Source organism: Sphingobium sp. D43FB (assembly GCF_002312805.1).
Classification (GTDB): Bacteria; Pseudomonadota; Alphaproteobacteria; order Sphingomonadales; family Sphingomonadaceae; genus Sphingobium.
This window is the reverse complement of sequence record NZ_NMUA01000014.1, coordinates 1-54,081: the sequence shown is the minus strand read 5'-3', so window position 1 is coordinate 54,081 and position 54,081 is coordinate 1. Positions and strand designations below refer to the sequence as shown.

At 64.1% G+C, this 54,081-nt stretch carries 60 protein-coding genes and 2 pseudogenes (1 of these 62 only partly in view); 26 read left to right on the top strand and 36 right to left on the bottom strand.

The features are described from left to right. Both SxD43FB_RS13420 and SxD43FB_RS13415 read right to left on the bottom strand, forming a co-directional pair. Window positions 1–932, bottom strand: partial view of a TonB-dependent receptor gene (locus tag SxD43FB_RS13420; protein WP_096062605.1) — the 5' end (the start) only. The gene continues 1,099 nt to the left of window position 1, outside the view; 932 of the gene's 2,031 nt are visible here — the first part of the coding sequence; it begins with the start codon at window positions 930–932; its stop codon lies off the left edge, out of view. Window positions 933–1,132: 200 nt separating this feature from the next. Then, window positions 1,133–1,540 carry a DUF2946 family protein gene (locus SxD43FB_RS13415; RefSeq protein WP_096062604.1) on the bottom strand — a complete coding sequence of 136 codons (408 nt, stop codon included), beginning with the start codon at window positions 1,538–1,540 and terminating at the stop codon, window positions 1,133–1,135. Between the two features lie 109 nt (window positions 1,541–1,649). Here SxD43FB_RS13415 and SxD43FB_RS13410 point away from each other — a divergent pair, with 109 nt between their 5' ends. Together SxD43FB_RS13410 and SxD43FB_RS13405 are read left to right on the top strand one after the other, a co-directional pair. Next, entirely contained in the window at window positions 1,650–2,057 is a 408-nt protein-coding gene (locus tag SxD43FB_RS13410) for a MerR family DNA-binding transcriptional regulator (RefSeq protein WP_043151562.1), read from the top strand. Between the two features lie 40 nt (window positions 2,058–2,097). Beyond that, window positions 2,098–3,900, top strand: a complete 1,803-nt coding sequence (locus tag SxD43FB_RS13405) for an acyl-CoA dehydrogenase C-terminal domain-containing protein (protein ID WP_096062652.1) — start codon at window positions 2,098–2,100, stop codon at window positions 3,898–3,900. 70 nt (window positions 3,901–3,970) lie between these two features. Here the strand turns inward: SxD43FB_RS13405 and SxD43FB_RS13400 are convergent, their stop codons facing one another. From SxD43FB_RS13400 to dnaK, 3 genes are all read right to left on the bottom strand, one after another. Next, on the bottom strand, window positions 3,971–4,261 hold the full coding sequence (locus SxD43FB_RS13400) for a hypothetical protein (protein WP_096062603.1): 291 nt from the start codon (window positions 4,259–4,261) through the stop codon (window positions 3,971–3,973). A 114-nt stretch (window positions 4,262–4,375) separates the two neighbouring features. Beyond that, the gene (gene dnaJ, locus SxD43FB_RS13395) at window positions 4,376–5,512 is read right to left on the bottom strand and encodes a molecular chaperone DnaJ (protein ID WP_069065124.1); all 1,137 of its coding nucleotides are present in this window, start codon (window positions 5,510–5,512) and stop codon (window positions 4,376–4,378) included. 66 nt (window positions 5,513–5,578) lie between these two features. Next, window positions 5,579–7,477, bottom strand: coding sequence for a molecular chaperone DnaK (gene dnaK / locus SxD43FB_RS13390; protein WP_037475465.1), 1,899 nt, complete (start codon window positions 7,475–7,477; stop codon window positions 5,579–5,581). A 174-nt stretch (window positions 7,478–7,651) separates the two neighbouring features. Here dnaK and SxD43FB_RS13385 point away from each other — a divergent pair, with 174 nt between their 5' ends. Genes SxD43FB_RS13385 through SxD43FB_RS13370 form a run of 4 tightly spaced genes read left to right on the top strand, consistent with a single transcriptional unit; the run spans window position 7,652 to window position 9,159 of the window. Then, on the top strand, window positions 7,652–8,125 hold the full coding sequence (locus SxD43FB_RS13385) for a copper chaperone PCu(A)C (protein WP_096062602.1): 474 nt from the start codon (window positions 7,652–7,654) through the stop codon (window positions 8,123–8,125). After that, window positions 8,122–8,580, top strand: a complete 459-nt coding sequence (locus SxD43FB_RS13380) for a vgr related protein (protein WP_096062601.1) — start codon at window positions 8,122–8,124, stop codon at window positions 8,578–8,580. Before SxD43FB_RS13385 ends, SxD43FB_RS13380 begins: the two co-directional genes overlap by 4 nt. A 31-nt stretch (window positions 8,581–8,611) precedes the next feature. Continuing rightward, window positions 8,612–8,857: a type II toxin-antitoxin system ParD family antitoxin gene (locus SxD43FB_RS13375; RefSeq protein ID WP_096062600.1), complete on the top strand. Its 246-nt coding sequence runs from the start codon at window positions 8,612–8,614 to the stop codon at window positions 8,855–8,857. Next, window positions 8,854–9,159: a type II toxin-antitoxin system RelE/ParE family toxin gene (locus SxD43FB_RS13370; protein ID WP_037475457.1), complete on the top strand. Its 306-nt coding sequence runs from the start codon at window positions 8,854–8,856 to the stop codon at window positions 9,157–9,159. The genes SxD43FB_RS13375 and SxD43FB_RS13370 overlap by 4 nt, the downstream gene beginning before the upstream one ends. Before the next feature lie 59 nt (window positions 9,160–9,218). Here SxD43FB_RS13370 and sdhA read toward each other — a convergent pair whose 3' ends face one another. From sdhA to sdhC, 3 genes are read right to left on the bottom strand one after another with little or no spacing between them, the layout of a single operon-like run. Next, entirely contained in the window at window positions 9,219–11,021 is a 1,803-nt protein-coding gene (gene sdhA / locus SxD43FB_RS13365) for a succinate dehydrogenase flavoprotein subunit (protein ID WP_043151571.1), read from the bottom strand. Further along, a complete protein-coding gene (gene sdhD / locus SxD43FB_RS13360; RefSeq protein ID WP_037476151.1) occupies window positions 11,021–11,410 on the bottom strand; it encodes a succinate dehydrogenase, hydrophobic membrane anchor protein in 390 nt (129 codons plus the stop codon). Before sdhD ends, sdhA begins: the two co-directional genes overlap by 1 nt. Then, window positions 11,410–11,805, bottom strand: coding sequence for a succinate dehydrogenase, cytochrome b556 subunit (sdhC, locus tag SxD43FB_RS13355; protein ID WP_037476149.1), 396 nt, complete (start codon window positions 11,803–11,805; stop codon window positions 11,410–11,412). The genes sdhD and sdhC overlap by 1 nt, the downstream gene beginning before the upstream one ends. Before the next feature lie 198 nt (window positions 11,806–12,003). Here sdhC and SxD43FB_RS13350 point away from each other — a divergent pair, with 198 nt between their 5' ends. Beyond that, window positions 12,004–13,338, top strand: a complete 1,335-nt coding sequence (locus tag SxD43FB_RS13350) for a methyl-accepting chemotaxis protein (protein ID WP_096062599.1) — start codon at window positions 12,004–12,006, stop codon at window positions 13,336–13,338. 172 nt (window positions 13,339–13,510) lie between these two features. Further along, window positions 13,511–14,509 (top strand): 50S ribosomal protein L11 methyltransferase, encoded by a 999-nt coding sequence (locus tag SxD43FB_RS13345; protein ID WP_096062598.1) that lies wholly within the window; start codon window positions 13,511–13,513, stop codon window positions 14,507–14,509. Between the two features lie 18 nt (window positions 14,510–14,527). Here SxD43FB_RS13345 and SxD43FB_RS13340 read toward each other — a convergent pair whose 3' ends face one another. Continuing rightward, window positions 14,528–15,658, bottom strand: coding sequence for a M14-type cytosolic carboxypeptidase (locus tag SxD43FB_RS13340; RefSeq protein ID WP_096062597.1), 1,131 nt, complete (start codon window positions 15,656–15,658; stop codon window positions 14,528–14,530). Continuing rightward, on the bottom strand, window positions 15,655–16,251 hold the full coding sequence (locus tag SxD43FB_RS13335; RefSeq protein ID WP_096062651.1) for a hypothetical protein: 597 nt from the start codon (window positions 16,249–16,251) through the stop codon (window positions 15,655–15,657). The genes SxD43FB_RS13340 and SxD43FB_RS13335 overlap by 4 nt, the downstream gene beginning before the upstream one ends. Window positions 16,252–16,451: 200 nt before the next feature. Between SxD43FB_RS13335 and ykgO the strand changes: the two genes are divergently transcribed. Beyond that, window positions 16,452–16,577, top strand: coding sequence for a type B 50S ribosomal protein L36 (gene ykgO / locus SxD43FB_RS13330; protein WP_003046794.1), 126 nt, complete (start codon window positions 16,452–16,454; stop codon window positions 16,575–16,577). 437 nt (window positions 16,578–17,014) lie between these two features. Here the strand turns inward: ykgO and pyk are convergent, their stop codons facing one another. Next, a complete protein-coding gene (gene pyk, locus SxD43FB_RS13325; RefSeq protein WP_096062596.1) occupies window positions 17,015–18,466 on the bottom strand; it encodes a pyruvate kinase in 1,452 nt (483 codons plus the stop codon). Between the two features lie 106 nt (window positions 18,467–18,572). Between pyk and SxD43FB_RS13320 the strand changes: the two genes are divergently transcribed. The 5 genes from SxD43FB_RS13320 (at window position 18,573) to ruvC (ending at window position 21,030) form a co-directional block, all read left to right on the top strand. Continuing rightward, window positions 18,573–18,872, top strand: coding sequence for a DUF1244 domain-containing protein (locus SxD43FB_RS13320; RefSeq protein ID WP_096062595.1), 300 nt, complete (start codon window positions 18,573–18,575; stop codon window positions 18,870–18,872). 44 nt (window positions 18,873–18,916) lie between these two features. Further along, a complete protein-coding gene (locus SxD43FB_RS13315; RefSeq protein ID WP_006956223.1) occupies window positions 18,917–19,159 on the top strand; it encodes a DUF2312 domain-containing protein in 243 nt (80 codons plus the stop codon). 123 nt (window positions 19,160–19,282) lie between these two features. Continuing rightward, window positions 19,283–19,609, top strand: a complete 327-nt coding sequence (locus tag SxD43FB_RS13310; protein WP_171899206.1) for a heavy metal-binding domain-containing protein — start codon at window positions 19,283–19,285, stop codon at window positions 19,607–19,609. A gap of 70 nt (window positions 19,610–19,679) precedes the next feature. After that, window positions 19,680–20,423 carry a YebC/PmpR family DNA-binding transcriptional regulator gene (locus SxD43FB_RS13305; protein ID WP_037473419.1) on the top strand — a complete coding sequence of 248 codons (744 nt, stop codon included), beginning with the start codon at window positions 19,680–19,682 and terminating at the stop codon, window positions 20,421–20,423. Between the two features lie 115 nt (window positions 20,424–20,538). After that, window positions 20,539–21,030, top strand: a complete 492-nt coding sequence (gene ruvC / locus SxD43FB_RS13300; RefSeq protein ID WP_037473417.1) for a crossover junction endodeoxyribonuclease RuvC — start codon at window positions 20,539–20,541, stop codon at window positions 21,028–21,030. A 30-nt stretch (window positions 21,031–21,060) separates the two neighbouring features. On the opposite strand, the gene SxD43FB_RS13295 is transcribed toward ruvC, so the two are convergent. The 7 genes from SxD43FB_RS13295 to SxD43FB_RS13265 form a co-directional block, all read right to left on the bottom strand. Beyond that, window positions 21,061–21,339 carry a DUF2218 domain-containing protein gene (locus tag SxD43FB_RS13295; protein ID WP_096062594.1) on the bottom strand — a complete coding sequence of 93 codons (279 nt, stop codon included), beginning with the start codon at window positions 21,337–21,339 and terminating at the stop codon, window positions 21,061–21,063. A 1-nt stretch (window position 21,340) separates the two neighbouring features. Beyond that, entirely contained in the window at window positions 21,341–21,958 is a 618-nt protein-coding gene (locus SxD43FB_RS13290; protein ID WP_096062593.1) for a PadR family transcriptional regulator, read from the bottom strand. Window positions 21,959–22,058: 100 nt separating this feature from the next. Continuing rightward, a complete protein-coding gene (locus SxD43FB_RS13285) occupies window positions 22,059–22,736 on the bottom strand; it encodes a class I SAM-dependent methyltransferase (protein ID WP_141249511.1) in 678 nt (225 codons plus the stop codon). A gap of 137 nt (window positions 22,737–22,873) precedes the next feature. Further along, entirely contained in the window at window positions 22,874–23,428 is a 555-nt protein-coding gene (gene grpE / locus SxD43FB_RS13280; protein WP_096062591.1) for a nucleotide exchange factor GrpE, read from the bottom strand. Continuing rightward, window positions 23,425–24,471, bottom strand: coding sequence for a heat-inducible transcriptional repressor HrcA (gene hrcA / locus SxD43FB_RS13275; protein ID WP_096062590.1), 1,047 nt, complete (start codon window positions 24,469–24,471; stop codon window positions 23,425–23,427). The genes grpE and hrcA overlap by 4 nt, the downstream gene beginning before the upstream one ends. Window positions 24,472–24,502: 31 nt before the next feature. Beyond that, window positions 24,503–24,697 carry a hypothetical protein gene (locus tag SxD43FB_RS13270; RefSeq protein WP_096062589.1) on the bottom strand — a complete coding sequence of 65 codons (195 nt, stop codon included), beginning with the start codon at window positions 24,695–24,697 and terminating at the stop codon, window positions 24,503–24,505. 6 nt (window positions 24,698–24,703) lie between these two features. Then, a complete protein-coding gene (locus tag SxD43FB_RS13265; RefSeq protein ID WP_217988796.1) occupies window positions 24,704–25,210 on the bottom strand; it encodes a DUF6438 domain-containing protein in 507 nt (168 codons plus the stop codon). Window positions 25,211–25,302: 92 nt separating this feature from the next. Between SxD43FB_RS13265 and rph the strand changes: the two genes are divergently transcribed. After that, a complete protein-coding gene (gene rph / locus SxD43FB_RS13260; RefSeq protein WP_037472629.1) occupies window positions 25,303–26,019 on the top strand; it encodes a ribonuclease PH in 717 nt (238 codons plus the stop codon). Window positions 26,020–26,173: 154 nt separating this feature from the next. Then, window positions 26,174–26,803, top strand: a complete 630-nt coding sequence (rdgB, locus tag SxD43FB_RS13255; RefSeq protein WP_096062588.1) for an RdgB/HAM1 family non-canonical purine NTP pyrophosphatase — start codon at window positions 26,174–26,176, stop codon at window positions 26,801–26,803. Between the two features lie 12 nt (window positions 26,804–26,815). Here rdgB and SxD43FB_RS13250 read toward each other — a convergent pair whose 3' ends face one another. Next, window positions 26,816–27,577: a hypothetical protein gene (locus SxD43FB_RS13250; protein ID WP_217988795.1), complete on the bottom strand. Its 762-nt coding sequence runs from the start codon at window positions 27,575–27,577 to the stop codon at window positions 26,816–26,818. A 122-nt stretch (window positions 27,578–27,699) separates the two neighbouring features. Between SxD43FB_RS13250 and hemW the strand changes: the two genes are divergently transcribed. Continuing rightward, on the top strand, window positions 27,700–28,860 hold the full coding sequence (gene hemW, locus SxD43FB_RS13245; RefSeq protein ID WP_096062586.1) for a radical SAM family heme chaperone HemW: 1,161 nt from the start codon (window positions 27,700–27,702) through the stop codon (window positions 28,858–28,860). A gap of 94 nt (window positions 28,861–28,954) precedes the next feature. Here hemW and SxD43FB_RS13240 read toward each other — a convergent pair whose 3' ends face one another. The 3 genes from SxD43FB_RS13240 to guaB all read right to left on the bottom strand — a co-directional run bounded on the left by SxD43FB_RS13240 (window position 28,955) and on the right by guaB (window position 32,322). Continuing rightward, on the bottom strand, window positions 28,955–29,473 hold the full coding sequence (locus SxD43FB_RS13240) for a tetratricopeptide repeat protein (protein ID WP_096062649.1): 519 nt from the start codon (window positions 29,471–29,473) through the stop codon (window positions 28,955–28,957). A gap of 89 nt (window positions 29,474–29,562) precedes the next feature. Further along, window positions 29,563–30,741: an RsmB/NOP family class I SAM-dependent RNA methyltransferase gene (locus SxD43FB_RS13235; protein ID WP_096062585.1), complete on the bottom strand. Its 1,179-nt coding sequence runs from the start codon at window positions 30,739–30,741 to the stop codon at window positions 29,563–29,565. A gap of 123 nt (window positions 30,742–30,864) precedes the next feature. After that, a complete protein-coding gene (guaB, locus tag SxD43FB_RS13230; protein ID WP_096062584.1) occupies window positions 30,865–32,322 on the bottom strand; it encodes an IMP dehydrogenase in 1,458 nt (485 codons plus the stop codon). Window positions 32,323–32,845: 523 nt separating this feature from the next. On the opposite strand from guaB, the pseudogene SxD43FB_RS13225 reads away from it, so the two are divergent. Continuing rightward, window positions 32,846–32,935, top strand: a pseudogene (locus SxD43FB_RS13225) (biopolymer transporter ExbD); the annotation flags it as partial. Window positions 32,936–33,208: 273 nt separating this feature from the next. Here SxD43FB_RS13225 and SxD43FB_RS13220 read toward each other — a convergent pair. The 6 genes from SxD43FB_RS13220 to ptsP all read right to left on the bottom strand — a co-directional run bounded on the left by SxD43FB_RS13220 (window position 33,209) and on the right by ptsP (window position 40,921). Beyond that, complete coding sequence (locus SxD43FB_RS13220; RefSeq protein ID WP_096062583.1) at window positions 33,209–33,550, bottom strand: hypothetical protein; 342 nt, start codon at window positions 33,548–33,550, stop codon at window positions 33,209–33,211. A gap of 74 nt (window positions 33,551–33,624) precedes the next feature. Next, the gene (gene ftsH / locus SxD43FB_RS13215) at window positions 33,625–35,571 is read right to left on the bottom strand and encodes an ATP-dependent zinc metalloprotease FtsH (RefSeq protein ID WP_096062582.1); all 1,947 of its coding nucleotides are present in this window, start codon (window positions 35,569–35,571) and stop codon (window positions 33,625–33,627) included. Between the two features lie 99 nt (window positions 35,572–35,670). After that, window positions 35,671–36,600 (bottom strand): tRNA lysidine(34) synthetase TilS, encoded by a 930-nt coding sequence (gene tilS / locus SxD43FB_RS13210; protein ID WP_343228847.1) that lies wholly within the window; start codon window positions 36,598–36,600, stop codon window positions 35,671–35,673. Further along, window positions 36,597–37,523, bottom strand: coding sequence for a hypothetical protein (locus tag SxD43FB_RS13205; RefSeq protein ID WP_096062581.1), 927 nt, complete (start codon window positions 37,521–37,523; stop codon window positions 36,597–36,599). Before SxD43FB_RS13205 ends, tilS begins: the two co-directional genes overlap by 4 nt. A 72-nt stretch (window positions 37,524–37,595) precedes the next feature. Next, window positions 37,596–38,558 (bottom strand): helix-turn-helix domain-containing protein, encoded by a 963-nt coding sequence (locus SxD43FB_RS13200; protein ID WP_096062580.1) that lies wholly within the window; start codon window positions 38,556–38,558, stop codon window positions 37,596–37,598. Window positions 38,559–38,647: 89 nt separating this feature from the next. Continuing rightward, window positions 38,648–40,921, bottom strand: a complete 2,274-nt coding sequence (ptsP, locus tag SxD43FB_RS13195; protein WP_096062579.1) for a phosphoenolpyruvate--protein phosphotransferase — start codon at window positions 40,919–40,921, stop codon at window positions 38,648–38,650. Between ptsP and SxD43FB_RS25255 the strand changes: the two genes are divergently transcribed. Both SxD43FB_RS25255 and SxD43FB_RS13190 read left to right on the top strand, forming a co-directional pair. Further along, complete coding sequence (locus tag SxD43FB_RS25255) at window positions 40,920–41,069, top strand: hypothetical protein (protein WP_176482772.1); 150 nt, start codon at window positions 40,920–40,922, stop codon at window positions 41,067–41,069. The genes ptsP and SxD43FB_RS25255 overlap by 2 nt on opposite strands. A gap of 43 nt (window positions 41,070–41,112) precedes the next feature. Further along, the gene (locus tag SxD43FB_RS13190; protein ID WP_037473178.1) at window positions 41,113–42,279 is read left to right on the top strand and encodes a pyridoxal phosphate-dependent aminotransferase; all 1,167 of its coding nucleotides are present in this window, start codon (window positions 41,113–41,115) and stop codon (window positions 42,277–42,279) included. A gap of 701 nt (window positions 42,280–42,980) precedes the next feature. Here the strand turns inward: SxD43FB_RS13190 and SxD43FB_RS13185 are convergent. Together SxD43FB_RS13185 and SxD43FB_RS13180 are read right to left on the bottom strand one after the other, a co-directional pair. Beyond that, window positions 42,981–43,445, bottom strand: coding sequence for an SRPBCC domain-containing protein (locus SxD43FB_RS13185; protein ID WP_096062578.1), 465 nt, complete (start codon window positions 43,443–43,445; stop codon window positions 42,981–42,983). Then, window positions 43,442–44,248, bottom strand: coding sequence for a VOC family protein (locus SxD43FB_RS13180; RefSeq protein ID WP_096062577.1), 807 nt, complete (start codon window positions 44,246–44,248; stop codon window positions 43,442–43,444). Before SxD43FB_RS13180 ends, SxD43FB_RS13185 begins: the two co-directional genes overlap by 4 nt. 106 nt (window positions 44,249–44,354) lie before the next feature. Here SxD43FB_RS13180 and SxD43FB_RS13175 point away from each other — a divergent pair, with 106 nt between their 5' ends. Continuing rightward, entirely contained in the window at window positions 44,355–45,032 is a 678-nt protein-coding gene (locus tag SxD43FB_RS13175) for a winged helix-turn-helix transcriptional regulator (protein ID WP_096062576.1), read from the top strand. On the opposite strand, the gene SxD43FB_RS13170 is transcribed toward SxD43FB_RS13175, so the two are convergent. After that, complete coding sequence (locus SxD43FB_RS13170) at window positions 45,029–45,763, bottom strand: SDR family oxidoreductase (RefSeq protein WP_096062575.1); 735 nt, start codon at window positions 45,761–45,763, stop codon at window positions 45,029–45,031. The two genes, SxD43FB_RS13175 and SxD43FB_RS13170, sit on opposite strands and share 4 nt — an antisense overlap. Before the next feature lie 100 nt (window positions 45,764–45,863). Between SxD43FB_RS13170 and SxD43FB_RS13165 the strand changes: the two genes are divergently transcribed. Continuing rightward, window positions 45,864–46,277, top strand: coding sequence for a helix-turn-helix domain-containing protein (locus SxD43FB_RS13165; RefSeq protein WP_096062574.1), 414 nt, complete (start codon window positions 45,864–45,866; stop codon window positions 46,275–46,277). 3 nt (window positions 46,278–46,280) lie between these two features. On the opposite strand, the gene SxD43FB_RS13160 is transcribed toward SxD43FB_RS13165, so the two are convergent. From SxD43FB_RS13160 to SxD43FB_RS13145, 3 genes are all read right to left on the bottom strand, one after another. Then, complete coding sequence (locus SxD43FB_RS13160; protein WP_096062573.1) at window positions 46,281–47,165, bottom strand: hypothetical protein; 885 nt, start codon at window positions 47,163–47,165, stop codon at window positions 46,281–46,283. Between the two features lie 86 nt (window positions 47,166–47,251). Then, window positions 47,252–48,265, bottom strand: a complete 1,014-nt coding sequence (locus SxD43FB_RS13155) for a nitronate monooxygenase (RefSeq protein ID WP_096062572.1) — start codon at window positions 48,263–48,265, stop codon at window positions 47,252–47,254. Between the two features lie 260 nt (window positions 48,266–48,525). Then, window positions 48,526–49,791, bottom strand: coding sequence for an aspartate kinase (locus SxD43FB_RS13145; RefSeq protein WP_037473192.1), 1,266 nt, complete (start codon window positions 49,789–49,791; stop codon window positions 48,526–48,528). Window positions 49,792–49,873: 82 nt separating this feature from the next. Between SxD43FB_RS13145 and ubiG the strand changes: the two genes are divergently transcribed. Continuing rightward, window positions 49,874–50,611: a bifunctional 2-polyprenyl-6-hydroxyphenol methylase/3-demethylubiquinol 3-O-methyltransferase UbiG gene (gene ubiG / locus SxD43FB_RS13140; protein ID WP_096062571.1), complete on the top strand. Its 738-nt coding sequence runs from the start codon at window positions 49,874–49,876 to the stop codon at window positions 50,609–50,611. A gap of 4 nt (window positions 50,612–50,615) precedes the next feature. Here ubiG and SxD43FB_RS13135 read toward each other — a convergent pair whose 3' ends face one another. Next, a complete protein-coding gene (locus tag SxD43FB_RS13135) occupies window positions 50,616–51,431 on the bottom strand; it encodes a CoA ester lyase (RefSeq protein ID WP_096062570.1) in 816 nt (271 codons plus the stop codon). Between the two features lie 73 nt (window positions 51,432–51,504). Between SxD43FB_RS13135 and SxD43FB_RS13130 the strand changes: the two genes are divergently transcribed. The 3 genes from SxD43FB_RS13130 (at window position 51,505) to SxD43FB_RS13120 (ending at window position 53,918) form a co-directional block, all read left to right on the top strand. Then, window positions 51,505–52,476, top strand: coding sequence for an SPFH domain-containing protein (locus SxD43FB_RS13130; RefSeq protein ID WP_096062647.1), 972 nt, complete (start codon window positions 51,505–51,507; stop codon window positions 52,474–52,476). Between the two features lie 451 nt (window positions 52,477–52,927). Continuing rightward, window positions 52,928–53,365 carry an NfeD family protein gene (locus tag SxD43FB_RS13125; protein ID WP_096062569.1) on the top strand — a complete coding sequence of 146 codons (438 nt, stop codon included), beginning with the start codon at window positions 52,928–52,930 and terminating at the stop codon, window positions 53,363–53,365. A gap of 112 nt (window positions 53,366–53,477) precedes the next feature. Beyond that, window positions 53,478–53,918 (top strand): type I restriction endonuclease, encoded by a 441-nt coding sequence (locus SxD43FB_RS13120; RefSeq protein ID WP_217988794.1) that lies wholly within the window; start codon window positions 53,478–53,480, stop codon window positions 53,916–53,918. A gap of 30 nt (window positions 53,919–53,948) precedes the next feature. Here SxD43FB_RS13120 and SxD43FB_RS13115 read toward each other — a convergent pair. After that, a pseudogene (locus tag SxD43FB_RS13115) lies at window positions 53,949–54,081 on the bottom strand (IS5/IS1182 family transposase); the annotation flags it as partial.

Sequence of the window (54,081 nt, the reverse complement as noted above, 5' to 3'; positions counted from 1 at the left end):
TCGATCACCTGGAAGATGGGGTGATAGAGATCCTTGGCGTTGAAGAAGAGGCCGAAGGCGAGCGCGCCATTGCCAAGGGCGATAGTGGTGCGGTTTTGCAGGCGGATCGAATCGATGTCGCGCGCCTGATCGCCGACGAAATTGCCCCTGGTCGGATTGGTCAGCACTGACTTTTCGGACAACGACCCGGACAGCTTCTGACGAATATTTTGGGCACTGGCGTAGAAGCGGGTTTCGATGGTGTCGCTGATCTTCACGCCGACATTGCCGTTGAAGCGATAGGATCGCCGCTTGCCATGATCGCGGTCACCATCGGAGCGATCGGTGGTGATCGCAGCCCAGGCGTCGCCTCGTTCGTCGGCATAGCCATAGGCGGCCTTTGTGCGGATCGTATCGAAGCTGCCGCCATCGACGCGCAGGTCTACGCCCGGCGCGCTGCGCCCGGTCGGCGTCACGGCGTTGATCGCGCCGCCCAGCGTCGATCCGCCAAAGCGCAGCGCATTGCCGCCGCGATAGACCTCGATATGCTGGAAGACTTGCGGGTCGAGTTCCTGAAAATCGCCATTATCATCGGCCAAGTTGAGCGGAATTCCATCCTGCAACAGGGTCAGGCCGCGCATGTGGAAGCCGCGCGACAGGCCCGATCCGCGGATCGAGATGCGGACCTCCTGCCCGAACCGGGGCTGGGTGTAGACGCCCGGCGAAAAGGTCAGCGCATCGCGCAGCGAGACGGCGACCTTGTCCTCGAAGGCATCGGCCGCGACGACATCGACGCCGCCTGGGGCGCGCTGGACGCGGGCGGCGGCGGCTTCGATCATCGGGCTGGCGGTGACGATGATGCGGCGGCCGTCCGCCTCTTCGGCGAAAGCAGGAGCGGACGACAAAGCGAGGGCGCACAGCGATATGCTGCGCAGGCCGGAATGATGGCGCATGGATTTAACCTATTGATAATGTTATTTTAATCCAGCGACCTTCTGTTTGATCGGCTGGATGGGGGCTGGACAGACACGATCCTCCCCTGACAGGGGAGGTGGCTGGCCGCAGGCCAGACGGAGGGGTGTCACCCTATCGATAGCGGCGACACCCCTCCGTCACGCCTTCGGCGTGCCACCTCCCCCACAGGGGGAGGATGTCAAAGGGCTGTCGGCGGCCCGGAGGACGGTGGGGGTGGCGCGGCTAGGCGGGCGATCAGGCCGATCTTGAGCGCGAAGGCAATCGGGCCAAAGGCCAGCGTCCAGGCCGGCAGCGTGAGATCGGCGAGGATCAGCGGCGGGACGATCGGCTGGACCGATGCGGCGAAGGGGCAATGTTGTTGGCTGCCCATGCCGTCATCGGGTTGATGGTCGCCCTGCCCCGGTGCCTGGTCGCGATCGACCACGACGTTGATCGCGCCCTGCCCGGTACAGAGCGTCACGACGACGCCAGTCTCGGTACGGACGGGCATGAAGCCCGGCGGCACGATCATCTGGATGGCGAGCACGAGCAGCGCCAACGCCGCCAGCAGGCCGCGCGCACCCTCCGATCGTCTGATTGCCCCCATGGTCACGTTGCGCGCTTAACCGATGATCGGCGACCTGTCACCGACACAAATTGTCTCAGCCCACCCACTCACCTTGACGTAAACGTAAAGTGTCATTATCTCTATCCTCATGGACAATCGCAGCAGCATCGCGGGCATCGAATTGCCCGACCATAGCGAACGGCAGAGCTACAGCATCACTGACCTGTCGGAAGAATTCGGCGTCACGGCGCGCGCGCTGCGCTTCTATGAGGATGAAGGGTTGATCTCGCCGGAGCGGCAGGGTCTGGCGCGCATCTATTCGCGGCGCGACCGGGCGCGGCTGGCCTGGATATTGCGCGGCAAGCGGGTGGGGTTCAGCCTCACCGAAATCCGCGAGATGATCGACCTCTATGACGCCGACGAAGCCCATGAGGAACAGCGCCGCGTGACGGTCGCCAAGTGCAAGGCGCGCATCGACCTGCTCAACCGGCAGAAGGACGATATCGACGCCGCCATCGCCGAACTGGATGCCTTCGTCGCCACCATTGCCCACTGAATACCAACCGCCTCTCATAAAAAATTCGCAGGAGAAGATCATGCCCAGTTATACCGCCCCCGTTCGCGACACCCGTTTCGTGCTGGACCATGTGGTCGGGCTAGAGCGCTATGCCAATCTACCCGGATTTGAGAATGCGACCCCTGACCTCGTCGACGCGATCCTGACCGAAGGCGGCAAGATGGCCGCCGAAGTCCTGTTCCCGCTCAATGCCGTGGGCGACAAGGAAGGCTGCACCCGTCACCCCGACGGCAGCGTGACCACGCCTACCGGCTTCAAGGCGGCGTTCGACCAGTTCGTCGCGGGCGGTTGGACCACCATCCATGGTCCGGTCGAATTTGGCGGCCAGGGCCTGCCCAGCGTATTGGCGACGGCGGTGGACGAATATGTCCTGTCGGCCAACCAATCGTTCGAAATGTATCATGGCCTGACCGCCGGCGCGGTCGCGGCGCTGATCGCCAAGGGCAGCGACGAATTGCAGCAGCGCTACATTCCCAAGATGGTGTCTGGCGAATGGACCGGCACGATGAACCTGACCGAACCGCATTGCGGCACAGACCTGGGCCTCATCAAGACCAAGGCGGTGCCCAATGCCGATGGCAGCTATGCGATCACCGGCACCAAAATCTTCATTTCGGCGGGCGAGCATGACCTGTCGGACAATATCATCCATCTCGTCCTCGCCAAGACGCCGGACGCGCCGGAAGGCAGCAAGGGCATTTCGCTGTTCGTCGTGCCCAAGATGATGGTGCATGATGACGGATCGCTGGGCGACCGCAACGCCGTGTCGTGCGGCTCGATCGAACATAAGATGGGCATTCACGGCAACGCGACCTGCGTCATGAATTATGACGGCGCGACCGGATGGATGGTGGGTGAGGAGAATAAGGGCCTCGCCGCCATGTTCATCATGATGAACGCCGCGCGGCTGGGCGTTGGCCTGCAGGGACTGGGCCAGGCGGAAATCGCCTTCCAGAATGCGGTCCATTATGCCCGCGACCGGCGGCAGGGCCGCGCGCTGACCGGCCCCAAGGAGCCGGAGGAGAAGGCCGACACGCTGTTCGTCCATCCCGATGTGCGTCGCATGTTGATGGAAGCCAAGGCGATGACCGAAGGGTTGCGCGCGCTCATCCTGTGGGGCGCGCTTCAGGCCGACCTGTCGCATCACGCGGCAACGCCCGAAGAGCGGCAGGCGGCCGACGACATGCTGTCGCTGTTGACCCCGGTGATCAAGGGCTATGGCACCGACCGCGGCTTCGACATCGCCGTCGCCTGCCAGCAGGTGTTTGGCGGCCATGGCTATATCTGGGAAAATGGCGTCGAGCAGTATGTGCGCGACGCCCGCATCGCCCAGATTTACGAAGGCACCAATGGCGTGCAGGCGATGGATCTGGTCGGCCGCAAGCTGGCGATGAATGGCGGCCGCGCGCTGCAGGCTTTCCTCAAGGTCGTCGCCGACGAGGTGGCCGAAGCCAAGGGGCATGAGAAGCTTGCCCCCTTTGCCGAATCGCTGGAGAAGGCAAGCGCGCAACTGGGCGCGGCAACGATGTGGCTGATGCAGAACGCCATGAAGAACCCGGACAATGCCGGGGCCGGCGCGCATCATTATATGCACATAGTGGGCATCGTCGCGACTGGTCTGATGTGGTTGCGGATGAGCAAGGCGGCAGCGACGCTGCTGGCGGCGGGGGAAGGCGACGCCAAGTTCCTGGAAGCCAAGCTGGTGACCGCGCGCTTCTTTGCCGAGCGGATCATGCCCGACGCGGGATCGCTCCGCCGCAAGATCGAGGGCGGTGCCGACGCGCTGATGGCGCTCGACCCGGACATGTTCCTGGCGGCCTGAGGCTGGACACGAAAAAAGGGGCTCCGTGACATGTCACGGAGCCCCTTTTTGTCAGGCGTAAAGGGAAGACTTAGTCTTCGCCATTATCCTTGACGCCAACGGTCGGTACATCGACCGTCTTTTCCTCGGTGCCGACGACGACTTCCTTCGAATCGACATCGACATTGGGCAGTGCGCCGCCATCGACGCTGACTTCGGGCATGTCGCCGCCGCTCACGTCGGCTTTCCAGAAGCCGGTGGCGAACAGGATGCCGACGATCGCAAGAATGGCGATCAGCACAATCGCGATTGTGCGGCCCGGCCCCTTCTTTTCCACGATAACCCGGCGATCGTCATATCCATCATTACGAACGTCAACCATTGCAAACCCTCCTCATGTCGTTGTGGAGGGAGAAACGGTCTGGCAATCTTATTGGTTCCAGCGGCGGAGCGTTGGCGATGTCAGACAGGATGGTCGTCGCCAACATCTACGGCGTCAATCGCCCCACAAATCCTTGATCTTGCCGAAGAAACCGGTCGAAGCCGGGCATTCTTCCCCGGTTTCGGTTTCGCGGAAGGCTTCGAGCAATTCCTTCTGCCGGGCGGTCAGCCGGGTCGGCGTTTCGACGTCGATCTGAACCACAAGATCGCCCTGCCCGCGCCCGTTGAGGACGGGCATGCCTGCGCCGCGCTGGCGGATCTGCTTGCCCGACTGGATGCCGGCCGGGATCTTGATCTCGTGCCGCACGCCGTCGAGGCCCGGCACTTCGATCGACCCGCCCAGCGACGCCGTGGTGAAGCTCACCGGACAGCGACAGAAGAGCGTCGTGCCCTCGCGCTCGAACAGCGAATGGCGCTTCACATGCAGGAAGATATAGAGATCGCCCGCAGGCGCGCCGCGCGCGCCCGCTTCGCCTTCGCCGGTCAGGCGGATGCGCGTGCCTTCGTCGACGCCCGCCGGTATGTTGACCGACAGCGACTTGGGCTTGTCCACCCGGCCTTCGCCGCGACAGGCGCGGCATGGGCTTTCGATGACCTGTCCTGCGCCATGGCAGGATGGGCAGGTACGTTCGACCATGAAGAAGCCCTGCTGCGCCCGCACCTGGCCATGGCCCTTGCAGGTGCCGCAGGTCTTGACCCCGGTGCCGGGCTGCGCGCCCGACCCTTCGCAGGTGTCGCAGGCTGCAGACACTTCGATTTCGATCTGGGTCTGCTTGCCATGATAGGCTTCGTCGAGGCTGATTTCGAGGTCGTAGCGCAGGTCCGCGCCGCGCCGTTGCTGCTGACGACCACCGCCGCCACCGCCAAAGCCCGACTGGCCGAAGATGGTCTCGAAAATATCGCCAAGGTCGGAAAATCCGCCCGCATTGGCGCGATGACCGCCGCCGCCGCCCTGCTCATGCTGGGTATAGGCGGCATGACCGAAGCGGTCATAGGCCGCGCGCTTCTGCGGGTCTTTCAGGCACTCATAGGCCTGCGACACCGCCTTAAACTTGGCTTCGCTTTCGGCACATCCCCCCGTCTTGTCGGGGTGATATTTCATCGCGAGCTTGCGATAGGCGCTCTTGATCTGCGCACCATCGGCGGTGCGCTCGATTTCGAGCAGCGTATAATAATCGATTTCGGTCGTCATTCGGACCCCCGCCCACCTCTTCCCTCACCCCGACCATGGCCGGGGTGAGGGATATGGGGCATCGGCTTACGCCTTGTTGTCATCCACTTCGGAGAATTCGGCGTCGACGACATCGTCATCAGCCTTGGGCGCGTCCGCACCCGGAGCCGCGGCCGAAGCCTGCTCCTTCTCGTAAATGGCCTGGCCCAGCTTCATCGCGATCGTCGCGAGTTCCTGCGCCTTGCTCTTCATCGCTTCGGCATCGCCGCCTTCGATCGCCGACTTGGTCGCGGCGATCGCGGTTTCGATCTCGCCCTTCAGCGCCGCATCGACCTTGTCGCCATGTTCGGCCAGCTGGGCTTCGGTGGTGTGAACCAGGCTTTCGGCGTTGTTCTTCGCCTCGGCCGCCTCGCGGCGCTTTTTGTCCTCTTCGGCGAAGCGTTCGGCATCCTTGACCATCTGGTCGATGTCGGAATCGCTCAGGCCACCCGACGCCTGGATGCGGATCTGCTGTTCCTTGCCGGTGCCCTTGTCCTTGGCCGACACGTTGACCAGGCCGTTGGCGTCGATGTCGAACGTGACTTCGATCTGCGGCACGCCGCGCGGCGCTGGCGGGATGCCGACGAGGTCGAACTGGCCGAGGATCTTGTTGTCCGCCGCCATTTCGCGCTCGCCCTGGAACACGCGGATGGTCACCGCCTGCTGATTGTCGTCGGCGGTCGAATAGACCTGGCTCTTCTTCGCCGGGATGGTCGTGTTGCGATCGATCATGCGGGTGAACACGCCACCCAGCGTTTCGATGCCCAGCGACAACGGCGTCACGTCGAGCAGCAGCACGTCCTTGACGTCGCCCTGCAGCACGCCCGCCTGAATGGCGGCGCCCATGGCGACGACTTCGTCAGGGTTCACGCCGGTATGCGGTTCCTTGCCGAAAAATTCCTTCACGGCTTCGCGCACCTTGGGCATGCGGGTCATGCCGCCGACCAGGACGACTTCGCTGATGTCAGCCGCCGAAACGCCGGCGTCCGCCATCGCCTTCTTGCAAGGTTCCATCGTGCGCTTGATGAGGTCGGCGACCAGGCGCTCCAGGTCCGACCGGGTGATGGTCTTGACCAGATGCTTGGGGCCGTTCTGATCGGCGGTGATGAAGGGCAGGTTGACTTCGGTCGACTGGGCCGAGGACAGTTCGATCTTCGCCTTTTCAGCGGCTTCCTTCAGACGCTGGAGGGCCAGCTTGTCTTTGGTGAGGTCGATGCTCTCGGTCTTCTTGAAGTCGTCGGCCAGGAACTGCACCAGCTTGGCGTCGAAATCTTCACCGCCAAGGAACGTGTCGCCGTTGGTCGACTTCACTTCGAACACGCCATCGCCGATTTCCAGGATGGAAATGTCGAAGGTGCCGCCGCCAAGGTCATAGACCGCGATCGTCTTGCCGTCCTGCTTGTCGAGGCCATAGGCCAGCGCCGCTGCGGTGGGCTCATTGATGATGCGCAGAACTTCAAGGCCTGCGATCTGACCGGCGTCCTTGGTCGCCTGACGCTGGGCATCGTTGAAGTAGGCCGGCACGGTGATGACCGCCTGCGTGACCGTTTCGCCCAGATAGCTCTCAGCGGTTTCCTTCATCTTCTGCAGGGTGAAGGCCGAAATCTGCGCGGGGCTGTAATCCTGACCACCGGCGCGGACCCAGGCGTCGCCGTTCGGACCCTTGGCGATGTCATAGGGGACGAGTTCCATGTCTTTTTTGGTCATGGGATCGTCGAAGCGGCGGCCGATCAGGCGCTTGACCGCGAAGATCGTGTTGTCACCGTTGGTGACTGCCTGGCGCTTGGCCGGCTGGCCGATCAGGCGTTCGCCATCCTTGGCGAAGGCGACGATGGAGGGCGTCGTGCGCGCGCCTTCCGCATTTTCAATAACCTTGGGCTTGCCACCGTCCATGACGGCGACGCAGCTGTTGGTGGTGCCAAGGTCGATACCGATTACTTTTGCCATTGTGTCCTCTTTGAACCCCAAATTTCATTCAGCGGTTGACGGCCCCATACCCCACGAAAGCGCCAAGGCAAGGCCGGTCTGCATGGGCGATATAGGCGTGCTTTTGCTTGGCACAAGAAGCAGCGGCCATTAGCTATGTCATCGACCGGAAACGAGACAGTCATGGAGTGACCAATGCGCGCGCCCTTCGCCCTTATCGCCCTCGCGGCCCCGCTCGCGCTGACCGCGTGCGGCGACCCTGCGCCAAGCTACATTGACCAGGCCTGGGTGCGGCTGTCGCCCAACAAGGAATCGCCCTCGGCCGGCTATTTCGTCGCGCATGGCGGCGATGCGGGCGTGCAGATACGCGGCGTGCTGACCGCCTATGCCGTCCGCGTCGAAATGCATGAAAGCGTGATGGACAAGGGCGTCATGACGATGAAGCCGATCGACAGCGTGGACGTGCCCGCCAAGGGCGAGGTCGCCTTTGCGCCCGGCGGCAAGCATCTGATGCTGTGGGGCATCAACGATGCGGCAATCAACCAGGGCAAGATGGAACTGACCTTCCTGATGAGCGATGGCAAACGGCTGCTGGTGGACGCAGTGATTCGCAAGCCGGAGGCGGCGGGCGCGGCGGGCGCCAAACCCGCCGCGCATGAGGGCCATTGAGCAGCCGTAGCCTGACGCCCGACGAAATCGCGCTTGCCCGCGCCATGTTCGGCCGGGCGATCGCCTATGATCGGGTGCGGGTGCATAACCGCAAATGGTGGCCGTTTCAGCCGAGCCGGGTGACGATGGCCCCTGACGGCCATTTGTGGTTTCCGCCACAAGGGGGCCTGTTCTGCGCCGATTTCTGCGACAGCCCGCTCCCTATCCAGGCGCATTTTGTCCACGAAATGACCCATGTGTGGCAGGCGCAGCGATCGGGCAAATGGTGGCTACCGCTGATGCGCCACCCGTTTTGCCGCTATGATTATGCGGTCGTGCCGGGCAAGCCCTTCGCGCATTATGGCATCGAACAGCAGGCCGAGATCGTGCGCCACGCGTTTTTGTTACGACAGGGTGTGGCGGTAAGGGGCAAGCCGGGGCTTGACGTCTATGAGGCGTTGCTGCCGTTCGGTTGAAGTTACTACCAATATTTGGTAAGATGGTGACATGAGCAGCAAGACCACCTCCGTCGCCTTGGGCGACCATTTCCGCGAGTTCGCCGAACGCAAGGTTAGCGAAGGCCGCTACGGATCGACCAGCGAAGTGATCCGCGCGGGATTGCGGATGCTGGAGTCGGAAGAGCAGAAGCTGGAAGCGCTCAGGGCGGCGATTCAGGAAGGGCTGGATAGCGGGCCAGGGCAAGAGTTTGACTTCGATGCATGGCTCGACCGACGCTTCCCGGTTAGCGAGTGAAACATCGCACCCTTGTCTATTCGCCGCGCGCCTTGTCCGACCTTGAGGAGATTGGCATACGCAGCGAACGCGAATGGGGCAGAAAACAGACGCGATCCTATCTTGCCGCCATCAAGGACACGGCCGGGAAATTGATATCCTTCCCTTCCTTGGGCATGGATTGCACATTCCTTTCGCCCGATTTGCGCAAACGCCGATCAGGCAGCCATTTTCTTTTCTACCAGATCCTGCCGGACGAGATCCTCATCGTGAGGATATTGCACGAGCGCATGGACTTTGAAGGCCATTTAGCGGACGTTTAGTTCCATGAAAAAGGCGGACCTTTCGGCCCGCCCTCTTCATCGTCATCCCTGATCGCGGATCAATAGACCCGCGCCTTGGGCTGCACATATTCCGCTTCGTCGGTCAGCGTGTAATCATGGACCGGGCGGTAATCGAGCTTCACTTCGCCGCCGGAACCACCCCAGCCGTCGAACCAGCTGATCGTGTGCTTCATCCAGTTTTCGTCGTCGCGGTTCGGGAAATCCTCATGCGCGTGCGCGCCGCGGCTTTCCTTGCGGTTTTCCGCGCTGACCATGGTGCAGACCGCCTGCGACATGAGATTGTCCAGTTCCAGCGTCTCGACAAGGTCGGTGTTCCAGATCAGCGAGCGATCCGACACGCCGACATCCTGCATGCCCGCATAGACATTGTGCATCTTGTCGACGCCCTCGGCCAGCAGCGCGCTGTCGCGGAACACGGCGGCGTGCTTCTGCATCGTGTGCTGCATTTCGAGGCGCAGCTTCGCGGTCGGCGTGCCGCCGGTCGCGTTGCGATATTTGTCGAGGCGGCTGAGCGCCAGGTCGGCGGCGTCCGATGCCAGCGGCTTGTGGCTGCCATTGGGCTTCAGATTATCCTTGAGGAACAGACCCGTCGCCCGGCCGAACACGACTAGATCGATCAGCGAGTTGGAGCCGAGGCGGTTTGCGCCATGGACCGACACGCAGGCCGCTTCGCCGACCGCAAACAGGCCGGGGACCACGACTTCGGGATCGCCATCCTTCTTGGTCAGCACCTGGCCATGATAGTTACAGGGAATGCCGCCCATATTATAATGGACCGTCGGCGTGACGGGCAGCGGCTGGCGGGTCAGGTCGACACCGGCAAAAATCTTGCCGCTTTCGGTGATGCCCGGCAGGCGTTCGGCCAGCACCTTGGGATCGATATGATCAAGGTGCAGGAAGATATGATCCTTGTTCGGACCAACGCCGCGCCCTTCGCGCATTTCCATCGCCATCGACCGCGACACGACGTCGCGCGACGCGAGATCCTTCGCCGAGGGGGCATAGCGTTCCATGAACCGCTCGCCTTCGGAGTTGGTGAGATAGCCACCCTCCCCACGCGCGCCTTCGGTGATCAGCACGCCCGCGCCGTAGATGCCGGTCGGGTGGAACTGGACGAATTCCAGATCCTGGAGCGGAAGCCCCGCGCGCAGCACCATGCCGCCGCCGTCGCCAGTGCAGCTATGCGCCGAGGTCGCGGAGAAATAGGCGCGGCCATAGCCGCCCGTCGCCAGCACGACCGCATGCGCGCGGAAGCGATGGATCGAGCCATCTTCCATGCACAAGGCGATCACGCCCCGGCATTCGCCATTTTCCATGATCAGGTCGATGGCGAAATATTCGATGTAGAAGTCCGCGTCATATTTCAGCGACTGCTGATAGAGCGCGTGCAGCATGGCGTGGCCGGTACGGTCGGCGGCGGCGCAGGTGCGCTGCACCGGCGGGCCGGCACCCATATTCTGCATGTGACCGCCGAAGGGACGCTGGTAGATCGTGCCATCCTCGTTGCGGCTGAACGGCACGCCGGCATGTTCCAGTTCGATGACGGCGGCAGGTGCTTCGCGCACCATATATTCGATCGCGTCCTGATCGCCCAGCCAGTCCGACCCCTTGACGGTGTCGTACATGTGCCAGGTCCAGTGATCGGGCGAATTATTGCCGAGGCTGGCCGCGATCCCGCCCTGTGCCGCGACCGTGTGGCTGCGCGTGGGGAACAATTTGGTGATGCAGGCGGTCTTGAGGCCCGCTTCGGCGCTGCCCATGGTCGCGCGCAGGCCCGAACCGCCCGCGCCCACGACCACGGTGTCATAGGTATGATCGATGATCTTATAGGCTTGCGTCATTATTCGACGACCCCTGTGAAAGCGATCTTGGCGATCGCGAAGACGCCTGCGGCCGCGCCGCCAAAGGCATAGAAGTTAAGCAGCAGCATCGAGAAGAAGGCCATGCCCTTATCGTGGACATAATCTTCCAGCATCACCTGCATGCCGAGGCGCAGATGCCAGAAGATGCTGACGATCATCAGCATCATCGGCACCGCCACCAGCGGGTTGGCGATCCACAGCACGACGCTCTCATAATCGAGGCCGGGCAGGCTGATCAGGCTGAAGATCAGCCACAAAACCAGCAGCAGGTTGCCAACGGCGGTGTAGCGCTGCGCCAGCCAGTGATGCGCGCCGTGCCTGGCCGAACCCAGACCGCGAACGCGGCCAATACCCGTTCCGTTGCCCATCAGAAACCCTTTCCGAAGATATAGAGCCACAGCAGGGCGGTCACGGCGAGCGACGCAGCGAAGGTCGCGATCGACCAGCTCTTGTTGCTACGCAGTTCATATCCCGCGCCCAGATCCAGCACGAAATGGCGCAGACCGGAGAAGAGATGCTGGAAGAAGAACCAGCTAAGGCCGATCATCACCAGATAGCCGATCGGCGACGTGGCGCAGGCGACGAAGGTCGCATAGGCTTCCGGCCCGGTCGCGGCGGCCATCAGCCACCAGATGAGGCCCAGCGCACCGGCCGTCGCCAGACCGTTGCCGGTCACGCGATGGATGATGGAGACGGTCATGGCCGGTCCCCATTTCCATATGGTCAAATGCGGCGAGAGCGGCCGGCTGTTGGATCGCGCCATATCTACCCTTGTCCCTGCTATATTCCTTGATCCCGCCCCCCTTAAGAGCGAACGCACAGGAGGGCAAGCCGCGCCGGGCATGGCTGCCCCAATGTCCGTGCAGAGGGTCAAGATGTTCGATCATAATAAGTGATTAACCAAGGCGCGCTAAAAAGGGATTGAAATACCGTTCATCCCATCATCAGGGGCCGTCCAGCCATGCCGTCCTTCGTTTCTCCTGCCGACACCGCCGCCGAATATATGGCGGACATTGATCCCGACGGCGCGATCGCCCGTGACGCGAAAGAAATCGGGATGTTGATCGAGCCGGACATCGATCAGGTCGCGACGGCATTTTTCGATAGCTATCTGACGGAAACGGGCTTGGCCGACCGGCTAACCCAGTCGGTGATCGACAAGATAAAATCCGAATCGCGTATCTATGCGGCGCATAAGTTGATGCATTTCCAGGAAGCGCGCTGGGTGCGGTCTGCCGCCGATTGCGTGCGGCAGGCGCGCAAACAGGGCGTGCCGGTGCGTTCCGTGCTGATCGCCGTGGGCAAAGCGAACGACAAGATCATGGATCTATTGTGGGATCAGTGCCGGGACGATGATGCGCGCCTGCGCCGGTTGATGCACACTATTTTGCAAATCGGCATGTTCGATGCCGGCTTCATGAGCAATGTGCTATCGTCCGATCAGGCCGAAGTTCAGCGCGCTGAACGGCAGCGCTATGGCACCCTGTTCGAACAGCGGATCATGGGCGAACTGGACGGCGCAACTCGCCTGGGCGAATCGCTGCGCGAACAGGCCAAGGATGCGTCCGCCGCCACGCGCGGCATGTTGGGCAAGGCGTCGGAAGTCGCCGCCGCCGCCGAACAATCGGCGCTGGCGATGCGCGAAGCGGCCCGCACCTCCGCTGGCCTGATCCGTGCGATCGACGATGCCCGCACCGAAGTCGAGGGGGCAGCCGACGTGGCCCAGCGCGCCGCCAAGCAATCGGGCGATGCCGTCACTATGTCCGCCACCCTGTCCGACCATGCCAAGTCGATCGAATCGATCCTCGGCCTCATCCGCGACATTGCAGGTCAAACCAATTTGCTGGCTCTCAACGCCACGATCGAGGCCGCCCGTGCGGGCGACGCCGGACGCGGCTTTGCCGTGGTGGCGCAGGAAGTGAAGAGCCTGGCCAACCAGACCGCGCGCGCGACCGACGAGATCGCCGGCAAGATCGCCGATATCCAGGCCTCGACCCGCCAGTCGGTGGAAACCAACGAGCGCATCCGCGACACGGTGGGCGAAGTGCAGGCCAGCGCAGAACGCATCCGCCATGCCATGGACGCGCAGGCGCAGACCGTCACCATGATCACCGCCGCCGTCGATGAAACCGCGCTGGCCGCCGATTCCATGTCGACCACCATTTCGGCGATCCGCCAGGACACCGAAGTCGTCGCGTCGGAAATCGACCAGCTCGAACGCGGCTTCGTCAGCGTCGAGGGCAAGCTCGCCAGCCTGCGCCATGCCTCGACCGACTTCGGTCGCCAGGTCGCCTGACACTCCATGTTGGTTCGTCATGCTGACGAAAGTCAGCATCCATGCGCGCCCCGTCTGAGAACACGCATAGGTAGAGCCAATGGATCCTGACTTTCGTCAGGATGACGCCAATGCTGAGGCATCGGCGGCCAAACGCTTCCCCTCCCTCCCCTCCTGCTCTACAGGCGGCGGGATGAACGATGCTACCACCCCGGCGATCCAAAGCTGGAAAGTCACCCTGCCCTGCACTCGCGCCGAGGCCGAGGCGCTGGACGGGGATATTGCCGCCTTTGCGATGATGGACCGGCCGCCCGTGCTGATGACCAGCGAGGCGGAACCCGATGACGAGGATGCCTGGCGGCTCGACGCCTATTTCGAGGGCAAGCCCAGCCCCGCCGCGATCAAATTGTTGCGGTCGATGGTGCCCAGCGCCGCGCAGACCAAGCCGGTCGTCGAAGCGCTGCCCGACGAGGATTGGGTGACGATCAGCCAGCAAGGACTGGAGCCGGTTACGGCCGGGCGCTTCCATGTCCGCAACCTCGCCAGCGACCCCGAACAGCCCGGCCAGGTCAACCTGTTGATCGCCGCCAGTCGCGCCTTTGGCACCGGCCAGCATGAAACGACCGCGGGTTGCCTTGCCATGCTCGACCGGATGCGGCGCGTGGGCATGCGGTTCGGCAATGTCGCCGACATCGGCACCGGCACCGGGCTCCTCGCCTTTGCCGCGCTGCATCTATGGCCGCGCGCCTATGCCACCGCGTCGGACATCGATCCGGTCGCGGTCGAGATCAGCGCGGAGAATGCGCTGGCCAATGGCATGGCCGTCGGCCGGGGACAGGGGCAGGTTGCGCTCTATGCCGCCGCCGGGGTCGATCATGCCGCGATCATCACCCGCGCGCCCTATGACCTGCTGATCGCCAACATCCTGGCCGGGCCGTTGATCGAACTCGCCCCTTCGCTCTGCGCGATGGTGGAGGAAGGCGGCACGATCCTGCTCGCGGGCCTGCTCAACGAACAGGCCGACGCCGTGCTGGCGGCCTATCGGGCGCAGGGCATGCGGCTGGCCGAGCGCGCCGATCGGGGCGATTGGCCGACGCTCAGGTTACGCAAGCGGCCCGTCATCGGCTGGAAGCGCCCCCGCCGCCTCAACCCCGCCGCACGCGGCGAAGCGCCCGGCTTCGGCAGTATCTGACGCTCTGGACCGGGATGATCAGAGCGCGTCGATCATCTCGGCCAGCACCGCCAGGCAATCCTTGCCCAACTGCATGGAGCGCGCGGGCGACCAGCCGGTTTCGGCATCGGGCAGGTCGTCATTATCCTTGAACGGCATTTCCAGCGTCATTGCCACCGCACCGAATCGCTCGGCAATCTGGTTGGTGGACATGGCCAGGTTCGCACGGCCTGCACCCGCAACCGGATAGCCAAGGCGCGTCTGGAAATCGGGCGTCCGCGCCGCCAGCGTGTCGCGATAACGGTGATAGAGCGACACTTGCCGGTCGGTGATCGAGGGGATGCCTTCGAACCCGGCGATGAACACGGCGGGGATGGCTTCGTCGCCATGCACGTCCATCGCGAAGTCCACGCCGGTTTCATCCATCGCGTTGCGGACAAGCAGCACTTCGGGGCTGCGTTCCATAGACGGGTCATGCCATTCGCGGTTGAGGTTCACCCCCACCGCATTGGTACGCAGATGGCCCCGGCGGCTGCCATCGGGGTTCATATTGGGGACGAGGTGGATCGTCGCCTTCTGGCGCAGCAGCCGGGCAACGGCATCTTCCTCGTCGGTCAGCCGCTCCAGCGCGCCTTCCATCCACCATTGCGCCATCGATTCGCCGGGATGCTGGCGGGCATAGAGCCACACCTGCTTGGGGCCATCACCGATGGTCAAAAGGTCAATCGGCTGGCCGTCCAGCGTCAACCCCAGTTCGCGATGCGCAACGCCCAGCTGGCAGGCGGCAAAGGCGATCAGGTCATGATGCCGCTCCATCGAATAGGGCGCGAAATAGGCGACCCACACGACATTGGCATCGCTCGCCAGCCGGATGGTCAGCGTGCCATCGGCATAGCTGGTATCGGCCTGGGTCCAGATTTCCCGGTCCTCGCTCACCCGCGCCTTATAGTCGACCCAGCCGTCGGGATAAGCCGACCCGCCACAATTGACGATCGCCAGTTCCACTTCGCGCCCGGCGGCGCCTGCGACGCGGAAGTGGAACCATTGATAAAAGTCGCTCTGATGATCCGTCACGATCTCCAGATCGGCGCGCGCGCCTGTCGGCGTATCGGTGATGGAAAGGGTGCGAATATTGCCGCTGTCAAAGCCGCTGGAAATGGAAATGGTCATTTGACGGTTATAGTCCGCCCCGATTCGCCCGGATAGCCCCCGATCAACGCGCCAGCGAGCTTTTGTGCGGCGATGCCCGGCTGCGCGGCGGGCGTGCCCTGCTTCGCTTCGGTATAGGCGCGGCCTTCCCAGATGGTCGCCGAATCGGACCGGCGGCGCAGTTGCACATGCAATTGCGTGGTCACGATATCCTTGGGCTTGCCCGACAGGTTGATGCCGACGCCCAAGCCCATGCCCGAAAAGCCGCCGCTGCCGATGCCACCGCCCATGCCGACGGTGACGGGGCGATCGTTGCGCGCCTGACCTGAGGGACGGAAGCTGCGCTGGAAGCTGACCAATGCGACATACTCGCTCGCCGCGCCCGGTGCGACGCTGGTGAAGCCCACCCGCTGCCATTCCTGTGCGACGGCGGCGGCATAGGTGCGGAATTCCAGGCTGATGTCAGGATTGCCGGGCATTTCTTCGACCGCGACCGTGCCCGTCCGGGCGGGGTTGCCGACATGGAATCGCGTCACTTCCACCTGTGGCACGGCGGTTGCGCACGCGGCCAGCGGCAGGGCAAGGCAGGCGGCAAGAATCAGGCGCTTCGACATCGATTTCACTCCAACGTGGCTATCCACCGATAAACGGCGCGATGAGCTATATTCCCTCCAACGCGCAAAGCCATGAAGTTGCTGCATGACCGATGAACAACGGCAAAAGAGCGCCCGCCGCCCTTGACTTTGGCCCGCCCCACCCATAGGGGCAGCGCTTCGATTTTCCATCACAGTCAGATTCACCAAGGGCCGATGCCATGAAGATCCGCAACTCGCTCAAGTCGCTCAAGGACCGCCACCGGGACAACCGCGTGATCCGTCGTCGCGGCCGCACCTACGTCATCAACAAGACCAACCGTCGCTTCAAAGCCCGCCAGGGCTAAGCATAGCGGTCAGGATGGTGCCGCTTCCGGCGCTGTCCTAAACCATCGGACTAACCAGTCCTTTCAGAGCGCCCGATCGAGCATGATCGGGCGCTCGATGCGTTTGCGGGTGGGGTCGGGGCAATGCGCGGTGTACCCCCACCCCGTTCGGAATGAGCCTGTCGAAGCCCCTTTCTTTTCAAAGAAGTAAACCCTTCGACAAGCTCAGGGCGAACGGGGTGAGGGGTGCTGAGCGCCTGCGCGGGTGTTGGTGCCCAGGTGCAAACCCCTCTCCCTTGAGGGAGAGGGCTGCGAAGACTTGGCAGCGTGCTGCCTAGTCGTAACTGGGTGAGGGTGTAGCGCGCCAACTGCCATGCCGCACACCCTCATCCAACTCCGCCTACCCTCCCTGCGGTCGGCAAGGCTACGTATCCTTCTCCCTCAAGGGAGAAGGGCGGTCATTCCCGCCCCTTCAATTCATCGCCCTGCACCGCCGCGACATGCAGCACGTTGGTCGATCCGGGCGTGCCGAACGGAACGCCCGCCAGCACGACGATCTTGCCGCCCTTCTCCGCCATGCGATGGCGCAGCGCCATGCGGCGGGCCTTGCCGATCATCTCCTCGAACGTGCCGATATCCTTGGTGCGGATGGCGTACACGCCCCAGGTCAGCCCCAGCTTGCGCGCGGTGTCGGTTCGCGGGGTCAGCGCCAGGATCGGCGCGGAGGGCCGCTCGCGCGCGACGCGCCGCACCGTGCTGCCCGATGAGGTGAAGCAGGTGATGACGCTCGCGCCCACCACGGTCACGATATTGCCTGCCGCTTCAGCCAGCGCGTCGGCGGTAGTGGGATCGGGCTTCGTTTCGGTGAAGTGCAGCCGCGCCAGATAGCCCGGATCACGCTCGACGCTGTTGGCGATGCTGTCCATCATCGCGACCGCCTCGACCGGCCAGTCGCCCGCCGCCGTTTCCGCCGACAGCATGATCGCATCAGCCCCGTCATAGACCGCCGTGGCCACGTCCGACACTTCGGCGCGAGTCGGCGATGGCGACTTGATCATCGATTCGAGCATTTGCGTCGCAACCACCACCGGACGGCCCAGCCGCCGCGCGGTCGCTACGATCTGCTTCTGCAGCGGCGGGACCGATTCGGGCGGCAGTTCGACGCCCAAGTCGCCGCGCGCGACCATGACGCCATCGGCCATCTCGACGATTTCCTCCAGCCGCTGCACCGCCGATGGCTTTTCGATCTTGGCCATCAACGATCCATGCCCGCCCATCAGCTTGCGCGCCTCGGCCAGATCTTCGGGCCGCTGCACGAAGCTGAGCGCGATCCAGTCGCACCCCTGTTCGATCGCGAAGCTGAGGTCACGCCGATCCTTCTCGGTCAGCGCGGGCACGGGCACCACCACGTCGGGCACGTTCACGCCCTTGCGGTTGGACAATGTGCCGCCGACCTCGACGATCGTGTCGATGCGATCCTCGCTGATCGCCTGCACCCGCAGCACCATTTTGCCATCATCCAGCAACAGCCGGGTGCCCGGCACCAGCGCGGCATAGATTTCGGGATGGGGCAGGTTCACGCGGCGCGCGTCGCCCGGCGTTTCGTCGCGATCGAGGATGAAGGGCGCGCCCTTCTCCAAGATCGCCAAGCCCTTTTCGAACGTGCCGACGCGCAGTTTCGGGCCCTGCAAATCGCCCAAGATGGTGGTCGGCCGATGAAATTCATTTTCCAGTTCACGGATGATGGCGATGCGCGCGGCATGATCCTCATGCGCGCCATGGCTCATATTGATGCGAAAGGCGTCGGCTCCCGCGATGAACAGCGCGCGGATCATCTCCGCACTGTCGCTCGCAGGACCAAGCGTCGCAAGAATACGGACCTTGCGCGAGCGGGGCGGTAATTTCGTCATGTGTTCTCCTGGCCGTCATATGCGCTCCGCACTTGCCGGAGCGTCGTTATGGGGTATCCGTGCTGCACGACAGGATGATGTAGATCAGCGAAAGGGTTTCACGCCGATGAACGACACCATAGTCACAGATGCCGTTGCTGCAACCGCCTTCCGCCGGTTGGTGGCGCATTTGCAGCACCGCACCGACGTACAGAATATCGACCTGATGGGGCTGGCCGGCTTTTGCCGTAATTGCCTCGCCGACTGGATCGCGGAAGCGGACGGCACGCTGACGCGGGATGAAGCGCGCGCAATCATCCACGGCATGCCCTTTGCCCAGTGGAAGGAGCAGCATCAGGGCGAGGCCACCCCGGAACAGATCACCCGGATGAAAGAGAGTGTGGCGAAGAACGCCGACACTCACTAGGACGCCCCCCAACCGATTCACATTCCTTTTGGAGACATCATCCCATGACCGAACCCAACGTCGCCGCCGACCAGCTACGCCTCTTGATCGAGCGCATCGAACGGCTGGAAGAAGAAAAGAAGGGCATCGGCGACGACATCAAGGACGTCTATCTGGAAGCCAAGGCGACCGGTTACGACCCCAAGATCATGCGCCAGATCGTCCGCCTGCGGAAGATGCAGCCGCATGACCGGCAGGAAATGGAAGCCATCCTCCAGACCTATTTGTCCGCGCTGGGCATGGAATAAGGCTCAGCCTCCGTTCGTCCTGCGCTTGTCGAAGGGTTCCTCTGCGCGTAGCGAAGTGCCTTCACTAGGTTCAGGCCAAGGCTTCGACAGGCTCAGCCCGAACGGGATCAGAGGAAGAGCGAAATGTCCGAGATCATCGTCAGCACCACCAGCCGCCTGGAAGGGCGACCGGCCAAGGAATATCTGGGCATCGTCACCGGCGAGGTGATCGTGGGGGCCAATCTGTTCCGCGATCTGTTCGCCAGCGTGCGCGATATCGTCGGTGGCCGGTCGGGCGCTTATGAGGACGTGCTGCAACGCGCCCGCGAGCAGGCGATCGGCGAGATGCGGATGCGTGCGGCGACGCTGGGCGCGAACGCGGTCGTCGGCGTCGATCTCGACTATGAAGTGCTGGGCGCCAACGGGTCGATGCTGATGGTGTCGGCGTCGGGGACCGCGATCCTAGTGTAACATTGCGCACGGGCGCGCCGCTCGCTAGAGAGCGCGCTCGTGTTTCATCAGATAATGTCAGGAGAAGGCCGTGGCCGGCCATTCCAAATTCAAGAACATCATGCATCGCAAGGGCGCGCAGGACAAGAAGCGCTCCTCGATGTTCTCCAAGCTCAGCCGCGAAATCACTGTCGCGGCGAAGATGGGCATGCCCGACGTGGACATGAACCCGCGCCTGCGCCTGGCGGTCAATGCCGCCAAGGCCCAGTCCATGCCCAAGGACAATATCCAGCGCGCGATCGACAAGGCGATTGGCGGCGACACCGACAATTATGAAGAAGTGCGCTATGAGGGCTATGGCCCCGGCGGCGTCGCCATCATTGTCGAGGCGCTGACCGACAATCGCAATCGCACCGCGACCAACGTTCGCACCGCTTTCTCGAAAAATGGCGGCAATCTGGGCGCGTCGGGCGCGGTCAGCCATGGCTTCGACCGGGTCGGCCTGATCACCTATCCCGCCAGCGCGGGCGATGCCGAGACGATTTTCGAAGCGGCGTTGGAAGCTGGTGCAGAAGACGTGTCGTCCAACGAGGACGAGCATGAAATCTGGACCGCGATGGACGCGCTCCATGAAGTGTCCAAGGCACTGGAAGCCAAGCTCGGCGAAGCGGAAGGCGCGAAACTCGCCTGGCGGCCGCAGACCACCACCGAAGTCGACGAAGCCAATGCCGCGACCTTGCTCAAGCTGGTCGACACGCTGGAAGATGATGACGACGTCCAGACCGTGTGGGGCAATTATGAAGTGTCCGACGCGGTGATGGAGAAATTGGGTTGATCCCCTGCCCCTCTCCCCTTGGGGAGAGGGTTGCGCAGCCTTGGCGGCTTTGCCGCATAGGCGAAGCTGGGAGAGGGGGTGCCGCCGCCCGCAATCATGGCACAGGTCTCCTGCCATGATTCTTCTCGGCCTCGACCCCGGATTGGGCACGACCGGCTGGGGCTTGATCGCCGCTGACGGCAACCGGCTCACCCATCTCGCCAATGGCCAGATCAAGACCGACAGCGCGATGCCCTTGGCGACGCGTCTGCTGGCGATCGACCTTGCCCTAACCGACCTGATCCTCGAACATCGGCCCGATGGCGCGGCGGTCGAGGAGGTGTTCGTCAACGTTAATCCGCAGTCCACGCTCAAACTGGGGCAGGCGCGCGGCGTCATCCTGCTCGGCGCGGCGCGATCGGGCATGGAAGTGGGCGAATATGCTGCGCGGCTCGTCAAGAAATCGGTCGTCGGCGTCGGCAATGCCTCGAAGGATCAGGTCCATGCGATGGTGTCGCGGCTGCTGCCCGGCGTGAAGATCGCCGGACCCGATGCGGCCGACGCGCTCGCCGTCGCGATCACCCACGCCCATCACCTCGCCAGCGCGCGGCGTATCCCGACCAAGTGACAGGGGCGGCCAGAACCGCCCCCTTCCGTATTACTGCCAGTTAAACGTCAGCGGCGCTTCGCGAAAGGCGAAGCGGTCGAGATGGTCGGCGACCACCTGCTTGAAGCGCTCGACATCGGCATCGGCCTTGGGTTCGATCGTTACCACCAGCGCCTCCGGCTCGGCCTGCATACGGATCGGTCCCATCGGGAAGGGGATGACGCCCTGCTCCGCGTCGAACGTCACGTCGAACTTGTGGCTCCAATGTTTGCAGAGCTGTTGCAGGTAGCGGCTGGCATTGGGGGTCGGAACTTTTGCTGTCAGGGTCATATCAAAGCCTTTCGATCTTGGTGGCGGCTTCGTCGATCAGGGACGCGACATCGAACATGGTCTGCTTGTCCGCCCCTTCCTTTTCAAGCCGTTGGTGGATGGCCATGCGCAGATTATGCAGCGCCCTGCGGACCGGCGCGCCATCGGTGCGTTCGGCCTTTTGCGCCAGCGATGCGATCCGCTCCATGACCAGCGTCAGGGCGTCGCCATTGTCGGCCAGATAAGCGGTGCCTTCGTCGGTAATGGCGAACAGCTTGCGGCTGCCCTGCCCCGGCTGTTCGGCGATCAGGTCCATGTCGGCCAGCAGCGTCAGCGTGGGATAGACGACGCCGGGGCTGGGCGCATAGACCTCGCCCGACAGGCTCTGGATCTCGCGGATCAGGTCATAGCCGTGGCGCGGCGTATCGGCGATCAGCTTGAGCAGGATCAGCTTGAGCGCGTCATTGTCGAACAGGCGACGCCGTCCGCCGCCCCGCCCGCCGCCACCGGGCGCGCCATCGCCAAAGGGACCGCCGCGGCCCCGGCCGAAGCCGCGCCCTTCTGCGCCATCCGGGCTGAGAAAACGGCCATGGCCGTGATGCGGGCGACCATGGCCGCGCTGTGTGGGGTGGAAGTGCATTATGTGTCTTTCGGTCTGTTTCATGATGCACTGAGATATATCTTAAAAATCGCCATCGTCAAGAGTTGCGATATATCTTATTTGCATCTCATAACTTTTGTCAGGGCGTCAGGACGTAAAAGCGCCGCGCGCCATAGACGGACCGGAAGATCGGATCGATCACCGTCATCGCGCTATAGCCCGTCCGCTCGAACAGCCTGATCATCGAATCTTCGCTGTGCCAGAAGGAGGTGGGGTTACCGATCGACGCCATCGGATTATCGCCTTCGGGGAAATCCACCCCCTGATAACCGTCCCGCTCGATCAGGCGATGCCAGTCCTGCGGCGTATCCGCCACCATCTCCGGCACATGGACCTGAGTTTCGACGATCACCGGCGCGCCATAGCAACAGCGCCGGAGCAGGCTTTCCTGATCGCCCAGTTCCAGATGATAGAGCAGGCCCAGCATCGCCACCACGCCATGCCCGCGCGGATCATAGTCGCGCATATCGGCCTGCACGAAGCGGATCGATCCTAGATCGTCGGGCAGGCGCTCGGTCCGGCCATCGACCGCCGTGACCGCATAGCCCAATTTCGTCGCCCAGGCGCTGAACTTGCAATGGCCTGCGCCCAGATCGACCAGGGTTCGCTCTTCCGGCGCGACGACATGTTTGAGGATATGGACGAAGGTGGCGATCCGGTGGATGGCGATCTCGTCGCTCGGCACGGGAATGGTCAGCCGATCGACCCGGATCGCCCTGCCATCGGTCGCCGCCGCACCCTGCCCGTCCCCGCTCATGCCATGCTCCTCCCGCATGTCGCCGTCCCGACCGATGCTGCCAGTCCAGCGCCCGAACGGGAAGAGGCGTCATAGAAAAAGCCCGTCCGACGCGGGTCGAACGGGCTTTTTCAGGCCTTAGTCTCAGAAAGCTGTGATTAGTCCGGCGCCTTCGCCACGCTGACGAGCGCCGGGCGCAGCAGCCGGTCCTTGATCATATAGCCCGCCTGCATTTCGATCAGGATCGTGCCGGGCGCGGCATCGGCGGACGGGGTTTCCATCATCGCCTGATGCTTGTTGGGGTCGAGCGGCTGGCCCACCGACTCGATCTTGCTGATGCCGTTGCGGCCGAACACCGCTTCCAGCTCGCGGCCAGTGGCTTCCAGGCCCGCGACCAGCCCCTTGAACTTCTCATCCTCGCGCAATTCGGCGGGGATCGCCGCCAGCGCGCGGGAAAGATTGTCAGCAACCGACAAGATATCGCGGGCGAAAGCGGTCGACGCATAGGCGCGCGTATCCGCCAATTCCTTTTCCAGCCGCCGCCGCACATTTTGCGTATCGGCATGGGCGTAGAGAATATCCTGCTTGGCGGTGGCGAGTTCCGCTTCCAGCGCGGCGATGCGCTCCCCCTGGTCATCGGCCACGGGTGCATCCTCCTCCGGCAATTGATCCACGACTTCGGTATTTTCGACGTTCAAATTGTCTTCGCTCATCTCATCAATCTCGACAGCGTTTGTGCAGTGAAATCCACCATGGGGATCACGCGGGCATAGTTCAAGCGCGTGGGGCCGATCACGCCGACCACGCCGACCACCCGGCCGTCCGCGCCACGATAGGGCGCGGCTATGACCGAAGAACCCGACAGGGAAAAGAGCTTGTTTTCCGATCCGATGAAGATTTTGGTCGCGCTGCCCGCCAGCGCGCTCTCCAGCAGGCGCGAAATTTCCTGCTTTCCCTCCAGCTGTTCCAGCAATTGCCGCACCCGTTCGAGGTCAGCGGCGGTGCCATCGTCGATCAGATGCGCCTGCCCCCGCACGATCAGCACGGGCCGGTCATCGGCATCATGCGACCAGATGGCGATGCCGCGCGACACCAACTCGCGTGCCGCGCCGTCCAGCGCGCTGCGTTCGCTCTCCAACTCGCGCGCCAGCATGTCGCCCGCCTGCCGCAACGTCATGCCGGCAAAGCGCGCCGACATGAAATTCGCCGCTTCGTTGAGCATCGACGGGGTGACGGCGGGCGGCAGGTCGAGCACGCGATTTTCCACCGACCCGTCCTGCCCCACCAGCACGGCCAGCGCCTGCCGATCGTTCAAGGGCACGAAACCGAACTGGCGCAGCACCGGCTCGCGCCGGGGCACCATGACGATGCCCGCGCAGGCCGACAGGCCCGACAGCGCCGCCGTCGCCGCCGACAAGGCTTCCTCGATCGGCCCGCTTTCGGCGAGACCCGCCTCGATCGCGCGCCGTTCCTCGGCCGATGGTTCGGCCGCCTGCATCATGCCATCGACGAACAGCCGCAGGCCCGTTTCGGTCGGCATCCGCCCAGCCGAGGCATGGGGCGCGGCGAGCAGGCCCAATTCCTCCAGATCCTGCATCACATTGCGGATCGACGCGGGCGACAGGTTGAGCGTCGCCAGCTTGCTGATGGTGCGCGACCCAACCGGCAGGCCAGTGCCGAGATAGCCCTCCACCACCAGGCGAAAAACGTCGCGCGCGCGGTCGTTCAGTTCGGATATGGGCGTCGTCAGCGTCATTGCGCGAATGTAGGATGGATTGTGGGCAGGCTCAACATTTGCGCCGTGCCAACAGGATCAGCACGATCCCAAACGCAGCGAGCAACGCGCCACGCCACATCCATGGCCTCTGATCGAGCATGAAGCTGGATTGCGGCCAGTCGATAAGACCGGCCCCCTGCCCGACCCAGAGCAGCCCCATCACCACGAGAAGGACACCCACAATCTGTAAAAGAACGCGCATCATCCATTCCTACCGGGCGGGTTTGGGTTTGATCATACGTTCGACGTCCAGCATTTTGGGGATCGCCGCGATCGTGGTGCGCAATTTGCCATAGCGGGCATCCATGCACCCCGCCTGGAACTCCAGCCGGGTCGGCTTGCCGTCCTTGCGACTCCATTCGATCTTGTAGCCGGGCATATCGGTCGCAAAGCGCGTGCAATTTTCGCCATGGGCGATCCGCTTGTCCGTCCCCGTCTGCGGCCGGTAGGGCGCAAGCGACGCGCGCAACCGCCGATATTGCGCCGGGCTGACGGTGAAGCGGGTCGGCCCCGGTACGGCGGTGAACTTCTCCGGCTCCAATATGCCCGACCCATCCGGCGTCACGCGCAGGCTATAAGACGGACAGGCACCAAAACAGCGCCCGGCGGTGAAGCGGATCGTCTCGCCCGCCGCCTTGGGCGTCTCCAGTTCGTTATCCGCGGCAGCACAGCCCACCAGCAGCAGCGCACTCGCCGCCATCATCATTCGCATCGTCATAGCCTCTCATACCCACTTATTGTCGTCATGACACTGGCAACACACGCCGCTGGGCGCTAAGCGCCGTCACCATATCGTTTTGGAGAAATATTATGCGTCCTTCCGGCCGCGCGCCCGACCAGATGCGCGACATCACCATGGAGCCAGGCTTCACCATCCATGCCGAGGGTAGCTGCCTGATCAGCTTCGGCGATACCCGCGTGCTCTGCACCGCGTCGGTCGAAGAGAAGGTGCCGCCCTTCCTGCGCGGCAAGGGGTCGGGCTGGGTCACCGCCGAATATGGCATGCTGCCCCGCGCCACGCACACGCGCGGCAGCCGCGAAGCCGCCAAGGGCAAGCAGTCGGGCCGCACTCAGGAAATTCAGCGCCTCATCGGCCGTTCGCTGCGGACCGTCGTGGACATGAAGAAGCTTGGCGAACGCCAGATCGTAATTGATTGCGACGTGATCCAGGCTGATGGCGGCACCCGCACGGCGGCGATCTCCGGTAGCTGGGTCGCGCTGCGCATCGCCGTAGACAAGCTGATGGCGTCGGGCGCGCTCAAGGAAGACCCGATCATCCAGAAGGTCGCGGCGATCAGCTGCGGCATCTACAACGGCACCCCCGTCCTCGACCTCGATTATGCCGAGGACAGCAATGCCGAAACCGACGCCAACCTCATCCTGACGGGCGACGGAAAATTCGCCGAAGTGCAGGCGACCGCCGAGGGTGCCGCCTATGACGAGGAAGAACTGCTCCGCCTCCTGCGCCTCGCGCGCATCGGCTGCGCGAAAATCTTCGCCGCGCAGGATGTCGCCACGGGGCGGTAAGTCCCGCACACGCATCTCTTCGTCATGCCAGCGACCCGAAGGGCGGCCGAAGGCCAACGCTGGCATCTCCCTTTTCTTTTGACGCCGATGCAGCGAAAAAGAAGGGAGATCCCAGCTTTCGCTGGGATGACGGACAATGTTTTAGGGTAACATCATGACCGACCAATTCGGACAGGAACAGGCGATCCGCAAGCTCGCCCCCGGCAAGCTGGTGATCGCCAGCCATAATGCGGGCAAGGTGCGCGAAATCGCCGCTTTGCTTGGCCCCTTTGGGATCGAACCGATCTCGGCCGCGTCGCTCGACCTGCCCGAACCGGAGGAAACCGGCACCACCTTCATCGCCAATGCCGAACTCAAGGCGATGCAGGCCGCCGACCTTTCCGGCCTGCCCGCGCTTGCCGACGATAGCGGCCTGTGCGTCGAGGCTCTGGGCGGCGACCCCGGCCTCTTCTCTGCACGCTGGGCGGGCGAGTCCAAGGACTTCGCGCTCGCCATGCAGAAGGTGTGGGACGGAATCGAAGCCAAGGGGCCGGATGCAGGCCATGACGCCCATTTCATCTGCGCCCTCGCCCTCGCCTGGCCCGACGGACATATCCAGGCATTCGAGGGTCGGGTCGACGGCACGCTCGTCTGGCCACCGCGTGGGGACAAGGGTTTTGGCTATGACGCGATGTTCGTGCCGCTCGGCCATGACATCAGCTTCGGCGAAATGGACCCCGACGCCAAACACGCCATGAGCCACCGCGCCGATGCCTTCAAGCAACTGGTCGCGGCGACATTCTGATCCGCGTCCGCGTTACGGCGCGGGTACGGCTTTCAGCGTCGCCTGACCGATGTGCCAGCGCAATTGGCTGGGCGATGCTCCCTCCACATCATTGACCCGCCGCACGACATAATCGCCTGCGAAACGCTGGACAGTGCCGTTCTGCAACTGTGAATCCACCGTAACCGGCACCGTCTGATAGATCGACCCAGCGCCCGCGTCACCCGGCTCCACCTTGCCGATCGTCACGCGCGTCGACCGGGTATTGGCAAAGCCCGCCTGAAAAGCCTGCAAGGTCTGGTTCGGCGGGCCATCATCCCCCCATTGCGCCCAGGCGGTGCCATAATCCCTGGCATTGATCGCGGCATAATAGCGCTGCACGACCGCGATCGCCGCCGCCATGCTCTTGGGCGCGGGGTCGCATCCCGGCATCGGGTCGCCCTTCCCGTCGAACAGGGCGCAACTGCGCGCAATCTCATCCTCGATCAGCGCGCAGCTATTGGCGGCATTGCACGGCGGATGCGTCGCGGGCGACACGTTGCGGCACAGCTTCACGCGCTCGGCGGCTGCCGTAGCTCCGATGTCCGCCGCGCAGGACAAGGGCTGCGGCGCGGCGGCCGCCGTGGCTATGTTGACAGGCGCAGGAGTTTGCGGCGCCTCTTCCGCACGCGCAACCATAGGCGCTGCGGCATCATTGCGGCTTTCTGTAACATCGGGTTGCTTGGGTGCCCCGCAGGCCGCCAAACCGATCAGCGCACACACGGATGCCCTCCATGCCAACTTGGGGTAGCGCATCCTGTCGTCTCCTTGAGCGGTACTGATCCCGTTCAATGCGCCGTCCCGCTAAAAATATCCCTGCGCATGTCGGCGCCCTGACTGTAGCCCCGCCCGCCAAAAGGCTCTACGACGCCATCCCAATGTCCTCCATTACTTCCGTCCCCGCCCCGCAAGCGCTCTATATCCATTGGCCCTTCTGCGTGTCGAAATGCCCCTATTGCGACTTTAACAGCCATGTGCGCGATGGCGTGGATATCGACGCCTGGCGCAGCGCGTTGCTCACCGACATGGCCTATGAGGCGTCGTTGACCGGCGGCCGTCCGCTCTCGTCGATCTTCTTCGGCGGCGGCACGCCGTCGCTGATGCCGCCCGCCTTGGTCGAAACGCTGATCGCCGCCGCGCAGGACCATTGGGGCTTCACCCCCGATATCGAGATCACGCTGGAGGCCAACCCCAATTCGGTAGAGGCCGCGCGCTTTGCCGATCTGGCCTCCGCCGGGATCAACCGCGTCTCGCTCGGCCTGCAGGCGCTGGAGGATGAGGCACTGCATTTCCTGGGCCGCGCGCATGACGTCGCCGAAGGGCTGGCCGCGCTCGCCACCGCGCAATCGGTGTTCGATCGGGTCAGTTTCGACCTCATCTACGCCCGCCCCGGCCAGAGCGAGGCCGATTGGCAGGCCGAAGTGGCCCGCGCGCTGGCGTTCGGCACCGGGCATCTGTCGCTTTATCAACTCACCATCGAGCCGGGCACCCGCTTCGCCACGCTCGTCGCGCAGGGCAAGCTGACCCCCGCCGATCCCGATCATGGCGCGACGCTCTATGAACTGACGCAGGCGATGACGGCAGCGGCGGGCACCCCCGCCTATGAGATCAGCAACCACGCCCGCGCCGGGCAGCAGAGCCGCCACAATCTCGTCTATTGGCGCTATGGCGATTATATCGGCATCGGCCCCGGCGCGCATGGTCGGCGCGGCGGCATGGCGACGCAACGTCACCGCAAGCCCGAAAACTGGATCGGCGCGGTCGCCCGCAACGGCCATGGCAGCCAGAGCGAAGATGCGCTGGCCAGCGAAGACCGCGCCCGCGAAGCGCTGCTCATGGGCCTGCGCCTACATGAAGGCGTCGACCTAGCCCGCATCGCCGAGCAATCGGGCGTTGCCCTATCGCGGCTGGTGGATGACCGCGCCATCGCCCAACTGACGGAGATCGACCTTCTCCGCCACCACGGCACTCACCTGCAAGTCACTCCTGCAGGCCTGCTCCTGCTCGACGCGATCCTGCCGCAAGTGGTGACGATTTAAGAACCGGGCCATGCCGCCCCCGTTCGTTTCGAGCGAAGTCGAGAAACCTGTGCGTGCCGTTTCTCGACTTCGCTCGAAACGAACGGGAGTCCCCTTACGGCTGCTCGGTCGGCGCAACCTTGGGCGCGGGCACCACATCCTTGCTCGTCATCGCAACGGCGGGCGGTCCCTTCTGGATCGCGGCGGCGAGCTTGTCGACCGGCGCGCACGCGGTCTTGCACAGCCCCTGCGCCTGCGTCAGCACTTCCTTGGCCCGCGCCACAGCGCCCTTTTCGACCATCGCCTCTCCCTGCCCCGCCAGCGCGACGACATCGGTAGGATCGAGCAGCAGCGCTTCGCGATACAGACGGATCGCCTTGCCCTGCAAACCCTGCGCCCGCGCGACGGCGGCGAGTTCGACATAGGCGGCGCGGTTGCGCGGGTCGATCGCCAGCGCGCTTTCCAACGCATCGGTCGCGCCCTGCAAATTGCCTGCCTGACGCGCGGCCTCGCCCGCTTTCTGCCATTCGACCGACGCCGGGCTGATCTGGCTGTCAGGCCGCTGGCTCAGGCCCATGCTCGACACGGTGGTCAGGACGAGCGCGAGGGCGATCGAGGCGGGGGTAAAACGCATGAGTATCTCCAGCCATGTTTCAGGCGCTGATTCAGGCACAGATTTTGGCCAAGTCTCGCGATTTTGCGGGCGCTTGTCCATGGGCTGTTTTACGCGGCCGTCCGCCGCAGCCGGGCGAAGAAAAAGCCGTCGGTGCCGTCATGCCCCGGCGTCAGCAACCAGCCCGCGCCATGCGCCCGTCCCAGCGGCAAGTCTATCGCTTCGGGCGTCCACCCGGCATGTCGGCGCAGGAAGGAATCCACCTGGGCTTTCCCCTCACGATCGGTCAATGCGCAGGTGGCATAGACCAGCGCCCCGCCCGGTGCCAGCAAGGGCGCGGCGAAATCGAGGATGCGGGCCTGTTCCGCGACCAGCCGATCGAGCCGCGCCGCCGTCAGCCGCCAGCGCGCTTCGGGATTGCGCCGCCAGGTGCCCGTGCCCGAACAGGGCGCATCGACCAGCACGACATCGGCCTGCCCGTTCAAGCTGGCAAGGCCGCGCGCCTCATGGCTCTGGTCCAGCAACAATGTCTCGATGAAGGTCGCCCCGGCCCGCTGGGCGCGTGGTCCCAGCCTTGCCAGCCGCGAGCGGATCGTGTCGGCGGCGATCAACGTCCCCTGCCCCGCCATCGCCGCAGCCAACGCCAACGTCTTGCCCCCGGCCCCGGCGCACATGTCCACCACGGTCATGCCGGGCTGCGCGCCGCACGCCAGCGCGATCGCCTGGCTGCCAGCATCCTGAACTTCAACCAGGCCGTCCTTCCAGGCCGCATCCTTTTCGACCGGATAGCCTTCGGGTAGGCGCAATGCATCGGGCAGCGCCGCGATCGGCGCGGCGTCAGGGAATAGGGGCGCGACCGCCTCCGGCGCAGCCTTCAACCGATTGACCCGCAGATCCACCGGCGCGCGGCCCAGCAACGCGTCCTGCTCGACCGGCGTAGCGATCAGCGGCACCAGCCAGCCCGGCACGCTGCCCGCCGCAGCACCGACCTCGCCTGGCTCGATCGGCAGTGGCGCGTGGGGCGATCCGTCGAACAAAGCGGCCAGCTCCGGCTGCTCAGCTGCCAGCCCGATCATCGCCTCGCGGCCCGTATCCGGCCGCTCGCCCGCGCGGCGGATCGCGTCATAGACATGATCGCGCACCGCCCGCCGATCCCGCGACCCGGCATAGCGCCGCTCCTTGAAATAGCGCGCGATCAACGTATCCGCCGCCGGCCCCCCATCGCGCGCGGACGCAATGATGGCGTCGAGCAAATCGATCGCAGCCTGGATACGAGCAGAGGGGGTCATGACGAAACTCTCCCCTCCCCTTTAGGGGAGGGGTCGGGGGTGGGGGCGTGCCACAAACGCTGCGCCGTGAGGCGATCCCCCACCCCAACCCCTCCCCTAAAGGGGAGGGGCTTTTCCATGTTATCAACGCGTCGGATAATTGGGCGCTTCCCGCGTGATCGTCACATCATGGACATGGCTTTCCGACAGCCCGGCATTGGTGATCTGCACGAAGCGCGCGCGTTCCTGCAAATCCTTGATCGTCGCGCTGCCGGTATAGCCCATCGCCGCCTTCACGCCGCCGACCAGCTGGTGGATCACATCCTTGGCCGGACCCTTGAACGGCACCTGGCCTTCAATCCCTTCGGGCACCAGCTTCATCTGGTCCTTGATATCCGCCTGGAAATAGCGATCGGCCGACCCGCGCGCCATCGCGCCGACGCTGCCCATGCCGCGATAGCTCTTATAAGCGCGGCCCTGATAGAGGAAGGTTTCGCCCGGCGCTTCGGCCGTCCCCGCCAGCAGCGATCCGACCATGACGCAACCCGCGCCCGCCGCCAGCGCCTTGGCGAGGTCGCCGCTGGTGCGCAGCCCGCCATCGGCGATCACCGGCACGCCCTGCTTGGCGGCTTCCTCGGCCGAATCCATGACGGCGGTCAATTGCGGCACGCCCACGCCCGCGACGACGCGCGTGGTGCAGATCGATCCCGGCCCGATGCCGACCTTCACGCAATCCGCGCCCGCGCCGATCAGCGCCTTGGTCGCTTCTGCGGTGGCGACATTGCCCGCGACCACCTGCACATTGTTGGACAGGCGCTTGACCGCTTCGACCGCCGCCGACACTTGGCGGCTATGGCCATGGGCCGTATCGATGACGATCAAGTCGCATTCCGCGTCGATCAGCGCGCGGCTGCGCTCCAGCCCCTTTTCACCCACCGTGGTCGCCGCCGCGACGCGCAGGCGGCCGGTGCCATCCTTGGTCGCCTGCGGATAGGTGACCGCCTTTTCGATATCCTTGACGGTGATCAGGCCGACACAATGATAGGCCTCGTCCACCACCAGCAATTTCTCGATCCGGCGTTGATGCAACAGCCGCTGCGCCTCTTCCTGCCCCACGCCGACCTTGACTGTCGCCAGATTATCCTTGGTCATCAATTCGCTGACCGGCTGCGCCGGGTTCTCGGCAAAGCGCGTGTCGCGGTGCGTCAATATGCCGACCAGCTTGCCGCTCGCCTCGACCACGGGAATGCCGCTGATCCGGTGCCGCTTCATCAGCATCTGCGCATCGGCCAGCGTGGCATTGGGCAGGATGGTAATGGGGTTGACGACCATGCCGCTCTCAAACCGCTTAACCGCGCGCACCGCATCCGCCTGTCCCTCGACCGACAGGTTGCGGTGCAGCACGCCGATGCCACCCAGCTGCGCCATGACGATCGCCATGTCGGCCTCGGTCACCGTATCCATCGCCGACGACAGGATCGGAATGTTCAGCTTGATCGCCTTGGTGACGAACGTGCTGGTGTCCGCCTGGCTTGGCAGCACATCGGATTCGCCGGGCTGCAACAGCACGTCGTCGAAGGTGAGGCCGAGGCGGATTTCCATGGAACAAGCCACTTTCTGCTGCGGGGTCTGCAGCAGACCCCAGGGGTTTTGTGGCGGCCCATGTAACCACTCCGCCCCGATACGGCCAGTCCCTTTGCGGGATTTATTGCGGGGAGCAGGGGTGGAGGATGGTGGGGCTTTGGGGATTGCGGGAAGGGTGGTTGTTGAGGGGAATGGCGGGTTTCGAGCAGTAAAGTGTATATAGCGTTCCCCGACACTTAACGTTGATTACTCCTATGGGTAACGTTAAAAGGGCATGATGAACCTCCGCAAAGCAACCATTTCTATAGTTCTTTGCGTAGCTACGCTTCTGCCAATGGCAGCGGTCCTGCGCGCCACTACCGGAGGCAGATCAAAAGATGTGCTTCAACTGGCCATCACTTTTGAGGCCTCCAACGTCTGCCGCGTAAACGTTGGTGATCAATCTTTCTTGATGCCTGAGCAGGACGACGCACTACTTGCAGCGCTGAAACCACTCGTTGAAAAAGGTCGTGTTCTTTCCATCGTTGGCGGTATGGAAATCCCTTACAGATGTATTGGGCATACGATTTACACTGCTCAGCGGGCTGGTTTTAAGAAAGTCGGATTCGTTGCAGAACCGCCCCAACCCTAACGGTCAGCAGAAAATAAATGCCCAGAATCAGGAAAATATAGCTTCACGCTAGACGGCAACAAATGCTCGTCCATTGCCATTCCTCCTTCGTCATGCCGGGCTTGACCCGGCATCCCGCTTTTCTTCGCGCAAAAAGCGGGATCCCGGATCAAGTCCGGGGTGACAATTAAGGCGACGTCGTCATCTGGTCATCTTTGTGCCAACTCCCTTGGTAGGGAAGGTGGCAGGGCGTACTCTTGACGGAGCGGTTCGAGGAAATCGAGCAAAACACCGCTACAAACCCGCAGCCCGCCGAGTCAGCTCCGCCAGCTCAGCAAACAACACTTCATCCACCGCCTTGAAGTTAAAGCAAGTCTTCCCCTGCCGCCGCTTCGCCAACGCAGGCGACACACTCTCCGACAACGCCGCATCGGTATAAAGCGGCATCACATGATAGGCGACATAGCTTTTCTTGATCGTCACCGTCCCGAACCAGCCCGGCTGCCCGGTCTTGGGATCGACGGTAGCAGTGCGCAGGATCAGATCGCCCGCTTCATCCTTGCTCACCACCTGCCCCGGCGCATTGTCCAGCATGACGGCGCGCAACCGCGCATGGATGTCATCGAACGCTTCCATGATGCCCCTCCCCCGATCGCCACGAAAAAGGGCACCACCTTGCGGCAGCGCCCTCCTTTTCAAACCTTCACCGCTTACGCCCCGGCAGGAGATGGATCGCCGAACGGTCCCTTGCGCTTGCGCGTCTTGGGGATGGACGATCCGGCCGCCGGGATGACCGAAGGCTTGATCGTCGTGCCGTCGTCGCGGGTGATCTCACCCTTGTCGAGCAGCGCCTTGATCTCGTCGCCGCTCAGCGTCTCATATTCCAGCAGCGCATTGGCCAGCAGGTGCAGTTGGTCCTCATGGCCGGTCAGCAATTCCTGCGCACGGGCATAGCCCTGCTCCACCAGACCACGGATTTCCGCGTCGATCAGCTTGGCGGTCTCGTCCGACATATGGACGCGGGCGCTCTGCGAATAGCCAAGGAACGTCTCGCCCTGCTGCTCTTCATATTGCAGCGGCCCCAGCTTGTCGGACATGCCCCATTGGGTGACCATGTCGCGCGCCAGTTTGGTGGCATATTGGATGTCGCCCGACGCGCCGCTAGACACCTTGTCATAGCCGAAGATGATTTCCTCGGCGACGCGGCCACCCATGGCGACGGCCATATTCGCGTGCATCTTGTCGCGATGATAGCTGTAGCTGTCGCGTTCGGGCAGGCGCATCACCATGCCCAGCGCACGGCCGCGCGGGATGATCGTTGCCTTGTGGATCGGGTCCGACGCCGGTTCATGCACGGCGATGATCGCATGGCCCGCCTCATGATAGGCGGTCATCTTCTTCTCATCATCGGTCATGACCATGGAGCGGCGCTCCGCCCCCATCATCACCTTGTCCTTGGCCGATTCGAACTCGGACATGGCGACCAGCCGCTTGCCCCGCCGCGCCGCCATCAGCGCCGCTTCGTTGACCAGGTTGGCAAGGTCCGCGCCGGAGAAGCCGGGCGTGCCCCGCGCGATGGTGCGCGGTTCGACGTCGGGCGCCAGCGGCACCTTCTTCATGTGGACGGCCAAAATCTTCTCGCGACCTTCGATATCGGGACGGGGCACCACGACCTGACGGTCGAAACGACCCGGCCGCAGCAGCGCAGGGTCCAGCACGTCGGGACGGTTGGTCGCCGCGACGATGATGATGCCTTCATTGGCCTCAAAACCGTCCATCTCGACCAGCAACTGGTTCAACGTCTGCTCGCGCTCGTCATTGCCATTGCCCAAGCCCGCGCCACGATGGCGACCGACCGCGTCGATTTCATCGATGAAGACGATGCACGGCGCATTTTTCTTGGCCTGTTCGAACATGTCGCGCACGCGGCTTGCGCCGACGCCGACGAACATTTCGACAAAGTCCGAGCCGGAGATGGTGAAGAAAGGTACGCCAGCCTCGCCCGCGATCGCGCGCGCCAGCAGCGTCTTGCCGGTGCCGGGCGAACCGACCAGCAACGCGCCCTTGGGGATTTTGCCGCCGAGACGTGCAAACTTGGTCGGGTCTTTGAGGAACTCGACGATTTCCTCCAGTTCCTCGCGCGCTTCATCGATGCCCGCGACGTCCTGAAAGGTGACCTTGCCATGCTTCTCGGTCAGCAGCTTGGCCTTGGACTTGCCAAAGCCCATCGCGCCGCCCGCGCCGCCGCCCTTCTGCATCTGGCGCAGCACGAAGAAAGCAATGCCCAGGATCAGCAGGAACGGCAAGGATTGATAGACGAGGATCATCCAGAAGCTCGGCTGCGCTTCGGCCTGGCCTGAATATTTGACACCATTTTGGTCGAGCAAGCCGGTCAGCGCCGGATCGGCTACCGGCAGCGTCGCAAAGCGATCGCCATTTGCCAGGGTTCCGGTGATCTTGTCCGGCGCGATGGCGACGTCCTTGACCTGGCCTTCCTGCACCTTGGCGCGGAATTCCGAATAGGCGATCTCGCTGCCACCGGCCCCAGTCGGCCGTTCGAACATCGACACGAACAGCAGCAGGGCGACGATCACCCCGGCCCATATCATGGCGCTCTTGATCCAGGGATTGGTCTGCGGGTCTTTCTCGTCGTTCATCTGCACTCTCTTTCACCCGCCAAGATAGGGCGCGTCCGCAAAAGCGCAAGCGCGCCCGACCCGGTCAAATGCGGATCAGATAGGTCGCCGTCCGATAGGCTAAAATGCGCGGCGGGGCGGGGCGGGATGCAAGGTCCAGACAGCCCCCCCGCTCAACAGCCAGTCGCCCAAACTCGCGCGCCCCCCCGCCTGCGCCGCGCCGATCGCCCGATCGATCGTATCGCCGCGCGGCACCGCAGCGGCTCCCGCCCGCTCCAGCATCAGCAACAATAACCGCCGCAGATATTCGCGCGGCAGGTCGGTGCGATCGAGCGTCCAGCCATCACCCTGCGCGCGCACATGCCGCGCCGCCAGGTCAGCGACGCTCCAATCGAGCGCTGCCTCCGCCTCTGCGAGCGCCGCCGCACTGCGCCCCGCAGCCTGCACGTCCAGCCAGTCCACCCCCGCCAAAGCCGACCGCAAAGCCGCCCGGTCGAACCGCGCATCGCTGTTGGACGGATCATCGACATGCGGCAGCGCCTCGGCCCGCGCAAAGGCCAGCAGTTCACCCTTACGCACGCCCAGCAGCGGCCGGATCACCCGCTCTGACCGCGCCCGCACGCCGGCCAGCCCGGCCACGCCCGATCCCCGGTTCAGCCGCATCAGCATCGTTTCCAACTGATCGTCGGCATGATGCGCGGTCATGATCCAGTCGATCCCCTGCGCCGCCCGCCACGTCTCGATCGCGGCATAGCGCTGCGCCCGTGCCCAGCCCTGGACATTGCCGCTGACCGGCGCATCGGGTTTTAGGATGGCGTGGGGAATAGCCTGCGTCGCGCACCAGCCCGCGACCATCGCCGCTTCTTCCGCCGAAGCCGCGCGCAGCCCATGGTCCATCGTCACCGCCGCGACCTGGCCTGCAAAGGCGCGCGCGGCCAGCGCCAATAACGCCATGCTGTCCGGCCCGCCCGACACGGCGACACCGAAACGCACCCCTTGCGTCTCTCCGACGATCGCCTGCGTCGCGGCGATCAGCCCAGCCTCGTTCAGCTGCACTTCGCCCTGGTGCGGCCCTGCGCCATCATGCCGCGCAGGCTCGACGACAGGCTTTCGCCATAGACCTGCTCCAATTCCGCATAGACTTTGCAGGCATCGGCCGGTTTTTTCAGCTGGATCAGTGCCTCACCCAGATAAGCCAGGCTGTCGGGCGCGCGATCGCCACGCGGGCGCTTCTGATAATTTTCATAGAAAGCGACCGAGGCGAGTGCGGGCTTACCATCGTCCAGATAGGCGCGGCCGAGCAGATTGGCGGCGCGGCTGGCGACCGAAGCGGTGCCATATTTGTCCACCGTCGCCTTCAACTGCCCCTGCGCTTCGGGATAGAATTTGGCGTCCCAAAGGCGGAAACCATAAGTATAGGCGTCCTGCGCCGCGTCGCCCGTATCGGGCCGCTCGATCGCCGCGACCGCCGTCTTGCGCTCTTCGCTCGCGGGCGCAGCAGCCGCCGGTTTGGGCGCAGCGGGCTTTGCCGCGACGGGTGCGGGATCAGCCGCCACCGGCGCAGACACGGTCGGCCGAACCGCGACTGGCGCTTCGGCCGGAGCCAAGCGCGCGTCGGTATCCGCCTTGTAGCGGTTGAACGCTTCTTCCAACTGCTTGAGCTTGAAGCTGTTTTCCTCGACCTGCCCCGTGATCGACGACAGCTGCGATTCCAGCGCGCCCACCCGCGCGGTCAGGTCGGAAATCGGCGAGGAAGACGGCGATCCCGGCGCTATCGTCGGCGTCGTCGGCCGGGTGATCTGCGCTTCGATCGGCGTTCCGGCGGGAAACACCTTGCGCTGCACCGCGCGCATTTCCTTTTCCAGCCGATCGACCCGGCCTTCCACCGTTTGCGCCGAGACCGGCGGCGCGAGCGCCAGCAGCAACAGCGCGCTCCACGCCATGGCAGATGTCGCGAATAGGACGTGACGCATGATGTTCCCCGACTAACTCTTACGCTTTAACCATAAGCCGTTATTCCGCGCGGTAAAGCGCGACGTGCATGGTTATTCGGGCGTTACCGCGCCGCTGCCCGATGGGGCCGCCGGAGCGGGCGCGGCGGCAGATGGCGTTGCCGCGCTCGTACCCGCATCCTCGGCCGCAGGCTGGGCAACCGGACGCGCCACGCGCCGTTGCGCCGTCGGCCGGGGTGCGGGCGCAGCCGCCGCAGGCGCAGCCGCTTCCGCCGTGCCCCGCGCCAGCAGCGCCTCGGCACTGATCGGCACATCGGCGATGGTGCGATCGGCCGCGCCCAGCGCTGCCACCGCCTTGCCGCCGACCGTCACGGCCAGCGCCTGCGGACGGCCGGTCAGGATCATCGGATTGCGCGCGGCGGCGGGCACGGCGAAGGTTTCGCCCTTGTTCATCAGCCCGTCCTTCAACCGCTCGCCCGCCTCGTCATAGATGCGCAACCACACATCATCGACCGCGGTCAGCACCACGGGTTGCGCCGCAGGGGCTACCGCAGCCCCTGCCGCCGGACGCGCCGCCGCAGGCCGGGCCTCGTCCTGCGCCAATATCTGTTCGCTCGAAGGCGGCGTCGCCATCTGCGCGCGCCAGATCACCCATCCCGCCACCAGCAGAACCACGATCGCCGCGGCCGTCCAGGCCAGCGTGCGCGACGGCACGCGCGCGGGATCGGCCGGTTCGAACATCTCGTAACGATTGGCGGTCATATCCGCGCCATGCACGCCCTGGCGCACCTGCGCGGCGATCGCCACTTCGTCCAGCCCTACGGCACGCGCATAGGCCCGCGCAAAACCGACCGCATAGGGAATGCCGGGCAAGGCGGCATAATCGTCGCGCTCGACCGCTTCGAGCTGACGCTGGGCGATCCGGGTGCGCGTCGCAATGTCGGACAAGGACAGCCCCATCGCTTCGCGCGCGACGCGCAGTTTCGCGCCGGGTGTATCGGGCTGCGTTTCCGGTACGCTACCTGCGCCCGGCTCCAATTCCATTTCGTCTGCCATGCTGCTCCGCGACCTTAGAGTGAGGCCTTGTCTCACTGTGGGACGGGCGTTGTCAACGGCGGCAAGCCCTTCTTGCCGCAGTTCGCCCCTTATCCCAGCTCGATATGCCGCTCAGCCGCCCATTGCGTCAGCCGCGCGCGAATGTTGCGTTCGCCACTATCGAGCAGCTCGCGCATCAACGCCTGCACCTCGCTCGCGTCGATCGCGCGGATCATCGCCTTGACCGGCCCGACCGACGCCGGGGTGATCGACAGCCGCCGGATGCCAAGGCCGATCAGCGCCATCGCCTCCAGCGTCCGCCCGCCCATTTCGCCGCACACGCCGACCGGCACGTCATGCGCCTGGCATGTCCGCGCCACCCGGTCGAGGAAGCGCAGGATCGCGATGCTCAGCCAGTCATAGCGTTCGGCGAGCTTGGGATGGGCGCGGTCGGCCGCGAACAGAAATTGCGTCAGGTCATTGGTGCCGATCGACAGGAAATCGACGCGCGGCAACAATATGTCCAGCACCTCGGCCAGCGCCGGGACTTCCAGCATCGCCCCATAGCGCACCGCGATCGGCAGCTTCTTCTTGCGCGCCAGCAGCCATTCGCGCTGATGCTCGACCAGCGCGCGCGCTTCCTCATATTCCCACGGTTCGGACACCATCGGGAACATGACGTACAATATCTTGCCCGCCGCCGCCTCCAGCAGCGCGCGCGCCTGCGCCTTCATCAATCCGTCGCGATCCAGCGCCAGCCGCAGCGCGCGCCAGCCCATCGCCGGATTATCCTCATGCTCGTCATCTTCGCGCTGCATATAGGGCAGCGCCTTGTCCCCGCCGATGTCGACGGTGCGGAAGATGACCGGCCGGTCGCCGGCCGCATCCAGCACATCCTTGTAGAGCCGCTGCTGCTTTTCACGCTGGGGCAAGGTAGCCGACACCAGGAACTGGAACTCGGTGCGAAAAAGCCCGATGCCGTCCGCCCCCACCATGTCGAGCGCCTGCGCATCCTCGCGCAGCCCGGCATTCACCATCAGCTCCACCCGCTGCCCATCGGCGGTGACCGATGGCAAATCGCGCATCGCGACGAACTCGGCGCGGCGCTTCTGCGTCACATGCAGCTTATTCTCGAACGCCTCGTCCATGTCGGCGGTCGGGCGGATCAGCAGGCTGTTGGCGTTGACGTCCATCAGGATGAGGTCGCCCTCATTCACCAGATGGCGGATGTCGCGCACCCGGCCCAGCACCGGCACGCCCATGGCGCGCGCGACAATGGTGACATGCGCGGTCAGCGATCCTTCCTCCAGGATCACGCCCTTCAACCGCCGCCGGTCATATTCCAGCAATTCGGCCGGCCCCAGGTTGCGCGCGATCAATATCGCGTCCTGCCGCAACCCCATCTGCGCCGCCGTGCCCAATTGCCCCGACACGATCCGCAACAGCCGGTTGGCCAGATCCTCCAGGTCATGCATCCGGTCGGACAATAACGGATCGTCAATCTGCCGCATCCGCATCCTTGTGCGCTGCTGCACCCGCTCGATCGCCGCCTCGGCGGTCAGGCCACTGTCGATCGCCTCGTTGATCCGCCGCGTCCAGCCTTCGTCATAGGCGAACATCTTGTAGGTTTCCAAAACCTCCTGATGCTCGCCCTCCATGCCGAATTCGGCCGCTCCGGTCATCCGGTCGATCTGCTCGCGCATCTTGGCAAAGGCGGAAATGACGCGCGCCCGCTCCGCCTCGGTATCCTCCGCCACGGTATGTTCGATATGCACGCGCGGCTGGTGGAACACGACATGCCCCCGCGCCATGCCCATCACCAGTTGCAACCCGTGCAGCAGGGTCGTGCCGGTATCGGTCACGCGCAATTCGGCCTGGCCATCATCGGCCAGTTCGGCATTGGCGATCAGCTCCGACATCACCATCGCGACGGTCTGGAGCGCCTCTATCTCCACCTCTTCATATTTGCGCGGATCGGCATGTTGCACGCACAGGACGCCGATGGCGCGCTCGCGCCGCACGATCGGCACACCGGCAAAGCTGTGGAACAATTCTTCCCCGGTTTCGGGGCGATAGGCGAAGTCGGGGTGCGACGCGGCTTCGTCCAGGTTCAACGTCTCGACATTGGTGGCGATCAGGCCGACCAGCCCCTCGCCCATCGCCATGCGGGTGACATGCACCGCCTCCTGCTTCAGCCCGCGCGTCGCGAACAGCTCCAGCACGCCCTCGCGCACCAGGTAGATGGAGCAGACTTCGCTCGACAGCGACTCGCCGATCACCTCCACCACCTTGTTCAATTTCGCCTGCGCGCTGGTGCGCGACGCCATCACCTCCTGCAGGCGGATCAGGATCTGGCGGGCGGCGGCGGCGGGGGTGCTGGGCATGGATATGCGCTACCAGATGCGCAGTCCGCTTTCCAAGGCGATTCATGCAATATTGATGACGGTTTCCGTTAACTATGGAACGGCGACCGGCATAAAATTGCAAAAATCGCCGGGCGGCATTGCGGAAATGACGCGCTGCTTCGTCTGATGCAATGAAGTTTCCGTTTTCTGGAACAGAGGGGACAATCGACATGACGATGATGCTGGACAAGGAAGCCAAGGACGATCTGATCGGGCGCGGCTATTCGCGCCGTCAACTGGCCGAGGTTGCTGCGCTGCTGGGCGCGGGCGTCGCTGCCAGCTCGCTGCTGAGCGGCGCTGCCCTGGCGCAGCAGCAGGCCGGGCGCGGCATCAAGGGTGCGGTCCGCATCGGTGCCAACGAATGCTGGACCGGGCCTTTCCCGTCGGGCGTCGCTGCGGCTGCCGAAGCCGCCTCGTTCGGCAACTGGTACGATCCCGACAATTATCGCGGCGACCTGGTCAAGACCGTCGCCACGGTCGAGGGCATCCCCGAAACCCATGTCATGCCCTGGCCCGGTTCGGGCGGCCCGCTGGTCAGCATCGTCGCTGCCTATTGCTCGCCGACCAAGGGCCTGGTCACCGCCGACCCGACCTTCGAATCCGCCTGGCGCACTGCCGACTATATGAAAGCGCCCATCGCCAAGGCACCACAGGCCATCGGCCAGGGCCATGACGTCAAGGCGATGCTCGCCGCCAATCCCAATGCCGGCCTCTATTATATCTGCACGCCCAACAACCCGACCGGCACCGTCACGCCGCTGGCCGACATCCAGTGGCTGCTCGACAATAAGCCCGCCGATTCGATGCTGCTGGTCGACGAAGCCTATCTGCACTTCTCCGAAGCGCCGAGCGCCGCTACGCTGATCGGGGCCCGCAAGGACATCATCGTCATGCGGACCTTCTCGAAGCTGTTCGGCATGGCCGGTGTGCGCCTCGGCCTCACCTTCGCCGACCCCGAAGTGCAAAAGCGCATCATGCTGTTCGGCCCGGCGGCCGGCGGCCTGTCGATCACCGCGATGCATTGCGGCAATGCGGTCTACACCGAAGCGGCGCTCATCAAGGCCCGCCGCGAGGAAATGATCGCCAACCGGGAGGAAACGATCGCCTATCTGACCAAGAAGGGCATCGAGGTGCAGCCCGGCAGCCAGGCCAATATGTTCATGGTCAACTGGAAAAAGCCCGCCAAGGACATGCAGGCCGCACTGATCGCCACCCCTGAAAAGGTCCAGATCGGCCGCAGCTGGGCCATCTGGCCCACCGTCTCCCGCGTCACCGTCGGCTCCGCCGACGACATGGCCAAATTCCGCGCCGCCGTGGACAAGGTCTACAAGGCGTAAGGCTTTTCACTACGAGAAGTGCAAAGGGCGTCCGGGCAACCGGGCGCCCTTTTCGTTGGTGCGGTAATGATGCGGGCGGTGCCGGGGCGGAGACGGCGGACGGCCCGCCACCCGCACCTCGTCCCTAATGCCAGCATCAGCCCGCATGACGAAAGAGGGGAATGGGACAAGCCCCTCAAACCCCGTCACCCCGGACTTGATCCGGGGCCCATGAGCCTCACCCTCTCAATGACGCCGGACCCTTGAGCTAATAGATGCCGGGTCAAGCCCGGCATGACGGCAAAGGGGGTGTAGGGGACAGCCTGCTTATAAATTCGTAGATCAGAAACCGGACATCAACTCACGCAAGCGCCGTCATCAAGCGTCAGCGACATGCCGCGCGCATAGCCGTGAACCGTCTCGCCAATGCGGCAGTTAAGGCGTGCCCTTAGAACAGGTTTTGAACCGATGGCACCATCTTGACTTCTTGCAGTGACTACCAGCTCATTTGGGTTCCATTTAGGGTTCGCATGCTCCGCAATACTAATAACGACAGCCCAAGCCTCTCGCTTTGGTTGCTCAGAGCAGGCTGAGGCCGCGCAAAACAGCGAAAAGATACCAAGCAACCTCATCTCGCGATGCTGGCATATAGGAGGAATGTCGGCAATACAGCCAAGTTTAGATGGCCTTCTACAGCAATAAATGGTCGCCCCCTTCCCCCCTCAACCCACCGCCACCGCCTCGCACAACACCTTAAACTGCGCCATCATCGCATCCCACCCAGGATGAAAGCCCATCTCCAGGTGCCGGTCCTTGGCCGCCGCATCCCAATGACGCGCCGTTGCTGTAAAGCGCGTGCCCTCGCCCTCCGGCGCGAAGGACCAGATCGCGGTCAGGAACGGCGTCTGCGGCACCCAGCCGACCGCATAGGCATCCGTAGTCACAATCCGTTCGTCCGCCACGACTTCCAGAAAAACGCCCTCCATCGGCCCGCTATCCGCACCGTCCGGCCCGAACATTCGCAACGCGCTGCGTCCGGCGGGGCGCATATCCTCCTCGATCACTTCGGCGCGCCACGGCTTGGGACAGAACCATTCGCCCTTGCGATCACGCCACACCTGCCAGCATGTCGCGCGCGGCGCGGCGATATAGCAGGTCACGGACAGCTCATGGATATCCTCACTCATGACTCTTCCCCCGCGCGCATCCCCACCAGCGCGAACATCGCCCCCTGCGGGTCGAGCGCCTGGATGATCCAGCCACCACCCGGCACGGCCATCGGCCCGTTCAGCACGGTGCCACCGCCCGCCGTCACCCGCTCGACCGCCGCGTCGATATCGCCGACAATGAAGTAGAACAGCCACAGCGGCACCGGCATTTCCTTGGGCTGCGGCATGATGCCCCCGCTCATGCTCTGGAAATCGCTGCCGCCGGTCTGCGAAACGAGCTGATACAGCCCCATCTCGCCCATATCCATGGCCTCGCCCTTGGTCCAGCCGAACGCCGCGGTGTAGAAATCCAGATCGGCATCGAAAGCGCCACTATACAATTCATGCCAGCCGACATGCCCCATCGCCATCGGCGGCACCGGGTCCATCTCGTCGGGGCTAGAGCCCTTGAGCAGCATGAAGGTCGCGCCGCCCGGATCGGCCATCACCGCAAAGCGGCCGACGCCCGGAATATCCTCCGCCTCGCGTTGCACCCGTCCGCCCGCTGCCACCAGCCGCGCCGCGTCGGCATCGACACCGCCCGACCCGACATAGCCGCCCCACCAGGGCGTCATGCCGCAATCCTTCGCCTCGGCCGGGATCGCCATCACGCCACCCACCGGCCCGGCGCTGCCCGACACCACCATATAGGGTTCATCGCCCGGCGCATCGCCAAAGGGCTGCGCCGTCCAGCCGACCACATCACCATAAAAAGCCAGCGCCGCCTGCGGATCGCTGGTCATCAGTTCATACCAGAAAAACTGCCCGTTCATGTCGGCCATCGCGTCTCTCCCTCCGGTCGTCGGCGATTCCGGTCCGACTCGCCGCCTTGCATACGATGCCCGCGATGATTATCTTAAGCAACTGCATAGTTAGAAAAGATAACCAATGGTCACACCCAGCCGCAAAAGAGCCTATCAGGACGGATGCGCCGTCGCCCATGCGCTGGACATCATAGGCGATCGCTGGGCGCTGCCGATCATGCGCGAATTGATGCTCGGCCCCAAGCGTTTCACCGACCTGCGCGCCGGGCTGCCCGGAATCAGCGCCAATGTGCTGACGCAAAGGCTGGAGGAACTGGAGGCGCAGAGCATCGTCGTCCGCCGCCGCCTGCCCCCGCCCGCCGCCAGCCAGATTTACGACCTCACCGACTGGGGCCGCGAGTCGGAAATCCTGTTCCGGGTGCTGGGCCGCTGGGCCTGCCGATCACCGACGATGCAGCCGGGCAAGCCGATGAGCCAGGTGTCGGTGATCCTGTCGCTGCGCACCATGATCGACCGCAGCGCGATCGGTGACATGGACGCAACCATCGGCCTGCGCCTCGGCGAAGAGCAATTCCGCGCCACGCTGCGCCACGGCGACTTTACCATCGACCGGGGCGAAGCGGCCGGCGCGGACGTCATCCTGTCCGGCGACCCGAATGCGCTGGTCGCGGTCATCTATGGCGGCGCGTCCTTCGCGGACGTGGCCCTCACGATCGAGGGCGACCGGGCGCTGGCCGACCGCTTCGTCCGCCTCTTCCCCATGCCGCCCAAGGCACCCTCGACCGTCGCGGATCCGTCCTAGCCGTTGAGCATCGCGAACACCTGATCGAATTCGCCGCGCTGCGTCGCCTCGCTCAGAAATTTCACCCGCTCGACATGGATCTCCGCCGGGGTCGGCTGTTGCCGCAACAACGCCATGGTCTCGGCAATATAGTCCGCCAGCGGCATCATCTGGTCATTTTCGGCATGGCCCGGCATCAGGTCGGTCTGCACGCCCGGCGGCACGATCTCGATCACCTCGACGCTGCTATTCTTGAGTTGCGCGCGCATCGCCAGCGACCAGCTATGGATCGCCGCCTTGGTCGCGCTATAGGTCGGCGTCGCCGCCAGCGGCACGAAGGCCAGCCCCGACGACACGGTGATCAGGCTCGCCGCCGCCTGCGCCCGCAGATGCGGCAGCAGCGCATGGCTCAGCCGGATCGGCCCCAGCAAATTGGTCGCCACCGTCGTCTCCGCGATGGCAAGATCAATGCCCTCCTCCGCGATCATCACGCCCGCGTTCAGCACCACGGCATTGAGCGCCGGGAACTCGGCTACCAGCTTGTCCGCGAACGCGACGATCGCTGCGGCATCCTCCATATCCAGCGTCATTGCCGCCATGCCGGGATGCGCGGCCACCACCGCATCGAGCGCCGCCTGCCGCCGTCCCGCGATGATGACCTGATTGCCCGCCTCATGAAATTCATGCGCCAACGCCGCGCCGATGCCCGATCCGCCGCCGGTGATGAGGATGGTCTTGCCTGTGGTCTGCATGGGTCACTCCTTGTCGTAATGGGTTGACCGCCATCCTATCGCCATGCTCTCTTTTGGAAAGAAGGCACCACAAAGTGCTATACGCACCACAGGGTAAGAAATGGAAAATGCAGGCCACCCGCTCCCCCGCGCCAACGATAATCTGTCGGAGGACGCCGCCCCCATCGACCCGCGCGTCGAGCGACTCGTCAACGAGCTGATCGGCCGCGTCGCCGACAAATGGACGCTGCTGGTGCTGGAACTGCTGGAGGAAAAGGGCACGCTCCGCTTCACCCAGATCGCGCGCCAGGTCGAAGGGATCAGCCAGAAGATGCTGACCCAGACCCTGCGCCAGATGGAGCGGGATGGCCTGGCCACCCGCATCGTCCATCCCGTCGTGCCGCCGCATGTCGATTATGCGCTGACCCCGCTCGGCAATAGCCTCAGCGCCGCCTTTTGCGGCGTGTGGACCTGGGCCGAAACCCACCTCGCCACGGTGGAAGCCGCGCGCGCCCGGTTCGACACGCGCGACTGACCTCTATTCCTGATTGGCGGGCAGCGGCTGGATCATCAGCTTCGGCCCGGCCGCACTTGGCTGGGCCGCACTTGGCTGGAATGGCGCGCCCGGCTGGGCTGGCGCAACCGGAGCCTTCGCGGGCGCATCGGGGGGCGGCGGCAGATTTTGCTGCATCGCGCTTGTGATGCTCGGCGAAAAGCCCTGCGGCGGCGCTTCGCCCGGCGGCACGGGCGGCGGCGGCAGCGGCGTTGGGGATACTACCACGGTCACGCTCGCGCCGAACCGCGACTGCCATTCGGCCAGCCGCCGCAAATAATCGGCATAGGCGGCATAGAAATCCTGAAACGGCTTTTCCAGCTCCGCCAACGCTTCGGGCGCATAGTCCAGCAGCGCGCTCGATGGCATCGCCAGCAGTTTGGCTCCCACGCGCTCAGCCACTGGGCAGAAGCTCTTGGTCACGGGCGGTAGCGAAAAGAAATTATAGACGACCGTATTCAACCGCTCGCGCGCGGATAATCCGGGGCGGCCATAAGCCACCGTATAGTTGCGATCGACCGCCTCATTGGCCTTCGTCAACAGCGGCCCATGCACATGCAGCAACCGGTTATATTGGATTCGCGGCAGGTCGGCCGGGCTGCGGCACGACAGCGCGGCGACGTTCAACGCCATTCGCACATGCCACAGCGCCGTATTGGACGTGACCTTGCGATTGGGGGTCAGATATTGGCCATCCTCCATTTCGGGGATGCTCATATTTTCCACCGCCCCCATCGGCGGACGCGGCATCATCGTTTCCACCACAGGCGGCGGCGGCGTGGGTGGCGGCGGCTTCACCGGGGTCGAACAGGCGGCCAGGACCGCCAGCGACACGAGGGATAGACGGCCGGAACGGCGCATGGGCAACATCAAATTCTCCGCTGGGACTGCGCCCCGGTCATGCCGGGCATTTGCCTCGGAGGAAATATGCCAGATGTTCCGTTCGTCGCAAGCCTTCAGGCGGCTCGCCGCTCCAGCGCGTCTGTGGCCTGCGCCATCAGCTGCGCGATGATCTCGGCGACCGGTTCTTCCTTGGTCACCATGCCGACCGACTGGCCCGCCATCAGCGACCCGCCCTCGACATCGCCGTCGACCACCGCGCGGCGCAACGCCCCCGCCCAATAATGTTCGATCTGCAACTGCGCTTCCATCATGTCGACCGCGCCCTCATCGAGCATATTGGCGACTTCGCGCTGCTTGATGGTGAAATTCTCCATCCCGGCATTTTTGAGCGAGCGCACCGGAATGACCGGCAGGCGCGGGTCGATCTGCACGCTGGCAATCGCGTCGCGCGCCGATGCCCGGAAAAAGGCCTTCTTGAAATTGGGATGGGCGACGCTCTCGGTCGCGCAGGCAAAGCGCGTGCCCAGTTGCACGCCTGCCGCGCCCATCTCCAGATAAGCGGCGATCGCCTCGCCCCGGCCGATCCCGCCCGCGACGAACACCGGCACTTGGGCCGCCATGTCGGGCAATATTTCCTGCGCCAGCACGCTGGTCGATACCGGGCCGATATGCCCGCCCGCTTCCATGCCCTCGACCACCAGCGCATCGACCCCCGACCGCACCAGCTTCTTGGCGAGGCTCAGCGCCGGGGCAAAACAAATGAGCTTCGCGCCCTTCCCTTTGATCGCCTCGATACTGCCCTTGGGCGGCAGGCCACCGGCCAGCACGACATGGGTGACGTCATGCTTCGCGCACACATCGATCAGGTCGAACAATTGCGGATGCATGGTGATCAGGTTCACGCCAAACGGCTTGCTCGTCAGCGCCTTGGTCGCCGCAATCTCCCGGTCGAGCAGTTCCGGCGTCATCGCCCCGCACGCGATCACCCCGAACGCCCCCGCATTGGAAATCGCCGCCACCAGGTTCCGCTCCGACACCCAGCTCATCGCCCCGCACAGGATCGCACTCTCACACCCCAGAAAGTCGGTGCCACGGGCCATGAGGGAAGCGAGCTTGGCGTTGGTCATAAAGTCTTTCCTGCAAACCAAAAAGCCCCTCCCCTTCAGGGGAGGGGTTGGGGTGGGGGCCATCCACTCGGTGAAGCGAATGGGGCAAACCCCCACCCCGGTCCCCTCCCCTGAAGGGGAGGGGTGAAAAGGTCAACCGATGCCCCTCAAAATCCGCAGATCCGCCTGGCAATCGAGCAGATAGACCGACCCGCCACGCGACCGATAGACATCGAACTTCGCTATCAGAAGTGGCGGAAACGTCGATCACGCCGCGCGGATCAAGCCGCCGGCGCGTCCAGCCCATAGGCCGTATGCAACACGCGCACCGCCAATTCCGTCTCATCCTCGTCGATCAGCACCGACACCTTGATCTCGCTCGTCGAAATCGCCTCGATATTGATGCCGCGCTCGGCCAGCGTCTTGAACATCGTCGCGGCGACGCCCGCATGGCTGCGCATACCCACACCCACGACACTGATCTTGGCGACTTCGGTATCGGTGATGATCCGGCGGAAGCCGATCACGTCCTTGTTGGCTTCCAAAATGTCCACGCTGCGCGCCAGGTCCGCGCGCGGCACGGTGAAGGTCACGTCGGTTTCCTCGGTATCCTTCGAATCATTCTGGATGATCATGTCGACATTGATCGCGGCATCGGCCAGGGGCGTGAAGATGCTGGCGACCGCGCCCGGCTTGTCGGGCACGCGCGTCACGATGATCTTCGCCTCATTCTTGTCATGGGCGATGCCGGTGATGAGCTGACGTTCCATCTTATTTTCCTTGCGCTTGGCTTCCAGTTCCTCGTCGCTGACGATCAGCGTGCCGGGCAGGTCGGTCTGGGTGGGATCATCGAAGGAGGACAGCACCTGCACGACTACGCCTTCCTTCATGGCGAGGCCGACCGAGCGGGTTTGCAACACCTTGGCCCCCACCGACGCCAGCTCCAGCATCTCCTCATAGGTGACGAGGTCGAGCTTGCGCGCCCGCGCCACGATGCGCGGATCAGTGGTGTAGACGCCATCGACGTCGGTATAGATGTCGCAGCGATCGGCCTTGATCGCGGCGGCCACCGCCACCGCCGACGTGTCCGACCCGCCCCGGCCCAGCGTCGAGACGCGCCCGTCCGCCATCATCCCTTGGAAACCGGGGATCACCGCGACCTGGCCCGCGCCCATGGCGGCCAGCAGCGCGCCGGTGTCGATACTGTCCACCCGCGCCTTGGCATGGGCCTCCACCGTCTTGATCGGCAATTGCCAGCCAAGCCAGCTGCGCGCGTCCACGCCCATGGCTTTCAGCGTCATCGCCAGCAGCCCGCTGGTGATCTGCTCGCCCGCCGCGACCACGACATCATATTCGGCCGGATCATAGAGCGCCGAGGCTTCCTTGCAGAAGCCCACCAGCCGGTCCGTCTCGCCCGCCATCGCCGACACGACCACCGCAACCTCATGCCCCTGCGCCACGACATGTTTTACCCGCGCGGCCACGTTGCGAATTCGCTCCATCCCCGCCATGGAGGTGCCGCCGAATTTCATCACGATGCGCGCCATTTGCTTGTCGAACCTGCTAGTTGGTGAGTAAGAAAATGTCCCAGAAGGGCGAAACGGCGCTTCTTTAGCAGCGGATACGGATATGGCAAGCAACGCAACGGCAACGATCGACCCCAAGGAAGCCGCCCATTTCGGGGCGATGGCCGCCGACTGGTGGGATCCCAACGGGTCCAGCGCGATGCTGCATAAGCTCAACCCCGTGCGGCTGACCTATATCCGCGCCGCGATCGACACCCATTGGCCGACAAACGCCCAATCCTTCCAACCGCTTGCGGGCAAGCGCGCGCTTGATGTCGGCTGTGGCGCGGGGCTGCTCACCGAACCGCTGGCCAGACTTGGTGCCACCGTCACGGGCCTGGACGCCGCGCCCGAAAATATCGCCGCCGCCGCCGCCCATGCCGCGACTCAGGGCCTCACCATCGACTATCGCGCGACCCCGGTCGAGGACGTCACCGATGGCAACTATGATCTCGTCACCTCGATGGAAGTGATCGAGCATGTCGCCGACCCCGCCGCCTTCGTCGCCGCGCTCGCCGCCAAACTCGCCCCCGACGGGCTGATGATCCTCTCCACCCCCAACCGCACGCCCTTGTCGCGCATCGCCATGATCACCATCGGCGAAAGCATCGGCGGTATCCCCAAGGGCACGCATGACTGGGGCAAATTCCTCACGCCCGAAGAACTCACCGCCCTGCTCGATGCCGCAGGCCTCGACGTCATCGACAGCAGCGGCCTGACCTTCGACCCGGCGCGTGGCTTCACTTTGTCAGCGAACAAGGCGATCAACTATTTCCTGACCGCCCGGCATCGCCCGGCCTGATCGGCTACAGCCCCACCGCCTCGGCCCGCGCCACCAGCGCGTGGGCTTGCTCGACATGCATCGTCTCGATCATGCGCCCCTCAAAGCGCTCGGCCCCGCCGGTCGCCGCCGCGATCAGCCGCCGCGCATCGGCCAGCGCCTGCGCATCCGGCCCGAACACGCCATTCGCCACCACCACCTGCCCCGGATGGATCAGCGTCTTGCCATCGAACCCCAGCGCATGGCCCGCCGCACATTCCGCCTCCAGCCCCGCCAGATCGTCCAGCCGGTTATACACCCCGTCGAACACCGCAATCCCCGCCCCGCGCGCCGCCAGCACCACCGACTGCATGGCCAGCGCCAGCCCCTCGCGCCCAGCGCCCGCCGGTATCCCCAAATCCCGCCGCAGGTCGTTATTCCCCATGAACAGCCCCGCGCACCCTTCCGCCGCCGCAATCTCCACCGCCGCCAGCACCCCGCGCGCGCTTTCGATCATCGCGATCACCGGCTTCTGGCTCACGCTATAGACGTCGCGCACCTGCCGCCCGCTCTCCACCTTGGGCAGCACGACATAGTCGGCCGCCGCCGCCTTCATCGCCACCATCTCCATCCCGTGCCACGGCGCCCCCGCCACATTGATCCGCACCGCCGCAAGCCGCTCGCCAAACCCCTCGGCCAGCGCCGCCACCGCCGCCTCGCGCGCCATCTCCTTGGCGTCGTCGGTCACCGCATCCTCCAGGTCCAATATCACCATGTCGCACGGCAACGTCCGCGCCTTGGCGATGGCGCGCGCGTTGGACGCGGGCAGGAACAGCAACGAACGGGCGTGACGCAGCAACATGGGACTCTCCTCGGTTTGCCTTCCCCCGTTAACAAATAAGGCGCATAGTCCAACCCTGTTTCGGGAGACCATGATGCTGACCACCTTCGCGCTCACGCTTACGGGCCTCGTGCTCTTCTACCTCGCGGTCAGCGTGAAGGTGGTGCGGCAGGGCTATCAATATACGATCGAGCGCTTCGGTCGCTTCACCGAAGTCGCCAAGCCCGGCCTCAATTTCTACCCCGCCTTCTTCTATGCCGTGGGGCGCAAGATCAACATGATGGAGCAGGTGGTCGACATTCCGGGGCAGGAGATCATCACCAAGGATAATGCCATGGTGTCGGTCGACGGCGTGGTCTTCTTCCAGGTGCTCGACGCTGCCAAGGCCGCCTATGAAGTCTCCGAGCTGTACGTGGCGATCATGCAGCTGGCGACCACCAACCTGCGCACCGTCATGGGCTCGATGGACCTCGACGAAACCTTGTCGAAGCGCGACGAGATCAACGCCCGCCTGCTGTCCGTGGTCGATCAGGCGACGAATAGCTGGGGCATCAAGATCACCCGCGTCGAACTCAAGGACATCCGCCCGCCCGCCGACATCGTCAGCGCCATGGGCCGCCAGATGAAGGCCGAACGCGAAAAGCGCGCCAACATATTGGATGCCGAAGGCGCCCGCGCCGCCGAAATCCTGCGCGCCGAGGGCGAGAAGCAGGGCCAGATCCTGCAAGCCGAAGGCCGCCGCGAAGCCGCCTTCCGCGACGCCGAAGCCCGCGAACGCGAAGCCGAAGCCGAAGCCCGCGCCACCCAGATGGTCTCCGACGCGATCAGCGCCGGCAACCCGCAGGCGCTCAACTACTTCATCGCGCAAAAATATACCGAAGCCGTCAGCCAGTTCGCCACCAGCCCCAATGCCAAGACCATCCTCTTCCCGGTCGAAGCCACCCAACTCATCGGCACGCTGGGCGGCATCGGCGCGCTCGCCAAAGCCGCCCTCGGCGACGACGGCACCCCCACGCCCACCCCACCACCCCCACGCCGCGGCCCCTTCGGCCAAAGCCAGGGGTAAGCGGGATGAAGGCGCGGCTCTCCCTGCTAGGTTTGAGCGAGGCCCGTGACCCGCTTGAAGGATCGGAGTGGGCAAGCGACACTATTAGCCCCTCCCCTTCAGGTTCAAGCGAGGCCCGTGACTCGCTTGAAGGATTGGGGTGGGCGCGCGGCTATATTAGCCCCTCCCCTCTAGGGGAGGGGTTGGGGTGGGGGCCATCCTCCAGGTCCAGCACCCGCGACACGCCCCCACCTCCGTTCGTTTCGAGCCCTTCGACTGCCAGCCTGCGGCAGGCGCTCAGGATAAACTACGTCGAGAAACGCCCCGCACAGGTTTCTCAACTTCGTTCGAAACGAACGGCGTCTTTACCCTGTCAGCCCCGCTTTACCCCGTCATCCCCGCGAAGGCGGGGACCCATCTCCCACCCCCTCCCCCGTCACAGCGTAGCGATGATCAACAGGACCCCCACCCCATGACCCTGCTCACCCTGCTCGAAGATCATTGGGCCTGGCTGGTATTCGCCGCGCTGCTGGGCATTGCCGAAGTGCTGATCCCCGGCGTCTTCCTCATCTGGATCTCGATCGCCGCCGCCATCACCGGCCTCGTCGCGCTCGCGCTGCCGATCGGCCTCCCCCTCCAACTCCTCCTCTTCGCAAGCCTCAGCATCGCGGCGGTCTATGCCGGCCGCCGCTGGTACGCCGACCACCCCGTCGCCTCCACCGACCCCCTCCTCAACGACCGCACCGCCCGCCTGATCGGCCAGACAGTGACCGTGGTGGAAGCGATCACCGGCGGCGAAGGCCGGGTAAAAGTCGGCGACAGCGTGTGGAGCGCAGTGGGCGCGGACGCGGAAGTGGGCGCGAGGGTGCGCGTGGTGGGGGCAGAGGGAACGGTGTTACGGGTGGAGTGACCAATTGCATCAATCGACAACAGGTAAAAGATTACTTTCCTTCCTGCGGCTCCCCCGACTTGCCGAACCAAGCTTTTATCGGCAGTCTGTTTGAAACATAGGGGGATAACAGATGGATCTCGCTTCTCGTCTAGCTGAGCTGCAAAAGCGCACGATTGAGCATCGCGAGGTTCTGTTGACCGAAGAGGCCGCAAAAACCGCGTTGGTCATGCCCTTCCTCCAATCGCTCGGCTATGATGTCTTCAATCCGAAAGAGGTTGTGCCTGAGTTCACGGCAGACGTTGGTATCAAGAAGGGCGAAAAAGTTGACTACGCCATCTGCCAGGATGGCAAGGTCAATATCCTGATTGAATGCAAGCCATCGACCGCTGAACTGAACGTCAATCACGCATCCCAGCTATTTCGCTATTTCAGCGTTACCGAATCGCGTCTCGCCATCCTTACCAACGGCGTCAATTATCAGTTCTTTTCGGACGTCGAAAAGCCAAACAAAATGGACGAGCGGCCATTTTTTACGTTCAGCATGGAAGCGGCTTTGTTGCATAACTCCTGATAGGTTTGCTGCGGGCTTTATTTGAGATTACTACGCGACGCGGACAGTATTTGGTGTGCCGATTTGCGAGAAGCGATTGAGGATTGCAGCACGGACTTTGAGCTCGGTTATCTGACGCTCGAAGGTGCGGGCCATGACGCGCTGACCAAGCAGCTTGAAGCAG

Coding starts and splice junctions, on each gene's coding strand:
- SxD43FB_RS13350 (WP_096062599.1), top strand. CDS start 12,004: ATGCCGTCCTTCGTTTCTCCTGCCGACACCGCCGCCGAATATATGGCG.
- SxD43FB_RS13400 (WP_096062603.1), bottom strand. CDS start 4,261: ATGGTTGACGTTCGTAATGATGGATATGACGATCGCCGGGTTATCGTG.
- SxD43FB_RS13135 (WP_096062570.1), bottom strand. CDS start 51,431: ATGTTGCTGCGTCACGCCCGTTCGTTGCTGTTCCTGCCCGCGTCCAAC.
- SxD43FB_RS13155 (WP_096062572.1), bottom strand. CDS start 48,265: ATGACCAACGCCAAGCTCGCTTCCCTCATGGCCCGTGGCACCGACTTT.
- ptsP (WP_096062579.1), bottom strand. CDS start 40,921: ATGCCCAGCACCCCCGCCGCCGCCGCCCGCCAGATCCTGATCCGCCTG.
- SxD43FB_RS13180 (WP_096062577.1), bottom strand. CDS start 44,248: ATGGCCGACATGAACGGGCAGTTTTTCTGGTATGAACTGATGACCAGC.
- SxD43FB_RS13220 (WP_096062583.1), bottom strand. CDS start 33,550: ATGGAAGCGTTCGATGACATCCATGCGCGGTTGCGCGCCGTCATGCTG.
- SxD43FB_RS13375 (WP_096062600.1), top strand. CDS start 8,612: ATGAGCAGCAAGACCACCTCCGTCGCCTTGGGCGACCATTTCCGCGAG.
- rph (WP_037472629.1), top strand. CDS start 25,303: ATGCGTCCTTCCGGCCGCGCGCCCGACCAGATGCGCGACATCACCATG.
- SxD43FB_RS13120 (WP_217988794.1), top strand. CDS start 53,478: ATGGATCTCGCTTCTCGTCTAGCTGAGCTGCAAAAGCGCACGATTGAG.
- hemW (WP_096062586.1), top strand. CDS start 27,700: ATGTCCTCCATTACTTCCGTCCCCGCCCCGCAAGCGCTCTATATCCAT.
- sdhC (WP_037476149.1), bottom strand. CDS start 11,805: ATGGCGCGATCCAACAGCCGGCCGCTCTCGCCGCATTTGACCATATGG.
- SxD43FB_RS13340 (WP_096062597.1), bottom strand. CDS start 15,658: ATGACCATTTCCATTTCCAGCGGCTTTGACAGCGGCAATATTCGCACC.
- SxD43FB_RS13265 (WP_217988796.1), bottom strand. CDS start 25,210: ATGACGATGCGAATGATGATGGCGGCGAGTGCGCTGCTGCTGGTGGGC.
- SxD43FB_RS13270 (WP_096062589.1), bottom strand. CDS start 24,697: ATGATGCGCGTTCTTTTACAGATTGTGGGTGTCCTTCTCGTGGTGATG.
- SxD43FB_RS13185 (WP_096062578.1), bottom strand. CDS start 43,445: ATGAGTGAGGATATCCATGAGCTGTCCGTGACCTGCTATATCGCCGCG.
- hrcA (WP_096062590.1), bottom strand. CDS start 24,471: ATGACGCTGACGACGCCCATATCCGAACTGAACGACCGCGCGCGCGAC.
- SxD43FB_RS13165 (WP_096062574.1), top strand. CDS start 45,864: ATGGAAAATGCAGGCCACCCGCTCCCCCGCGCCAACGATAATCTGTCG.
- ruvC (WP_037473417.1), top strand. CDS start 20,539: ATGATTCTTCTCGGCCTCGACCCCGGATTGGGCACGACCGGCTGGGGC.
- SxD43FB_RS13170 (WP_096062575.1), bottom strand. CDS start 45,763: ATGCAGACCACAGGCAAGACCATCCTCATCACCGGCGGCGGATCGGGC.
- SxD43FB_RS13295 (WP_096062594.1), bottom strand. CDS start 21,339: ATGACCCTGACAGCAAAAGTTCCGACCCCCAATGCCAGCCGCTACCTG.
- sdhA (WP_043151571.1), bottom strand. CDS start 11,021: ATGACGCAAGCCTATAAGATCATCGATCATACCTATGACACCGTGGTC.
- SxD43FB_RS13240 (WP_096062649.1), bottom strand. CDS start 29,473: ATGCGTTTTACCCCCGCCTCGATCGCCCTCGCGCTCGTCCTGACCACC.
- SxD43FB_RS13315 (WP_006956223.1), top strand. CDS start 18,917: ATGACCGAACCCAACGTCGCCGCCGACCAGCTACGCCTCTTGATCGAG.
- SxD43FB_RS13250 (WP_217988795.1), bottom strand. CDS start 27,577: ATGCGCTACCCCAAGTTGGCATGGAGGGCATCCGTGTGTGCGCTGATC.
- SxD43FB_RS13345 (WP_096062598.1), top strand. CDS start 13,511: ATGAACGATGCTACCACCCCGGCGATCCAAAGCTGGAAAGTCACCCTG.
- ubiG (WP_096062571.1), top strand. CDS start 49,874: ATGGCAAGCAACGCAACGGCAACGATCGACCCCAAGGAAGCCGCCCAT.
- dnaJ (WP_069065124.1), bottom strand. CDS start 5,512: ATGACGACCGAAATCGATTATTATACGCTGCTCGAAATCGAGCGCACC.
- SxD43FB_RS13310 (WP_171899206.1), top strand. CDS start 19,283: ATGTCCGAGATCATCGTCAGCACCACCAGCCGCCTGGAAGGGCGACCG.
- SxD43FB_RS13190 (WP_037473178.1), top strand. CDS start 41,113: ATGACGATGATGCTGGACAAGGAAGCCAAGGACGATCTGATCGGGCGC.
- SxD43FB_RS25255 (WP_176482772.1), top strand. CDS start 40,920: ATGGATATGCGCTACCAGATGCGCAGTCCGCTTTCCAAGGCGATTCAT.
- SxD43FB_RS13175 (WP_096062576.1), top strand. CDS start 44,355: ATGGTCACACCCAGCCGCAAAAGAGCCTATCAGGACGGATGCGCCGTC.
- sdhD (WP_037476151.1), bottom strand. CDS start 11,410: ATGGGCAACGGAACGGGTATTGGCCGCGTTCGCGGTCTGGGTTCGGCC.
- SxD43FB_RS13200 (WP_096062580.1), bottom strand. CDS start 38,558: ATGGCAGACGAAATGGAATTGGAGCCGGGCGCAGGTAGCGTACCGGAA.
- SxD43FB_RS13160 (WP_096062573.1), bottom strand. CDS start 47,165: ATGTTGCCCATGCGCCGTTCCGGCCGTCTATCCCTCGTGTCGCTGGCG.
- ftsH (WP_096062582.1), bottom strand. CDS start 35,571: ATGAACGACGAGAAAGACCCGCAGACCAATCCCTGGATCAAGAGCGCC.
- SxD43FB_RS13335 (WP_096062651.1), bottom strand. CDS start 16,251: ATGTCGAAGCGCCTGATTCTTGCCGCCTGCCTTGCCCTGCCGCTGGCC.
- SxD43FB_RS13285 (WP_141249511.1), bottom strand. CDS start 22,736: ATGAGCGGGGACGGGCAGGGTGCGGCGGCGACCGATGGCAGGGCGATC.
- grpE (WP_096062591.1), bottom strand. CDS start 23,428: ATGAGCGAAGACAATTTGAACGTCGAAAATACCGAAGTCGTGGATCAA.
- SxD43FB_RS13415 (WP_096062604.1), bottom strand. CDS start 1,540: ATGGGGGCAATCAGACGATCGGAGGGTGCGCGCGGCCTGCTGGCGGCG.
- SxD43FB_RS13125 (WP_096062569.1), top strand. CDS start 52,928: ATGACCCTGCTCACCCTGCTCGAAGATCATTGGGCCTGGCTGGTATTC.
- SxD43FB_RS13405 (WP_096062652.1), top strand. CDS start 2,098: ATGCCCAGTTATACCGCCCCCGTTCGCGACACCCGTTTCGTGCTGGAC.
- SxD43FB_RS13320 (WP_096062595.1), top strand. CDS start 18,573: ATGAACGACACCATAGTCACAGATGCCGTTGCTGCAACCGCCTTCCGC.
- ykgO (WP_003046794.1), top strand. CDS start 16,452: ATGAAGATCCGCAACTCGCTCAAGTCGCTCAAGGACCGCCACCGGGAC.
- rdgB (WP_096062588.1), top strand. CDS start 26,174: ATGACCGACCAATTCGGACAGGAACAGGCGATCCGCAAGCTCGCCCCC.
- SxD43FB_RS13205 (WP_096062581.1), bottom strand. CDS start 37,523: ATGCGTCACGTCCTATTCGCGACATCTGCCATGGCGTGGAGCGCGCTG.
- guaB (WP_096062584.1), bottom strand. CDS start 32,322: ATGGAAATCCGCCTCGGCCTCACCTTCGACGACGTGCTGTTGCAGCCC.
- pyk (WP_096062596.1), bottom strand. CDS start 18,466: ATGACGAAATTACCGCCCCGCTCGCGCAAGGTCCGTATTCTTGCGACG.
- SxD43FB_RS13235 (WP_096062585.1), bottom strand. CDS start 30,741: ATGACCCCCTCTGCTCGTATCCAGGCTGCGATCGATTTGCTCGACGCC.
- SxD43FB_RS13130 (WP_096062647.1), top strand. CDS start 51,505: ATGCTGACCACCTTCGCGCTCACGCTTACGGGCCTCGTGCTCTTCTAC.
- dnaK (WP_037475465.1), bottom strand. CDS start 7,477: ATGGCAAAAGTAATCGGTATCGACCTTGGCACCACCAACAGCTGCGTC.
- SxD43FB_RS13410 (WP_043151562.1), top strand. CDS start 1,650: ATGGACAATCGCAGCAGCATCGCGGGCATCGAATTGCCCGACCATAGC.
- SxD43FB_RS13145 (WP_037473192.1), bottom strand. CDS start 49,791: ATGGCGCGCATCGTGATGAAATTCGGCGGCACCTCCATGGCGGGGATG.
- SxD43FB_RS13290 (WP_096062593.1), bottom strand. CDS start 21,958: ATGCACTTCCACCCCACACAGCGCGGCCATGGTCGCCCGCATCACGGC.
- SxD43FB_RS13385 (WP_096062602.1), top strand. CDS start 7,652: ATGCGCGCGCCCTTCGCCCTTATCGCCCTCGCGGCCCCGCTCGCGCTG.